This window comes from Kitasatospora sp. NPDC048365 (genome assembly GCF_043200835.1).
Lineage (GTDB): Bacteria > Actinomycetota > Actinomycetes > Streptomycetales > Streptomycetaceae > Kitasatospora > Kitasatospora terrestris.
This window is the reverse complement of record NZ_JBICYJ010000010.1, coordinates 1-55,986: the sequence shown is the minus strand read 5'-3', so window position 1 is coordinate 55,986 and position 55,986 is coordinate 1. Positions and strand designations below refer to the sequence as shown.

55 protein-coding genes, 1 tRNA gene and 1 pseudogene are annotated in these 55,986 nt (G+C 72.4%); 36 read left to right on the top strand and 21 right to left on the bottom strand.

The features are described from left to right. Window positions 1–232 precede the first annotated feature (232 nt). Window positions 233–1,477, top strand: a complete 1,245-nt coding sequence (locus tag ACGFX4_RS12585) for an IS701 family transposase (RefSeq protein WP_393072493.1) — start codon at window positions 233–235, stop codon at window positions 1,475–1,477. Between the two features lie 26 nt (window positions 1,478–1,503). Here ACGFX4_RS12585 and ACGFX4_RS12580 read toward each other — a convergent pair whose 3' ends face one another. The 4 genes from ACGFX4_RS12580 to ACGFX4_RS12565 form a co-directional block, all read right to left on the bottom strand. Further along, window positions 1,504–1,806: a hypothetical protein gene (locus tag ACGFX4_RS12580; protein ID WP_393072491.1), complete on the bottom strand. Its 303-nt coding sequence runs from the start codon at window positions 1,804–1,806 to the stop codon at window positions 1,504–1,506. 200 nt (window positions 1,807–2,006) lie between these two features. After that, a complete protein-coding gene (locus tag ACGFX4_RS12575) occupies window positions 2,007–2,579 on the bottom strand; it encodes a hypothetical protein (RefSeq protein ID WP_393072489.1) in 573 nt (190 codons plus the stop codon). Window positions 2,580–2,681: 102 nt separating this feature from the next. Further along, the gene (locus ACGFX4_RS12570) at window positions 2,682–3,239 is read right to left on the bottom strand and encodes an AAA family ATPase (RefSeq protein WP_393072487.1); all 558 of its coding nucleotides are present in this window, start codon (window positions 3,237–3,239) and stop codon (window positions 2,682–2,684) included. Continuing rightward, window positions 3,236–3,994, bottom strand: coding sequence for a GntR family transcriptional regulator (locus tag ACGFX4_RS12565; RefSeq protein WP_393072485.1), 759 nt, complete (start codon window positions 3,992–3,994; stop codon window positions 3,236–3,238). The genes ACGFX4_RS12570 and ACGFX4_RS12565 overlap by 4 nt, the downstream gene beginning before the upstream one ends. Window positions 3,995–4,472: 478 nt before the next feature. Between ACGFX4_RS12565 and ACGFX4_RS12560 the strand changes: the two genes are divergently transcribed. The 12 genes from ACGFX4_RS12560 to ACGFX4_RS12505 all read left to right on the top strand — a co-directional run bounded on the left by ACGFX4_RS12560 (window position 4,473) and on the right by ACGFX4_RS12505 (window position 15,282). After that, on the top strand, window positions 4,473–4,757 hold the full coding sequence (locus tag ACGFX4_RS12560; protein ID WP_393072483.1) for a hypothetical protein: 285 nt from the start codon (window positions 4,473–4,475) through the stop codon (window positions 4,755–4,757). After that, on the top strand, window positions 4,754–4,975 hold the full coding sequence (locus ACGFX4_RS12555; RefSeq protein WP_393072481.1) for a hypothetical protein: 222 nt from the start codon (window positions 4,754–4,756) through the stop codon (window positions 4,973–4,975). Before ACGFX4_RS12560 ends, ACGFX4_RS12555 begins: the two co-directional genes overlap by 4 nt. Further along, window positions 4,972–5,859: a DUF2637 domain-containing protein gene (locus ACGFX4_RS12550; protein ID WP_393072479.1), complete on the top strand. Its 888-nt coding sequence runs from the start codon at window positions 4,972–4,974 to the stop codon at window positions 5,857–5,859. Before ACGFX4_RS12555 ends, ACGFX4_RS12550 begins: the two co-directional genes overlap by 4 nt. 112 nt (window positions 5,860–5,971) lie before the next feature. Beyond that, window positions 5,972–8,248 carry an FtsK/SpoIIIE domain-containing protein gene (locus tag ACGFX4_RS12545; RefSeq protein ID WP_393072477.1) on the top strand — a complete coding sequence of 759 codons (2,277 nt, stop codon included), beginning with the start codon at window positions 5,972–5,974 and terminating at the stop codon, window positions 8,246–8,248. Between the two features lie 247 nt (window positions 8,249–8,495). Next, window positions 8,496–9,164, top strand: coding sequence for a hypothetical protein (locus tag ACGFX4_RS12540; RefSeq protein ID WP_393072475.1), 669 nt, complete (start codon window positions 8,496–8,498; stop codon window positions 9,162–9,164). Next, a complete protein-coding gene (locus tag ACGFX4_RS12535) occupies window positions 9,164–9,817 on the top strand; it encodes a hypothetical protein (protein WP_393072473.1) in 654 nt (217 codons plus the stop codon). The genes ACGFX4_RS12540 and ACGFX4_RS12535 overlap by 1 nt, the downstream gene beginning before the upstream one ends. A gap of 90 nt (window positions 9,818–9,907) precedes the next feature. Further along, a complete protein-coding gene (locus tag ACGFX4_RS12530; protein WP_393072471.1) occupies window positions 9,908–10,180 on the top strand; it encodes a hypothetical protein in 273 nt (90 codons plus the stop codon). Further along, the gene (locus ACGFX4_RS12525; protein WP_393072469.1) at window positions 10,177–10,884 is read left to right on the top strand and encodes a DNA methylase; all 708 of its coding nucleotides are present in this window, start codon (window positions 10,177–10,179) and stop codon (window positions 10,882–10,884) included. Before ACGFX4_RS12530 ends, ACGFX4_RS12525 begins: the two co-directional genes overlap by 4 nt. Before the next feature lie 230 nt (window positions 10,885–11,114). After that, window positions 11,115–11,975, top strand: coding sequence for a bifunctional DNA primase/polymerase (locus ACGFX4_RS12520; protein WP_393072467.1), 861 nt, complete (start codon window positions 11,115–11,117; stop codon window positions 11,973–11,975). 2 nt (window positions 11,976–11,977) lie between these two features. After that, window positions 11,978–13,453 (top strand): ATP-binding protein, encoded by a 1,476-nt coding sequence (locus ACGFX4_RS12515; RefSeq protein WP_393072807.1) that lies wholly within the window; start codon window positions 11,978–11,980, stop codon window positions 13,451–13,453. 495 nt (window positions 13,454–13,948) lie between these two features. Continuing rightward, window positions 13,949–14,140 carry a helix-turn-helix domain-containing protein gene (locus ACGFX4_RS12510; protein WP_393072465.1) on the top strand — a complete coding sequence of 64 codons (192 nt, stop codon included), beginning with the start codon at window positions 13,949–13,951 and terminating at the stop codon, window positions 14,138–14,140. After that, on the top strand, window positions 14,140–15,282 hold the full coding sequence (locus ACGFX4_RS12505) for a tyrosine-type recombinase/integrase (RefSeq protein WP_393072463.1): 1,143 nt from the start codon (window positions 14,140–14,142) through the stop codon (window positions 15,280–15,282). The genes ACGFX4_RS12510 and ACGFX4_RS12505 overlap by 1 nt, the downstream gene beginning before the upstream one ends. Before the next feature lie 68 nt (window positions 15,283–15,350). On the opposite strand, the gene ACGFX4_RS12500 is transcribed toward ACGFX4_RS12505, so the two are convergent. Next, window positions 15,351–15,425 (bottom strand) — tRNA-Val (locus ACGFX4_RS12500). 274 nt (window positions 15,426–15,699) lie between these two features. Here ACGFX4_RS12500 and ACGFX4_RS12495 point away from each other — a divergent pair. From ACGFX4_RS12495 to ACGFX4_RS12485, 3 genes are read left to right on the top strand one after another with little or no spacing between them, the layout of a single operon-like run. Next, a complete protein-coding gene (locus ACGFX4_RS12495; protein WP_393072460.1) occupies window positions 15,700–16,878 on the top strand; it encodes a hypothetical protein in 1,179 nt (392 codons plus the stop codon). A gap of 55 nt (window positions 16,879–16,933) precedes the next feature. After that, entirely contained in the window at window positions 16,934–17,413 is a 480-nt protein-coding gene (locus ACGFX4_RS12490) for a DUF4442 domain-containing protein (protein ID WP_393072458.1), read from the top strand. 13 nt (window positions 17,414–17,426) lie between these two features. Then, complete coding sequence (locus ACGFX4_RS12485) at window positions 17,427–17,645, top strand: zinc ribbon domain-containing protein (protein WP_393072456.1); 219 nt, start codon at window positions 17,427–17,429, stop codon at window positions 17,643–17,645. A gap of 20 nt (window positions 17,646–17,665) precedes the next feature. Here the strand turns inward: ACGFX4_RS12485 and ACGFX4_RS12480 are convergent, their stop codons facing one another. From ACGFX4_RS12480 to ACGFX4_RS12470, 3 genes and pseudogenes are all read right to left on the bottom strand, one after another. Further along, window positions 17,666–18,505, bottom strand: coding sequence for an HAD family hydrolase (locus tag ACGFX4_RS12480; RefSeq protein ID WP_393072454.1), 840 nt, complete (start codon window positions 18,503–18,505; stop codon window positions 17,666–17,668). A 2-nt stretch (window positions 18,506–18,507) separates the two neighbouring features. Continuing rightward, a pseudogene (locus ACGFX4_RS12475) lies at window positions 18,508–21,034 on the bottom strand (phosphoribosyltransferase). Window positions 21,035–21,140: 106 nt separating this feature from the next. Beyond that, window positions 21,141–22,316 (bottom strand): HpcH/HpaI aldolase/citrate lyase family protein, encoded by a 1,176-nt coding sequence (locus tag ACGFX4_RS12470; RefSeq protein ID WP_393072452.1) that lies wholly within the window; start codon window positions 22,314–22,316, stop codon window positions 21,141–21,143. 287 nt (window positions 22,317–22,603) lie between these two features. Between ACGFX4_RS12470 and ACGFX4_RS12465 the strand changes: the two genes are divergently transcribed. Next, window positions 22,604–23,515, top strand: coding sequence for a TerD family protein (locus ACGFX4_RS12465; protein WP_393072450.1), 912 nt, complete (start codon window positions 22,604–22,606; stop codon window positions 23,513–23,515). Between the two features lie 109 nt (window positions 23,516–23,624). Continuing rightward, entirely contained in the window at window positions 23,625–24,233 is a 609-nt protein-coding gene (locus tag ACGFX4_RS12460; protein WP_393072448.1) for a hypothetical protein, read from the top strand. Window positions 24,234–24,236: 3 nt separating this feature from the next. On the opposite strand, the gene ACGFX4_RS12455 is transcribed toward ACGFX4_RS12460, so the two are convergent. Further along, a complete protein-coding gene (locus tag ACGFX4_RS12455; protein ID WP_393072446.1) occupies window positions 24,237–24,971 on the bottom strand; it encodes a Tellurium resistance in 735 nt (244 codons plus the stop codon). Window positions 24,972–25,210: 239 nt separating this feature from the next. Here ACGFX4_RS12455 and ACGFX4_RS12450 point away from each other — a divergent pair, with 239 nt between their 5' ends. Next, window positions 25,211–26,332, top strand: a complete 1,122-nt coding sequence (locus ACGFX4_RS12450; RefSeq protein ID WP_393072806.1) for a DUF2637 domain-containing protein — start codon at window positions 25,211–25,213, stop codon at window positions 26,330–26,332. An 84-nt stretch (window positions 26,333–26,416) separates the two neighbouring features. Here the strand turns inward: ACGFX4_RS12450 and ACGFX4_RS12445 are convergent, their stop codons facing one another. The 5 genes from ACGFX4_RS12445 to ACGFX4_RS12425 all read right to left on the bottom strand — a co-directional run bounded on the left by ACGFX4_RS12445 (window position 26,417) and on the right by ACGFX4_RS12425 (window position 30,194). Further along, on the bottom strand, window positions 26,417–27,502 hold the full coding sequence (locus ACGFX4_RS12445) for a DUF475 domain-containing protein (RefSeq protein ID WP_393072444.1): 1,086 nt from the start codon (window positions 27,500–27,502) through the stop codon (window positions 26,417–26,419). A gap of 41 nt (window positions 27,503–27,543) precedes the next feature. Next, window positions 27,544–28,119, bottom strand: a complete 576-nt coding sequence (locus ACGFX4_RS12440; RefSeq protein WP_393072442.1) for a TerD family protein — start codon at window positions 28,117–28,119, stop codon at window positions 27,544–27,546. A 221-nt stretch (window positions 28,120–28,340) separates the two neighbouring features. Further along, window positions 28,341–28,916, bottom strand: a complete 576-nt coding sequence (locus ACGFX4_RS12435) for a TerD family protein (RefSeq protein WP_393072440.1) — start codon at window positions 28,914–28,916, stop codon at window positions 28,341–28,343. 153 nt (window positions 28,917–29,069) lie between these two features. Beyond that, window positions 29,070–29,528: a peroxiredoxin gene (locus tag ACGFX4_RS12430; protein WP_393072438.1), complete on the bottom strand. Its 459-nt coding sequence runs from the start codon at window positions 29,526–29,528 to the stop codon at window positions 29,070–29,072. 222 nt (window positions 29,529–29,750) lie between these two features. Then, a complete protein-coding gene (locus ACGFX4_RS12425; RefSeq protein ID WP_393072436.1) occupies window positions 29,751–30,194 on the bottom strand; it encodes a DUF3052 domain-containing protein in 444 nt (147 codons plus the stop codon). A gap of 467 nt (window positions 30,195–30,661) precedes the next feature. Between ACGFX4_RS12425 and aceE the strand changes: the two genes are divergently transcribed. Beyond that, the gene (aceE, locus tag ACGFX4_RS12420; RefSeq protein WP_393072434.1) at window positions 30,662–33,412 is read left to right on the top strand and encodes a pyruvate dehydrogenase (acetyl-transferring), homodimeric type; all 2,751 of its coding nucleotides are present in this window, start codon (window positions 30,662–30,664) and stop codon (window positions 33,410–33,412) included. 63 nt (window positions 33,413–33,475) lie between these two features. Here aceE and ACGFX4_RS12415 read toward each other — a convergent pair whose 3' ends face one another. Next, window positions 33,476–35,308, bottom strand: coding sequence for a serine/threonine-protein kinase (locus ACGFX4_RS12415; RefSeq protein ID WP_393072431.1), 1,833 nt, complete (start codon window positions 35,306–35,308; stop codon window positions 33,476–33,478). A gap of 73 nt (window positions 35,309–35,381) precedes the next feature. On the opposite strand from ACGFX4_RS12415, the gene ACGFX4_RS12410 reads away from it, so the two are divergent. After that, a complete protein-coding gene (locus ACGFX4_RS12410) occupies window positions 35,382–35,558 on the top strand; it encodes a hypothetical protein (protein WP_393072428.1) in 177 nt (58 codons plus the stop codon). Window positions 35,559–35,622: 64 nt separating this feature from the next. On the opposite strand, the gene ACGFX4_RS12405 is transcribed toward ACGFX4_RS12410, so the two are convergent. Beyond that, a complete protein-coding gene (locus tag ACGFX4_RS12405) occupies window positions 35,623–37,209 on the bottom strand; it encodes an MFS transporter (protein WP_393072426.1) in 1,587 nt (528 codons plus the stop codon). Between the two features lie 180 nt (window positions 37,210–37,389). On the opposite strand from ACGFX4_RS12405, the gene ACGFX4_RS12400 reads away from it, so the two are divergent. The 8 genes from ACGFX4_RS12400 to ACGFX4_RS12365 all read left to right on the top strand — a co-directional run bounded on the left by ACGFX4_RS12400 (window position 37,390) and on the right by ACGFX4_RS12365 (window position 44,939). Further along, entirely contained in the window at window positions 37,390–38,067 is a 678-nt protein-coding gene (locus ACGFX4_RS12400) for a TetR/AcrR family transcriptional regulator (protein ID WP_393072424.1), read from the top strand. Between the two features lie 90 nt (window positions 38,068–38,157). Next, entirely contained in the window at window positions 38,158–39,420 is a 1,263-nt protein-coding gene (locus tag ACGFX4_RS12395; RefSeq protein WP_393072422.1) for a sensor histidine kinase, read from the top strand. Then, entirely contained in the window at window positions 39,420–40,094 is a 675-nt protein-coding gene (locus tag ACGFX4_RS12390; RefSeq protein WP_393072419.1) for a response regulator, read from the top strand. The genes ACGFX4_RS12395 and ACGFX4_RS12390 overlap by 1 nt, the downstream gene beginning before the upstream one ends. 148 nt (window positions 40,095–40,242) lie before the next feature. Next, entirely contained in the window at window positions 40,243–41,382 is a 1,140-nt protein-coding gene (locus ACGFX4_RS12385; protein ID WP_393072416.1) for an alpha/beta hydrolase, read from the top strand. Continuing rightward, window positions 41,372–42,583: an acyltransferase gene (locus ACGFX4_RS12380; RefSeq protein ID WP_393072414.1), complete on the top strand. Its 1,212-nt coding sequence runs from the start codon at window positions 41,372–41,374 to the stop codon at window positions 42,581–42,583. Before ACGFX4_RS12385 ends, ACGFX4_RS12380 begins: the two co-directional genes overlap by 11 nt. 89 nt (window positions 42,584–42,672) lie before the next feature. After that, window positions 42,673–43,011 (top strand): MmcQ/YjbR family DNA-binding protein, encoded by a 339-nt coding sequence (locus tag ACGFX4_RS12375; RefSeq protein WP_393072412.1) that lies wholly within the window; start codon window positions 42,673–42,675, stop codon window positions 43,009–43,011. A 175-nt stretch (window positions 43,012–43,186) separates the two neighbouring features. Next, window positions 43,187–44,377: an alpha/beta hydrolase gene (locus ACGFX4_RS12370; protein WP_393072410.1), complete on the top strand. Its 1,191-nt coding sequence runs from the start codon at window positions 43,187–43,189 to the stop codon at window positions 44,375–44,377. Window positions 44,378–44,486: 109 nt separating this feature from the next. Continuing rightward, complete coding sequence (locus ACGFX4_RS12365; protein WP_393072408.1) at window positions 44,487–44,939, top strand: group II truncated hemoglobin; 453 nt, start codon at window positions 44,487–44,489, stop codon at window positions 44,937–44,939. Window positions 44,940–44,951: 12 nt separating this feature from the next. On the opposite strand, the gene ACGFX4_RS12360 is transcribed toward ACGFX4_RS12365, so the two are convergent. Then, on the bottom strand, window positions 44,952–45,914 hold the full coding sequence (locus tag ACGFX4_RS12360; protein ID WP_393072406.1) for a helix-turn-helix transcriptional regulator: 963 nt from the start codon (window positions 45,912–45,914) through the stop codon (window positions 44,952–44,954). 94 nt (window positions 45,915–46,008) lie between these two features. Between ACGFX4_RS12360 and ACGFX4_RS12355 the strand changes: the two genes are divergently transcribed. Next, window positions 46,009–46,593, top strand: a complete 585-nt coding sequence (locus tag ACGFX4_RS12355) for a TIGR03086 family metal-binding protein (protein ID WP_393072404.1) — start codon at window positions 46,009–46,011, stop codon at window positions 46,591–46,593. 172 nt (window positions 46,594–46,765) lie between these two features. Here ACGFX4_RS12355 and ACGFX4_RS12350 read toward each other — a convergent pair whose 3' ends face one another. Next, complete coding sequence (locus tag ACGFX4_RS12350) at window positions 46,766–47,773, bottom strand: aldo/keto reductase (RefSeq protein ID WP_393072402.1); 1,008 nt, start codon at window positions 47,771–47,773, stop codon at window positions 46,766–46,768. After that, entirely contained in the window at window positions 47,770–48,246 is a 477-nt protein-coding gene (locus tag ACGFX4_RS12345; RefSeq protein WP_393072400.1) for a MerR family transcriptional regulator, read from the bottom strand. Before ACGFX4_RS12345 ends, ACGFX4_RS12350 begins: the two co-directional genes overlap by 4 nt. A 109-nt stretch (window positions 48,247–48,355) precedes the next feature. Between ACGFX4_RS12345 and ACGFX4_RS12340 the strand changes: the two genes are divergently transcribed. Beyond that, complete coding sequence (locus ACGFX4_RS12340; protein ID WP_393072398.1) at window positions 48,356–49,183, top strand: serine hydrolase domain-containing protein; 828 nt, start codon at window positions 48,356–48,358, stop codon at window positions 49,181–49,183. On the opposite strand, the gene ACGFX4_RS12335 is transcribed toward ACGFX4_RS12340, so the two are convergent. Continuing rightward, entirely contained in the window at window positions 49,180–49,824 is a 645-nt protein-coding gene (locus ACGFX4_RS12335; protein WP_393072396.1) for a hypothetical protein, read from the bottom strand. The genes ACGFX4_RS12340 and ACGFX4_RS12335 overlap by 4 nt on opposite strands. Window positions 49,825–49,905: 81 nt before the next feature. Continuing rightward, window positions 49,906–50,682, bottom strand: coding sequence for a pirin family protein (locus ACGFX4_RS12330; RefSeq protein WP_393072394.1), 777 nt, complete (start codon window positions 50,680–50,682; stop codon window positions 49,906–49,908). Window positions 50,683–50,924: 242 nt separating this feature from the next. On the opposite strand from ACGFX4_RS12330, the gene ACGFX4_RS12325 reads away from it, so the two are divergent. From ACGFX4_RS12325 to fabF, 5 genes are all read left to right on the top strand, one after another. Continuing rightward, the gene (locus tag ACGFX4_RS12325) at window positions 50,925–52,121 is read left to right on the top strand and encodes a helix-turn-helix domain-containing protein (protein ID WP_345701824.1); all 1,197 of its coding nucleotides are present in this window, start codon (window positions 50,925–50,927) and stop codon (window positions 52,119–52,121) included. 90 nt (window positions 52,122–52,211) lie between these two features. Beyond that, complete coding sequence (locus ACGFX4_RS12320) at window positions 52,212–53,153, top strand: ACP S-malonyltransferase (RefSeq protein WP_393072391.1); 942 nt, start codon at window positions 52,212–52,214, stop codon at window positions 53,151–53,153. Beyond that, a complete protein-coding gene (locus ACGFX4_RS12315; protein WP_393072389.1) occupies window positions 53,150–54,181 on the top strand; it encodes a beta-ketoacyl-ACP synthase III in 1,032 nt (343 codons plus the stop codon). The genes ACGFX4_RS12320 and ACGFX4_RS12315 overlap by 4 nt, the downstream gene beginning before the upstream one ends. 78 nt (window positions 54,182–54,259) lie before the next feature. After that, entirely contained in the window at window positions 54,260–54,502 is a 243-nt protein-coding gene (locus ACGFX4_RS12310) for an acyl carrier protein (protein ID WP_393072387.1), read from the top strand. A gap of 105 nt (window positions 54,503–54,607) precedes the next feature. Further along, window positions 54,608–55,873 carry a beta-ketoacyl-ACP synthase II gene (gene fabF, locus ACGFX4_RS12305; protein WP_393072385.1) on the top strand — a complete coding sequence of 422 codons (1,266 nt, stop codon included), beginning with the start codon at window positions 54,608–54,610 and terminating at the stop codon, window positions 55,871–55,873. Window positions 55,874–55,986: the final 113 nt, after the last annotated feature.

Genomic DNA, 55,986 nt, shown 5'->3' with positions numbered 1-55,986 from the left:
GCCCGCCAACCTGTCGTTCAGCGCGGACGAAGCACCGCAGAGGTCACTGGGTCGGCGCGCTTGTTCTCACTAGTACTCCAGCCGTAGATCGTGATCTTGCGGTCAAGGTCGGCGCGGAGACGACTGCGGCCACCGCCGATCATCGTGAGTTGTGTCGACAAACGAAGATCAGGCGGTGGCCGCAGGTCACAGCGTAGTTCCTGCCCGTTGGCGGTCGATGTTCGACCAGGCGATGGGTCGCATCGCGGGCCGGTTCGCCCGGGTCGAACCCCGCCTTCGGGCACGGGCGCTGGTGCTGGGCCTGATGTCCGACCTACCGAGGAAGAACTGCTGGACCCTGGCCGAGCACGCGGGCGACGCCACCCCGGACGGCATGCAGCACCTGCTGCACCGCGCGAAGTGGGACGCCGACGCGGTCCGCGACGACGTACGCGCCTACGTGGTCGAGCACCTGCACGATCACGCCGCTGTGCTCGTGGTCGACGAGACCGGCGACCTGAAGAAGGGCGTCGCAACCGTGGGCGTGCAGCGCCAGTACACCGGCACGGCGGGCCGGATCGAGAACTCCCAGGTCGCCGTCTACCTTGTCTACTCCGCCGCCCGCGGGCACGCCGCGATCGACCGGGCCCTGTACGTGCCGCGCTCGTGGACCGACGACCCCGACCGGTGCCGGGCCGCAGGCATCCCCGGAGACCTGGCATTCGCGACGAAGCCGGTGCTGGCGGCCCGGATGATCGGCCGGGCGCTGGACGCGGGGACGCCTGCCGGCTGGGTCGCGGGCGATGAGGTCTACGGCGACAACCCACACCTGCGGGCCGCGCTCGAAGAGCGCCGCACCGGCTACGTCCTGGCGGTCTCCAGTACCCACCAAGTCGTCACACCCGCAGGGAAGTTCCCGGCGAAGGCCCTCGTGCCGAAGATCCCCAAGCGGGCCTGGCAGCGGCACTCTGCCGGAGCGGGCGCCAAGGGCGAGCGGTACTACGACTGGGTCCAGGTCGACATCCACGGCCCGGCCGAACGGCCCGGGCGCTGGTGGCTGCTGGTCCGCCGCAACCGGCGAAGCGGCGAACTCGCCTTCTACCGCTGCTTCTCACCCCACCCAGTGCCGCTGTCCGACCTGGTCCGCGTGGCCGGACGGCGCTGGACGGTGGAGGAGACGTTTCAAGCCGGCAAGGGACTGGCCGGGCTGGACGAGCACCAGGTCCGCCGCTGGACCTCCTGGCACCGCTGGGTCACCCTCGCGATGCTCGCCCACGCCTTCCTCGCCGTCACCGCAGCCACCGAACGTCGCGACCATCCCGCGCCGGACAACCTGATCCCGCTCACCTGCAGCGAGATCCAGCACCTGTTCACCACCCTGGTCGCGCGACCATTCCATGACTTCGGGCATCGGCTCCGCTGGTCGCAGTGGCGACGCCGACACCAAGCCCGCGCCCGTGACAGCCACTACCGGCGGCAAGCGGCTGTGCAACCTTGAAGATCAAAACCTGTGACCGAAGGCGACTACGCCGGAAAGTCCTGGCCTATCGCCCGCAGGACGTCGGCGAGCCACACCAGGTGGTGTCCCACAGCACGATCCTGGTCGGCAAGCAGATCCTTCAGATGCTGCCAGGACTCCGAGAGCTGCCCGATCGTCAGGTCGCCCGGCTCCCTGGCGACGTCGTACAGCTCGTCCGAGGGGACAGACCAGAAGTAGTCCTTGTCCAGGGCGACGGCATCGCCCGCCGCGGCTTCCACATGGCGTAGCAGCACATCGAACGACCTGCGCAACTCAGCGAGGGACACATACAAGGGCTTACCAGTCATGAGCACCATCATGAAGGACCGACAAGATCACGATCTACGGCTGGAGTACTAGCTGCACGGCAAGGAGGGCACTTGTCACCGGCGAAGCGCGAGCCTGTGGTCGAGTACGGCGCACGGGTCGGGGTCATGCACCTGTTTCATGGCAGCGGACGCTCGCCAGGTTGCCGAGAGACTGGGCCAGTCCAGTCCTATGCGGCGGCTCATCCATCCGCGTCGTCGGTGAGCTCCTCCCATAGAGCTGTGGCGATCTCGCCAGCCGTGAAGGCCTGGCTGTAGGCGCGCAGCGTCCACTCTCCTTCGTCGGTGTCCTCGGGCTGCTCCAATGCCCCGGTGAGCGTGCAGAAGACGGCCGCTGTCACCTGCGCCAAAACCTGACCGAGTTGCTCAGGGGTCAGGCTGTCGAGGTCTCCGAGACCGTCAATATGCAGAGTGAGCCCGGTGTCGGCTTCGGTACCGGTGTCGCTGGCGGTCTCCGGTTCGGGGATTTCGATCTTTCTCGGATCGAACTGTTCCGTGGCCTTCTGTATGAGGTCGCCCCAGTCGGAGGATGGCTGTGGGAAGAACGGTTTGACGGCTTCCATCCACTGCCGGGTCCGCTCCATCTCCCGGAGCAGGGGGTTCGTGTAGGGCGTCCAGGCAGGCGTGAGGTATGACGGTCCAAGGACGGCTCGCAGGTCGGACAGGGGGTTGGCGATGCGCGCCAGCTCCCTAGCGCGCCGTTGTAGCTGCTGGTGGAACTCCCAGTTCGGGTTCGCGTCGTAGATGCTGGCCATGCCTGCCTCCCTACTGGCACCAACGCTTTCTCTTCCACCGTGACCCCGCCCAGCGGGCCACGCACCTCGGAGAGGTTGCCGTCTCCGAATCCCCCCGCGAATTCAAGGGCTGGAGCCTTCTAGAGCTGCAACGACCGTCGCAGCATCTCCGTCGTAAAGCAGATGAGGCTCACCGGGTCCAGGAGGAATGAACCGGGTGCGGTAGCGCTGAAGGTCGCTCTCCGAGAAGTAGATCGAGTTGGGGTCGCCGGCGTGGAATTTGTTGCGCTTGCTGATCCGTGTCCAGAGCTCATCGTGGCTGGCCGCGAGGTAGACGAGCACAACAGCAGCTCCGGACTCGGCGGCGATGCGCTGCCATTGAGCCCGGACCTCGGGTGTCCAAAAGCCGTGGTCAACGACGACGTCGTGACCAGACTTGAGATGTTCACTGAGTTCGACCGCAGCGTCTTCGAGTACAGGGCGCTCCAGGGTGGGGAAGGTGCCACGCGGGAAGTCGACCCCGTAGACGCCATGCCGGCGGTACATCTCTTCGTCCGGGCAGAGGCGAACGAACCCGCGATCTGTAAGGGCGCGGGACAGGGTGGTCTTGCCGGAGCCAGGGAGTCCGGCCATGAGAACGCAGAACGGTCGTCGTGATACCGCCGGGTTCGTCGCCATCATGGGGAGACCTCGGATTCCGTGCGCCATGTGCGGCCAGGGCCCCCGAGGTCCACGCCGTATTCCACGATGCTCCCCTCGCTGTCCACGAACCTGGCCGTCATCACGACGACCGGTTCTGCTGGCAGGTGTCCGGGATCCAGCTCCAGGAGCTGTGCGTCTTCCGGTGTCAGCAGCCGGGCTGAGGCCGTGTCGATGCGGTGACTGATCGGGTGACCGGTTGCCTCGGTGATGAGCTGGAGCGAGGTCCCTCCTGTGAGACGTTCCCCCGTCGCCAGTTGCGGGATGAGTTTGCCGTAGCGAGCCGGAATCCATGACGTGCTGTGGGCCACGATGCCGTGCCGATCTCGGTAGACCCGGCTTCGCCTGATCACGTCGGCGCCAGGCTGAATGTCGAGCGCTTGCGCCACGTCAGCAGGCGCGGCCACCACCGCTGCTTGATGCGAGTCGGACCTCTCGCCTGCCCCCCAGCTAGACCCGGTTTGGCGCCCCCGGTCCTGGCGCTGGGATCCCGAAGACATGGGGGCAGGCCGGTCCAACACCTCAGTCCCGATGCCGTGGATCCCCCGCACAAGCCCATCGTTGCGGAGCTTTCGCAGCGCCTTCTCCGCTGTCGCGGTGCTCACCTTCCACTCTTCCGCGAGGTTCTTGATGCTCGGCAAGAGGGTTCCCGGCTCCAGTCGGCCGGATGCGATCAGCTCCGTGTAGTGGGCGGCAATCTTCGCATACGGCGCCCGATTATCGGTCTGGCCTGCCATGTCGTCTGATCCTCCTCGTCACTTCCCTGCGGTTCCCTAGCGTACCGCTTGACACCACAGGGAACCCTAGGGAACCTTAGGGATGTGCCAGTCGCTCACTACTCGGAGCGGCAAGGAGGGGCCTTCTTGGGGCCGCTCCGGCCTGCACGAACGCGCCTCTGGGGAGAGGCGAAGGGGCCCGGGACAGATCGGGCCGAGGCTGCCGCGCCTTGTCAGTCGGTTGGCATGGACCGAGAGGTCCGCGTCTGCCGTAAAGACGCACCCCCGCCGCTTCGCCGCCGATCGTCTCGGCGTCCGGGCGGTGTTGAAAGACCGAATGTCTTGATGACCGGCCCGCCGCCTGTGCGGTGGGCCTGGATCGGTGGCTGCTCGTACGTGACGAGTGGTCGGGGCCCGATGAGTCGGGGCCGCCGCGCCTTCCTTGGCCGGAGCGCGGCAGCCCCTGCGGGCCCACCCACCTACTGGAAGAGGTAGACCCGTGAAGTCGATTGTTGCAGGCCAGTACGCCGTGGGCTCCGAGGAGTTCGCGGAGCTGGCGTTGGGCGTGGACTCGGAGCTGTTCGCCGGCGTGGTCGGTGAGTCGCCGGTCGAGTGGCAGGCCCGGATGGACGCGGCGCGAGACGTGCTGGCGGACCTGCGCCGGGAGGCCCCGGACCTGGCCGACTACGCGCAGAAGCTGCTGGACGCGGCGCCGTCGCCTCTGTTCGCCGGGGTGACCCGGACGGGCAAGGGCCGGCGCCCGGTTCTGGCGGTGGCGGCGTGAAGCGCGGGGACGTGGTCCTGGTGCTGGTCGCCCGGCTGCGGGTGGCTCTGGCGGCGGCCGGCCTGGCGTGGCTGCTCGGCTGGCAGCCGGGTGTCGGCGGGCGGGTGGTCGCGGCGGTGTTCGTCGTGACCGTGTTGGTGATGGACGCCGCCGGGAGCGGCCCGGAGCGCCGCCTGCTGCGTGGCGCGTCGCGTCGCAGGACGGCGGGTGCGCGATGAAGAAGGAGAACCTGCCGAAGGTGCTGTTGGTGGTCGCGCTGGTCGTGGTGGTCGGCATGGGTTTCCGGGTGAGCTGGAACGCCCTGCGGGACATCGCCGCGACGATCGGGGCGGACCACTGGGCCGCGCTGCTGTACCCGTTCGTGGTGGACGGCCTGATGGCGCTGGCCCTGGTCGCCACGCTGGTGCTGTCCGGTCGGGACCGGACGTTCGCGCTGTGGGTGCTCGGCGGCTACACCGTCGCCTCACTGGTCCTCAACTACGTGCACGGCCTCGGCCCGACCATCGCCCCGATGGCCCACGCCGGAGCACACGACCGGTTGGCCGACTGGACCCCCGCGAACGTGGTCCTGGTCCTGCTCGCCAGCTCGCTTCCGGTCGGCTCGATCTTCTTCGGGTCCGACCTCGTGGCCAAGGTGCTCCACCACAAGCCCGAACCGGCACAAAACGATATCGAAGACGCAAATCGGTCGATGTCTGAGCTGGGCGAATCCCCGGACCCCGAGGCCCTGGAGTCGGTGTACGTGTCGGCCGACCGGACGCCCGACCCGGCACCGGCCGAGCCCGCCCCGGCCGCGCCTGTGGTCGAGGCGCCGACCGGCGAACCACTGGTGGTGGTCAAGTCGGTTGCGGCGAAGGAGAGTCGGGCGCGTCGGGCGACCGGTCGGGTGCCGCAGTCGGCCCGGACCGCACGGCCGAACCGCACCTTCGACGACCTCCTGACCGAGGCCCGCACCAAGACGGCCGACTGGTCGGACGCGGAGCTCACCGGCGAGGCGATCCGCCTCGCGGTCCGCACCTCCGCCACCAAGGCCCGCACCCTGCGCGACGCGCTCAAGGCCGAGCGGACCACCGGCGGCCGGAGCGAACCGCTCGCGTCCTGAGCACCCACATCCGCACCACTGGCACCACCCCCGGGGACGGCCGCTCCTGCCGGCAAGCTGACCGGCCGCCCCGGGACCCTCTCACCAACTGCGCTGTGAGGAAGGACTCCCAGTGAACCAGCCCCACAACCTGCCCCACCACACCGAACCGAACGGGCGCGTCGTGGACCTCGACAAGGCCCGCGCCGCCCGCACCGGCACCACCCCCACCGCTGGCCCCGACGTCGAGACGGACTCGGTCTACGCCCCGTCCGAGGCGGCGACGGTCACGATCGACCGGGAGGAGCTGGCCCGCCTGATGGCAGCCGCGGCGGCCACCACGATCCCCGGCGCTCGCAGCGCGACCGTCGGCACCCTCAAGGAGCCGACCGGCCCCGCACTGTGGGAGAAGAGCGAACCGGTCGTCCCCGCCTGGGTCCGGAACCGCAGCACGCTGCTGGGCTGGGCACGCGCGCACCGGCAGCGGATCGTCCACACCATCGGCGTCCACACCGTCCGCCGGGGCCCCGAGCACCTGGCCACCGGAGCGGTCCGCGTCGCCAGGGGTTCGAAGAAGGGTCTCGCGGCGCTGTACGGGTACCTGATGGCCACCGAGTACGCGCACCTGTCCCGGCAGGCCCGCGAGACGGGCCAGTACGACCTGGTCGCCGCCCTGCGCACCAAGCGCCGCGCGGAGATCCCGCTCCGGTTCAAGTCCAAGCGCACGATCGCCACCACCGGCGCGGTCCTGGTGCTGCTCGGCGTCGCCGCCTGGTACGGCCTGATGACCGTCACGGTGGTGGGGATGGCGATGGTCGGGATGGCTGCGGCGTTCGCCGCCGGCCGCACCGACGCCCCGGCCACCGACCGGGCGGAGTTCGTGGAGGAGCGGCAGGGCCCGCCGTCCGAGGACCGCCTCAACCGGGCGTTCCGGGACGCGGGGGTGCTGGGCAAGCCCGGCAAGGACGGCACCGGCGGCGAGGTCGTGCGCCTGGTGTCGCCGGTGATCGCGGACGGGAGGAAGGCGTGGGAGGTCGTCCTCGACCTGCCCGCCGGGAAGAAGGCGTCGGCGGCGATCGGCAAGCGCGAGGACATCGCCTCCGCCCTCGGCGTGGACGAGGTGCAGGTCCACATGGAGCGCGTCCGCACCTCCAGCGGCCACGCCGGTCGGCTGTCGTTGTGGGTGGCGAAGGAGAACCCGTTCGGTGGCTCCGCCGCCAAGTCCCCGCTGGTCGGCCGCAAGTCGCTGGACGTGTGGACGGACAGGATCCCGGTCGGGGTCGACGCCCGAGGACGGCAGGTGGCGCTGTCGCTGATCTGGGCGGCGATGCTGGTCGGCGCGATCCCCCGGCAGGGCAAGACGTTCTTCATGCGGGCCATCGCCCTCGGTATGGCGCTGGACCCGCACGTGCGGCACATCGTGGCCAACGGCAAGGGCGACCGGTCGTGGAAGCCGTTCGCGAAGATCGCCCACCGCTACATCAACGGCGCCGAACCCGCGAAGGCGAAGGAGCTGGCCGACGCGCTGCGCGAGGTGCAGGCGGACATGAACCGCCGCAACGCCTTCCTCGACTCCTTGGAGGACGCGCAGGTCCCGGAGGACAAGCTCACCCGCGAGCTGTCCCACCGGCACAACATGCCCGTCACCTGCATCTCGGTCGACGAACTCCAGCGCTTCCTGGACGACGAGAAGCACGGCCAGACGATCCTGGGCCTGCTGGTGGACATCGCGAAGGTCGGCCCGTCCACCGGCTACATCCTGCTGCTGGCCACCCAGCGCCCGGACGCCAACACCGTCCCGCCCGCGCTGCGGGACGTGATCGCCTACCGGGCCGCGCTCAAGGTCATGGACTGGCGGTCCTCCGAGGTCGTCCTCGGCGCCGGCACCTACGGCAAGGGCTACGACGCCTCCGCCGAGGAACTCGGAGCGCGCAAGGGCATGGCCCTGCTGGTCCGCGAGGACGGCATCGGCAACCTGATCCGGGGCTACCTGATCGACGCCACCGACGCCAACCGGATCTGCGACCGGGGCCGCGAACTCCGCGAGAAGACCGGCACCCTCACCGGCGACGCCGCCGGACCGAACACGGGCACGGCCGGCACCGACCCCACCCGGCCGCAGGCCGAGGTCCCCGCATGGCTGGGTGCGGCGATGGAGGCCATGGCCGGAGCCGGGCAGGAGGGGATGACCCCGACCGCCCTGGTCGAGGAGATCCTCACCGCCCACCCCGACTGGGCAGGCGGGGACAAGCCCCTCACCGGCCGCTCGTTCGGCCTGGCGATGGCCAAGTGGGGCTGCGGCCGCAGCAAGCGACCCGGCAGCCCGGCCCCGATGTACTGGGCGATCGACATGGTCGAGGCCGCCGAACGCATCGCCAACGGCGGACCCGTCGAGGTCAACGCACAGTAACCAGACGGTGCTTCGCGCATCCGTCCCCGCATCCGTCCGGCATCCGTCCCAGGACGGTTGCATCCGTCCCCGGGAGGGATGCCGGGACGGATGACACAACATGCCTGGTCTGCGACGACGAACCCCCAGGACAGATGGACGGATGACCCCGGACTCACTGGCCCCACCCCCGGATCCCCGCGATCCGGCCCCGGGGCCAGTCACCCGGCGGTCATCCGTCCCGACCCCAGGAAGGTCACACACCGTCATGAACCACCTGCCGCAGCACCCCTACCCCGCGCCCGGCCAGATGCCCGAACCTCGCACCACCGGCACCTGGCTCCGCGACCACGGACCCCGCATCGCCCCCGGCCTGACCACCACGACCGTGCTCATCCTCGCCCGCGTCTGGAACGCCAACGGCGCCGAGCACTCCATCGGCAACGCCATCCTCATGGGCGCCCTATCGCTCGGATCCGCCGCCGCCGGATACGTCTCCGCGAACGGCCGCCACGGCCACGAGATCATCACCGCCACCGCGTTCACCGGCTCCGGCGCCCTCGCGCTGGCCGGTGTCGCCGCCTACAGCGACGGGCTCCCCCTGCCGCTGCTGCTGTGGGTCCTGGCCACCGCCGCCGTCTACGCCCTCGCCGCCCGGCACTGGCGCGAGGACAAGCGCGACGCCCTCGCCCACGACCGCACCTACGCCCTCCGTTCCCTGGAGCGCGGCACCGATCTCCAGATCGCCGCCGTGGACGCGCAGGCCCGCATCGAGGTCGCCCGCGAGGCCACCGCCTACGCCACCCAGCTCACCGCCGCCATCCTGGAACGCCACGCGATCAGCCCCGGCACGATCGACACCGGCCAGATCCTCGCCAGCGCCGGCGTCCCCCTCCCCCAGCTCGCCCCCACCGTCGACACGTCCCGGGCGGCGTGATGATCCTGCCGAAGGTCGAACTGCGTTTCTCCGGACCGTTCCTGCTGGACGGCGTCCCGCTGGCCTGCCCGGCCTGCGACGCGGACCAGAACCTCACCCTCACGACCGGCCGCTTCCCGTTCCCCGCGATGGAGTCATGGGCCAACTGCCCCTGCGGCCAAGGCTGGGACGAGAGGGCCGTGTCCAACGCCTTCCTCGGCGCGATGTACCAGGCCCGCACCACCCGCCTCAAGACCACCGACACCGCCGCCACGACCGGAGTCTTCGACGGCACCGAGTTCTCCGGCGCGCTGGTGCCCGAGTGGTGCCCGGACGACATCCGGCTCGCCGCCGACCAGGCATGGCGCAAGATCCTCAAGCCCTCCGCCAAGCGCACCCTGCGCCTCGGCCGCCGCAAGGCCAAGAACGTCGCCCACGCCGCCGGCGAGGCCGCGTGGGACGGGGTGAAGCACGTCACCGGACCGGTCGCCGCCGCCGCGTTCGTCGCGGACTGGCAGGCCCGCACCGGCACCGCCGACCCCACCCCGATCGCTCCGGCCCGCAAGTGCCCGAGCTGCAAGGGCAAGGGCCAACTCACCCTCACCAGCAGCATCCACGGCCTCACCGTGCCGTGCTCGCTGTGCGCCGGCACCGGCGACCGCGACCGCATCTGACACCGCCCCGGAGCGGCCGGCAGCCGCCAAGCAAGACCGGCCGCCCCGGGCTTCCCCTGCTCACCACAACGCGCAAGGAGAAACGCCAGCATGCCCCAGAACACCGACGACCAGCAGCAGCGCTGCGAGGCCGCCCACCTCGGCGACCCCAGCCCCTGCCAGGGCCCGCGCGACGCCGTGACCGTCCTCGACCGCCACGGCGACTCCGCCGCCGCCTGCGTCCACCACGGCATCCGCCTCTACGCCAGCCTGATCGGCCCCCGCGTCCACCCCGGCAGCGTCCCCGGCGCCGCCATCACCGTCCACCAGCGTGCCCAGACCACCTCGGCGTTCGCCTGGCTCACCGAGGACGGTACCCAGTGACGCAGCCCCACATCCCGGGCCGCCTGCGAGTGCTGGACGCCTTCTGCTGCGCGGGCGGTGCCGGAACCGGCTACAAGCTGGCCGGGTTCGACGTCACCGGCATCGACATCCGCCCCCGCCCCAACTACCCGTACCGGTTCGTGCAGGGCGACGCCGTGGAGTACATCCGCGCCCACGGCGCCGAGTACGACCTGATCCACACCTCCCCGCCGTGCCAGGCCGGATGCGCCCTCACGGTCGGCACCAACACCGCCATGGGCTGGGGCACCGCCCACGTCGACCTGGTGGCCGCCACCCGGGAGGCGGCCGAGTCCACGAGGCGGCCGTACGTGATCGAGCAGCCCAACGGCCGCGCCGCCGTCCGCAAGGACATCACCCTCTGCGGCGAGATGTTCGGCCTCGCCGTGCTGCGACATCGCAACTTCGAGTTGGGCGGCTGGACCATGCCCAACCCGGCCCACCCACGCCACCGGGGCAGGGTGCGGGGCTGGCGGCACGGCGAGTACTTCGACGGTCCGTACGTCGCCGCCTACGGCTCCGGCGGCGGAAAGGCCAGCATCCCCGAGATGCAACAGGCCATGGGCATCACCTGGACCGACGTCCGCGAGGAACTCACCGAGGCCATCCCCCCGGCCTACACCGAGCTGATCGGCCGCCAGGCCGCCGCCCAGCTCGGCGCCGGGCCCGCAGCCGTGGCCGCGTAGGACCCACTGCCGTGGCCGCTCTGGACTGGCGCGACGCCCGGCACTACGACCGCACCCGGATTTCTCGCGTGCCGGTGGTGCGGCCGGCCCACACCGCTCCGCGACGACCAGCGCCGCCCCTCACACAAGGTCTGCGCCGAGAACGCGGTGAACGACAACGGCGGCCCCCCTCTGCCAAGAAACGGGGCCGCCGCCAATCCAGAACCTTCCGAGAACTGGAGACCCCCAGCATGACTGACCTGACCCACGTTCGGGGAGAGCACCACCCCATCGCCCTCCGGTTGGTGGCGTCCGGCCTGCCCGCGATGCCGCTGCGGGACGGGAAGAAGACCTTCGGCAACTGCCGGAACTGCCGGAACAACGTGTGCGGCGGCCGGCCGAACATGAAGACCCCCGGCACTTGCACCTGCCCGGCCCCGTGCCACGGATGGGCCGCCGCCACCACCGACCTCGACGTCCTGAACTCGCAGTCCTGGGCGTGGGCGTGGTGGGAGGCGGCGGCCGTGGCCTACCACCCTGGTGGCGCCGGCCTGACCGTTGTCGACCTCGACAACGCGGACGCGACCGCCTGGGCCCGCGCCGAGCTGCCGGCCACCCTGACCGTCTTCACCACCCGGGGCGAGCACTGGATCTACCGGGGCGCGATGCCCTCCGCCAACGCCGTGCGGCCCGGCGTGGACATCAAGTCGCTCATGTCCTACGCCCGGTGGCTCGGCCCCGGCACCGGCACCGGCACCATGACCGCCCTGCCGGACGCCGTCCGCGCCCTGGTCGTCCGCGAACCGGCCCCGGTGCGGCCCGTGCCGGCCACGATGCCGTCCAGGGCCGCCGGTGACCGGTGCCCGCACCGCACGCCGGCGTTCCTGGAGCGCGGCATCGCCATGGCCGAGCAGCGCATCGCTGCGGCTTCCAGCGCGGTGCACGCGACCGTGTTCGCGACGTTCCTGGCCGTGCTCTCGACGCACGGCCGGTGCGGGTGCCTGACCGAGGCGCACACGGAGCGGTTGTTCGCCGCCGCGCAGGCCAAGGGCGAATCGCCTCGGCACTGCGCGGACGCGTGGGCCAACGCCCTGACCCGGCTGGGGCTGTGACCGTGGCCGAGGACGAGAAGAACCCGGCGCGCGAGGTCATCGCCGACTACGCGCAGGCGCACTTCCGGTACTTCCGCACGGCGGACGGGACCGTGTACGCGCAGCGCAAGGGCCACCCGGTGGCCCGGCCGATCCGCTCGCAGGGCACGTCGGGCAGCCACCGGCAGGAACTCCTGGTCGGCCTGTTCAGGGACGGGCTCGGCGTGTTCAACGGCACCGCGATGAAGGAGGCATTGGACTTGATCGAAGCGCTCGCGATGTCCGAGGAGGTGCGGGCTGTCCACATCCGGGTGGCGCCCGGGTTCGACGGGGCGACCTGGCTCGACCTGGGCCGCACCGACGGCATGTCGGTGCGGATCCACCCCACCGGCTGGGAGATCACGGTCCCGGACCCGCGGGAGGTGTGCTGGCGGCGCACCCAGCTCACCGGCGAACTCCCCCTCCCGGCCAAGGACACCGACGGCAAGGGCATCGACCTGCTGTTCAGGTTGTGCAACTTCGCCAATGCCAGCTCCGAGTGCCTGGCCCTGGCGTGGCTGGTCGGCTGCCTCGGCCCCTCCGTGCCCGTGCCGGCCCCGTTCCTCACCGGGCCGCAGGGCGCGGGCAAGTCCACGGCCGGCCGGATGCTCATGCGGATCGTCGAGGGCATGAGCGGCGACCTGCGCCGGCCCCCGAAGGACGAGGAGAACCTCCTCGCCGCCGTCGCGGCCGGTTGGATCACGGCCTTGGACAACCTCTCCCACATGACCCCGGACATGTCGGATGCGATGTGCTGCATCGTGACCGGGGCCGAGAACGTCAAGCGCGCCCTGTTCACCGACGGCGACGTCTTCCGCGTCGGCTACCGCCGGCCGCTGATGCTGACCGGCATCGACGTCGGCGTCATCCGCCCCGACCTCGCCGAACGACTCCTTCCCCTGCGGCTGGAGCGGCCCACCGTCCGCCGCACCGAGGCCGAACTGTGGGCCGAGTACGCGCCCGTGCTGCCCGTCATGCTCGGCTCCCTGCTCGACCTCGCGGTCAAGGTCCGCGCCGCCGAGGCCGAGACCCCCACCGACCTGCGCATGGCGGACTTCGCCCACCTGTGCGCGCAGCTCGACGCCGCCACCGGCCTCGGAGCGCTCGCCGCCTACCGGGCCAGCCTGGACGACCTCAACGACGACGTGATCGAGGGCGACCTCCTCGCGCAGACCGTCCTCCAGCACGCCGAGACCATCGCCCCCGGCACCGCCCAGCGCATGACCTCCACCGAGTGGCTGGCCTGCCTCGGCCGCGTCTACGCCGGCGACGAACTCCGAGCCCTGCCGAAGGGTTGGCCGACCACCGGCAAGGTCCTCTCCGACCGGCTCAAGCGCCTCCAACCCACCCTCGCCGCCCGCGGTCTCCTCATCGACACCGGCCGCACACGGGAGGCCCGCTACCTCGAAATGACCCGCCCCGCCCCCAAGCCCCCGCAGGAACGAGTCCCGCTCTTCTGACCCGCACCGCCACAGACGAACGGCAAGAAGAGCACCTCCAGGCGGGAGGGGGTGCTCCTCTTGCTGTTCGGCGGCAGCGCCGCCCAAGGATCGCGCCGCGAAGCGGCTCCCTCTTTCCGCGCCGAGGCGGCGCCCAACTACCTACAGACACCCCCTTCTTTTTCCTAAGTAGGAAGACGCTGCGTCACCTGCGTCACGCGGGCCGGAAAACGGACCCTGACCTGCCGGAAAGGGGGTGACGCAGACGGACAGCTCTGCGTCATTCCTGCGTCACCCGCGTCACCGGACTACGTCGCGGTGACGCAGCCGGGTGACGCACGGGTGACACAGGCCCCACCACCACGCCACGCAAAACCGCAGATCAGGGCCGACGAATGACGCTGGCGTCGCGGTGACGCAGAAATCCCCACCTCGGACACATGCGCACCGCGAGCAGCACGGTCGCCCCACCTCCAGCCTCTTCGACCCTCGCCCAGCACCGGGAAGGACCGCCCCTTGGCCACCGCCGTCCCCGAAGTCCTCACCGTTCCCGAGGTCATGGCCGCCCTGCGGATGAGCCGCAGCAAGGTCTACGACCTCATCCGCTCGAAGAAGCTCGCCACCTTCACCGAGGGCCGCTGCCGGCGCATCGCCGTCGACAGCTTGGCCGACTACATCCGCAGCAAGACTGAGGAGAACCGCTACTGATGGCCCGTAAGAACCCGAACGGCGCGGGAAGCATCTGGCAGCGCAAGGACGGCCGCTACGAGGGGCGCGTGTACGTCCCGCAGCCCGACGGCACCCGCAAGCGCAAGACCGTGTACGGCGAAACCTGGGAGGAGTGCGACACCAAGCGGCAGGAACTTGTGAGGCGCGACCGAGCGGGCATCCCCACCCCGACCCGGTCGCAGAAGCTCTCCGAGTGGCTTCCCTACTGGCTGGAGGAGTTCATCCGGCCGCAGCGCAAGAAGACCACGTACGCCAAGTACGAGACCCACGTCAGGCTCTACCTGGCCCCGCTCCTTGGCACGAAGCGCCTGGAGTCTCTGGGCGTCGCCGACGTACGCCGGTTCATCGGCACGATGACGCAGCGGGCATCGGCCGCCACAGCGAAGGAGTCCCACCGCGTGCTGCGTACGGCCCTGACGGCCGCGTGCCGCGAGGAACTGATCAGCCGGAACGTGGCCGCCTTGGTCCCGGCGCCTCGGGTGGAGGTGCGTGAGATGAAGACGTGGACGCTGGACCAGACGATCGCCTTCCTGGAGGCAGCTCGCCCGGACCCGCTGTACACGGCGTTCGTGCTGGCGATCACGTTGGGCCTGCGGCGCGGCGAGATCCTGGGGCTGCGCTGGAGCGACATCGATCTGGACCATCGCACGCTGACCGTCCGGAACCAGCTCCAGCGCGTGCAGAAGGAGCTGTATGCCGACAGCACGAAGAACCGGCGGACGCGGGTGATCCCGCTGCCGACGATGTGCATCGCCCCACTTCGCTGGCGGCGCCTTCAGCAGGCTCAGCAGCGTGAGGCTGCGGCGGCCGGCTGGGAGGACACCGGGTACGTGTTCACCACGCGGACGGGCCGACCGATCGAGCCCCGGAACCTCAGCCGCTCGTTCGAGCGCGTCGGCGCCGAGGCAGGCCTGCCGCGCATCCGTCTGCACGACACCCGGCACGGCTGCGCGACGATCCTCTTCGCCGCCGGCGTCGCTCCGCGAGTGGTCATGGAGATCCTGGGGCACTCCCAGATCGCCGTCACGATGAACGTCTACACGCACGTCTCGGAGGACACCCGGCGCGAAGCCCTCGGGCACATGGACCGGCTGCTGAAGCGGCGCCGCAGTACGGGCTGACATCAGCCGTTGCCGTCAAAAACTGCAGTCAAAAGCCCCGCAGCGTGATCGCTGCGGGGCTTCTTGGCTGGTGGGCGCAGACGGTTTCGAACCGCCGACATCTGCTTTGTAAGAGCAGCGCTCTACCGCTGAGCTATGCGCCCCCATCGTGCTGGGCCGCCAGGGGCGGTCGCACGACGAGAGGACAGACTACCTGGTCCGGCGCCCCGCGTGCCGCTTCCGTTCGGAGGGGCGTGGGAGGTCGCGCGTGGGAGGGGTGACGGGCGGGAACCGTGATCGGCAAGAATGGCGTTGGATCGGGTGTGGCCGAGCAGGGCCGAGCGGAGCAGGGAGCGCGGTGTGAGGGTGGCCGGCGGTGGCGGCGGCGGGTGGGGTGGCTGGGGGCGCCGGCGGGACGGGGCGCGCGCGGAGGCGCGGGTGGCCCGGGATGCCGCGCAGGAGGCGTTCTACGAGCTGGACTCGGCGCAGCGTGATGCCCTGCTGGCGGTGGAGACGGTGAAGTCGGCGGGTGAGCCGGCGACCGCGGCGCGGTCGGAGGCGGAGTTCCGGCAGTTGTCGGCGCGGATCGACGAGACGACGGTCGCGTACATCGCGGCGCTGGACGCGCAGGACCTCGACGACGAGGAGCTCGACCCGAATCTGGTCTGGCAGGCGAAGCAGGGGCTGGACCAGGCGAAGCGCGATCTGGACGCCCGCCGGGGGGACGTGGCGACGTTCCTGGAGCGGCTGGGGCCGGTGCTGGAGCATGCGGAGTCGCAGCTGATCCGGGTGACCCCGGCGGTGGAGCGGGCGAAGCAGGCGCTGCTGGGTGCGACGACGGCGCTGGAGGGGGCCCGGGGCGCGGGGCTGAAGGCGGACGAGCTGGCGCGGAGCCTGGCGGAGCTGGCGCCGGAGCTGACCCGGTTGAACCAGGGCGTGTCGCAGCACGGCGTCCCGGCGACGTTGCAGCGGGCGGAGGACGTGGCGCGCCGGGCGGAGGTGATCCGCGGGGAGGCGGAGCACCTGCCGGAGCGGGCGCGGGAGCTGGACCGCCGGGTGGCGAGTCTGCGGACGCGGATCCAGGCGCTGGAGACGCGGTCGGAGACGGTGGAGCCGGCGTTGAGCGAGTTGCGGCGGCGGTTCAGTCTGGCGTGCTGGCAGGACCTGCAGCAGGTGCCGGCGCAGACGACGGCGGCGGTGCGGGCGGCCCGGGTGAAGCTGACGGAGGCGGTGTCGGCGCGGGACGCGCAGCGCTGGGCGGACGCGACGGCGGCGCTGGGGACGGTGCGGGCGCTGCTGGAGACGGCCGAGGGGTCGGTGACGGCGGTGAACGATCGGCTGCGCCGGTTGAACGAGGTGCAGCACGATCCGCACCAGGAGATCGACCGGGCCCGGTTCGCACTGCGGGACGCGCAGCGGTTGGCGATGACGGGGCGGCAGACGCCGGATCCGCGGCACGCGGCGCCGCTGGACGCGGCGGTGGCCCGGCTGGACCGGGCGGTGGCGTCGTTGGAGGACGCGGGCCGGCACCCGGACTACTGGCATTTCCTGACCGAGCTGGCGGGGGTGCGGGAGACGGCGGCCGAGGTGGTCGCGATGATCCGCGGCACGCACTGACATCCGCCACCCCCGGACATTACCCGCGAGTAACTTAGCTGCTAGGCTCGGCGCCATGGCACGCAAGCGCACGATCACCCCCGCCGCCTTCCGGCGCGGGATCAACTTCTGGCCGCCGTTCCTGTTCGCCGGGATCCGGGTGCTGTCGGTGGGCGAGGGCTACCGCTCGGCCCGGGTGCGGCTCCGGCTCGGCCGGCTGAACCGCAACTGGGTGGGCACCCACTTCGGCGGGTCGATCTTCGCGATGACGGACCCGTTCTGGATGCTGCTGGTGATGCAGAACCTCGGCCCGGGCTACGTGGTCTGGGACAGCGCCGGCGAGATCGACTTCGTCTCCCCCGGCCGCGGCGACATCTTCGCCGACTTCGAGCTGACCGACGACCGGCTGGCGGAGATCCGCGAGCTGACCGCCGACGGCAAGAAGGCGCTGGTCTGGTTCCACACCGAGGTGCTGGCGGCGGACGGCACGGTGGTCGCCCGGGTCCGCAAGCAGATCTACGTCCGGCAGAAGCCGAAGAAGGCGACCGCGGAGTAGGTACGCTGCGACCATGCCTCGCTACGACTTCCGCTGCCGCTCCTGCGGCGCCACGTTCGAACTCCGCCGCGCCATGGCCCAGGCCAACGACCCGGCGGTCTGCCCGGAGGGCCACGCCGACACGGTGAAGCTGCTGTCCGCCGTCGCGGTCACCGGAAGCGGCACCGCCGCCCCCAGGCCGGCGGGCGGCGGGGGCGGCGGGGGCTGCTGCGGTGGCGGCTGCTGCGGCTGACCCGGCAGCAACCGAAGGGCTCAGACCGAGACGGACGCGGCGGAGCGGACCCGGGCCAGCATCTGCCGGACGATCTCCTCGCCCGCCGCGACCCCGATCTGGTCGAGCGCCGTGACGTCGGGCGCGGTCCACCCGGTCTCGGCGAGTTCGCCGTGGCCGGGCCGCCAGCCGTGGTCGGCGGCCAGCAGCAGGTCGGCGTCGAGCAGGGAGTCGCCGGCGCTGAGCACGGTGCGGGCGCCGGTGCGCCGGGCCACCTCGGCCAGGCCCGCGCTCTTGCTGAGCGGCGCGGGGACGGCGTACACCTTGCGGCCCTGGAGCGAGATGGTGAAGCCGCGCTCGGCGCACCAGCCGGTCAGGTCGGTGATCCAGCCCTCGGGCAGCTCGGCGCGCTCGACCACCAGGTAGGCGAAGAGGTCGTCGGCGACCTTGCGCTTGTGGGTCCACTCGGGGTCGGCGACGATCGCGAGGTGCTCGACCACCTCGCGCAGCGGCGCGCTCTCGGCGGCGAGCCGTTCGCGGATCCCGTTCTGCCAGTCGACGTCCGGGACGCCGTCGACCAGCAGGTGTCCGCCGTTGGCGCAGACCGCGTACGGGGGGACCCAGCCGGGCGTCGGACCGGGCAGGTTGACCCGCTCGTACTGGGTGCGGGTGCGGGTGGTGACGGGCACGACGTACGCGAGGCCGGTCAGTTCGACCAGCAGCTCGGCGGCGGCCTCCGTCATGAAGGAGAGCGCCTTGCCGTCGTGCACCTCCACCGAGAGCAGCCGTGGCGCCAGCCGGTCCGGCACGTCCAGGGCCAGGGCCCGGTTCGAGTAGATCAGCGTGCGGTCGAGGTCGCTGGCGACCAGGGCGTGCTTCAAGATCAACCCTTCTCTGTCTCAACATCAGTACTGACGGCGGTGCCGTCGGCGCCGGTGGCACCGCGGGTGTAGCGCGGGTGGATCAGGCCGACGCAGGAGTACGGCAGGTCGTCGACGTCCTCGACCGGGACGCCGCGCTGGGCGGCGAGCAGGCGGACGTGGTCCAGGTCGGCGCCGGCGCCGCGGCGGGCGAGGATCCGCCAGGGGACGCGGCGCAGCAGGACCCGGGTGGTCTCGCCGACGCCGGGCTTGACCAGGTTGACGCTGTCGATGCCGTACTCGGTGCTGATCCGCTCGACGGCGGCCCAGCCCTCCCAGGTGGGGGTGCGGTCCTCGGCGGCGAGCCGGTCGGCCTCGGCGGCGACGGCCTCGCGGACGGCGGGGAAGCGGGCGGCGATGGCGTCGACGAACTCGGCGGAGACGTCGGCACCGGCCAGCTCGCGGTAGAACTTGGCGCCGTGGAACTCGTCCGGGCCGATCAGGTCGTCGCGCAGCACGGTGCGCGAGACCAGGCCGGAGACGGTGGAGTTGAGGCAGGCGGAGGGGATCAGGAAGTCGTCCCGGGTGCCGTAGGTGCGCACGCAGCCGCCGGGGTCGGCGAGCACCGCGAGCTCGGGGTCGAAGCCGGTGCCGGCCAGCGCCTCGGCGAGCTCGCGGGTGATCGCGCCCTTGCCGGTCCAACCGTCGACGAAGACCACCGAGGCGGGGTCGTGGTGGGCGGCGAGGTAGCGCAGCGCGACCTGGTCGATGCCGCGGCCGCGGACGATCGAGACGGTGTAGTGCGGCGCGTCGACGCCGTGCGCGAACTTCAGCCAGCGGCGGATCAGGATGCCGACGGGGGTGCCGGCCCGGGCAAGCGAGGCGAGCACCAGGCCGCGGCCGCGCTCGCGCAGCAGCAGTTCGGCGACGGCGCCGACGGCGAGCGCGATCCGGTCGGCGGAGGCGTCCAGCGCGGTGTGGAACAGCGCCTGGTACTCGGGGCTGGGCTGGTACTCCACCGGCAGCGACTCGGCGTAGTGCGCGCCGCCGGACTGGACGGCCTCCTCGCGCTCCTCGGTGGGCGCCTCCAGGGCGACCTCCGAGAGGTCCTTGAGCAGCCAGGTGACGTCCGCGGCGGAGTAGGAGGAGAACGCCGGACCGTACAGCGGACGTGCTGCGGGGGGCGAGGAGAGCGTTTCGGTGGTCATGCCGGCCTTCGGTGGGGGTACGCGGGACTCATGGTCGGGCAGGGGGGCGTCAGGCGGGTGTCGCCGCGCGGTACGAGGGGAGAACGGCGAGCACCACCTGGTCGGTGACCCGGCGCAGCGCGGGCAGCAGGGCCCGCTCGCCGTCGTGCAGGGCGGGGGTGTCGGCGGGGGCGTCGACGACCAGCACGATCGCGTCGAAGCGGCGGCGGGGGTCGGTGCCGGGGGCGACGTTGTACGCGAAGCGGTCGACGGAGGCGTCGGCCGGGTCGTCGTGGGCGGCGAACTCCAGCCGGGTGCGGATCGCGTACCCGGGGTCGTCGACGGCGAGGACCGGCGAGCGGGTGGTGGTGGAGAAGCGGACCCGCTCGCCGCCGAGGTGCCCGTCCAGGGCCTGGGCGAGGCGCAGCGGGGCGTACATCAGCTCTTCGAAGCCGAGCACCAGCACCCGGTCGGCGCCGGGCGCCAGCTCGGCGGCGATCGCCTCGGCGGCCGCGGGCAGCACGGTCTCCAGCCGCTCGCGGTGGGCGGGGGTGAAGCCGTGCCGGCCGCCGTCGGGCAGGTCGGCGGGCCAGTCCAGGGCGGCCCGGACCACGGGCGCGAGCGGGCCGTCCACCGGCGGGGCGGCGGGTGCGGCGGCGATCAGCGCCTGGGCACGGGCCAGCGCGTCGGCGGGCAGGTCGACGCCGCCGGACGCGGTGGCGACCACGTCGAGGCGGGCGCCGAGCTCGGCAGCCGTCTTCGCGAGCTGCTCGCGGTCGGCGTCGGTGCGCAGGTCGACCAGGGCGACCACCACGTAGTGGGCGCGCGGCCGGTCGGCGTGCAGGGCACGGATGGTGTTGAGCACCGTCCGCCCGGTGGAGAACTCGTCGTCGACCAGGACCAGCGGGCCGTCCCCGGCGAGGAAGGCCGGGTCCTCGGGCAGCAGCAGGTGCGAGGTGGCGTGCGAGTGCTCCTCCTCGAAACCGCCGACCGGGGCGATGCCGGCCACCGGGCGGCGGGTGGAGTGCAGGTAGGGCGCGCCGAGCGCGTCGGCGACGCTGTGGCCGAGCGCGGTCGCGGTCTCCGCGTAGCCGAGCACCACGGCCCGGCCGGCCTGCTCGTCGCCGAGCAGCTCGGCGACCTTGCGGCCGAGGTCGAGCCCGGCGCCGTGCACCACCACCGGGCGCTGCGGGACGTGCTTGCCGAGCACCCGGGAGACCAGCAGGTGGGCCCGCCGGGGGTTCTGGCGCAGGGCGAGGCCGATCAGCCCGGGCAGCTCCGGCGAGCCGGTGAGCCGCAGGTCGAGCCGGTCGGTGACCCATTGGCCGGTCCAGGTCTCGGCGTCGGCGGTCGGTGCGGTCAACGGGGGTCCTGCTTTCGGTGCGAGGTCGTACGAGCGGTGCGGGCGGTACAAAGCGCCACAGGTGATGCTGGTGATGCTGGTGATGCTGGTGATGCAGGGTCCGAGGCTACGGGCAGAGGCAGGCGGAGAGCAGTTCGGCGAAGCTGACGTCCTCGCGGGCGACGCCGAACACCTCGGCGCGCAGCAGCACCCGCTCCGCCCAAGCACGGTGCGGCTTCGCCTCGTTCATCTTGTTGGTGTACGAGGAGCGCAGCACCCCGCCGCCGTCCTGGTGCTGCTGCAGGATGTCCTGCGCGTCGGAGTACTCCTCGTGGGTGACCACGGAGAGCGCGTGCACGGCGGGCACGTGGCTGGGGTGGATGCAGGTCTTGCCGAGCAGGCCGTTGGCCCGGTCGAGCTCGATCTCGCGGATCAGGCCGTCCAGGTCGTGCGCGATGATCCGCTGGCGCAGCCCGTCGGCGGGCGGGCTCGCCTCGGCGAACGGGGTGCGGCGCAGCTGCGGCTTGAACATCCGCTCCTGCACCGGGAAGTACTCCCAGACCGGGCCGGTCACCGTGTACCCGGTGCCGTCGGCGCGGCCCAGCACGTTGACCACGTCGCCGATCACCCCGGCGACCAGTGCCACGTCGTAGGCGGTCAGGTCGGGCGAGCGGCGCAGCCCGTACGCGGAGCACAGGTCGGTGACGCCGAGTCGGACGGCGAGGATCCGGCCGCGGTGCTTGTCGAGCACCCGGGCGATGCCGAAGAGCTGGTCGCGGCGGCTCTCCAGGTGGGCGAGCTCGGGGGACTCCAGCACCGGCATGGCGAACAGCCGGCGCCCGGTGCGCTCCTCGGCGGCGGTCAGCGCCTCCAGGAAGACCCCGCCGCTCTCCTCGGTGAACTTGGGCAGGACGAAGCCGGTGAGCAGCCGGATCGCCGGGCCGAGCCGGACGGCCAGGTCGGTGATCTGCTCGGCGGCGCGGACCCGGACGAACAGCAGCGGCAGCTCGGTGCCGGGGGCGTCGGCGGCCAGCTCGCCGAGCTGGGCGACCAGGTTCGCCTCGGCAGCCGGCACCTCGTGGTCGGCGATGGCGTCCTCCAGGCAGAGCACCATGGAGACCACGCCGCGGGCCGACTGCTTCCGGATGTCCTGGGCCAGCCCGGGCCGAGTGGCGGGGCTGTACAGGGTGGCGCCGAGCGCGGTGGAGAGGACGGCCGCGTCGCTCTCGCGGTCGAAGGCGACGGGCTGCTTCAGGAAGAGTCGGCTGCGGACATCGTCCGAAAGGTGGCCGAAGTGGCGCAAAATTGCTCTCCCACGGGGGTCGGGTGGCGGCCCGCCGGTGGGCGGGGACGGCTGACGTCTCGACAGAAGGGACGGGCAACGCGGTCGGAAAGTTCGCGTGTTCCGCAACGATCGAGGTGGGAATGGTGGTACCCAGCCGTTGGGCGCTTATCGTACGGTCAGATGAGGGGTGCGACAGTCCCTGAAACATCGAATTCTTCGAAGGTTGCCGTCCGCTTCACAAAGCCTCCCGGGACGGGCACACCCGCGTTGTCCCGACGGGCCGCGAAGCGGCAGGATGGTGAACCATGACGCACGTGATGGCGAAGGGCGCCAACATCCCGCTGACGGCCACCGCCGTCCGTGCCGTTCTGCGCTGGACCGCCACGCCCGGCACCCCCGACGTGGACGCCTCGGCGCTGCTCCTCGGCAGTGACGGCCGGGTCCGTTCGGACACCGACTTCGTCTTCTACAACCAGCCCCGGCACCCCTCCGGCGTGGTCCGGCACCTGGCCAAGCAGAGCGGCGGCGGCGAGGTCTGGGACGCAGTCGAGGTCGAGCTCACCAAGCTGCCCGCCGACGTGGAGAGCGTGGTGCTCGCCGGCTCCGCCGAGGGCGGATCCTTCCCCTCGGTGGGCGGGCTGCGGGTGCTGCTGTACGACGCCGCCACGGCCGACAGCGGCGCGGCGCTCGCCGAGTTCCCGGTGCTCGACACCGGCGACGTGACCGCGCTGGTCGCCGCCGAGCTGTACCGGCGGGCCGGCGGCTGGAAGTTCCGCGCCATCGGCCAGGGCTACGACAGCGGCCTCAGCGGCCTCGCCACCGACTACGGCATCGCGGTCGAGGACGACACCGTCACCCACCACCCCGAGCCCGGCCCGACCCCGGCGCCCGGCGGGGAGGAGGAGCCGGACACCTACACCCTCGCCCCGGCCGCCCCCACCAACGCGCCGCTCCCGCCGCCGCCCACCACGCCCCCGCCGGTCCCCCAGCCGCAGGCGCAGCCGCAACCCCAGGCCCAGCCGCAGCCCGGCTACGGCTACCCGCAGCCCCAGCACCAGCCCTCCGCCTACGGCTACCCGCAGCCGCAGGCCCAGCCGCAGCCGCAGCCCGGGTACGGCTACCCGCCGCCGCAGCCCCAGGCACAGCCCCAGGCGCAGCCGCAGGCCCGGCCGCCGTTCGCCCTGCCCCCGCAGGGCCCGCAGTTCCAGCCGCGGTAGCCCGCGCCGCCCCCGTCCACCCCTCGCACGCCCCCGATCCGGTCGGCCGGCAACGGCTACGATGCGCGCCGAACGACCGGACCCTGGGGAGGACTTGCGAATGTTCTGGGTGGGACTTCTGTTGTGCGCACTGGTGGGCGTGGAGCTCGGCGGCATCGTCGCGGGGATCATGAGCACGGACACCGCCACCGGGGTGGTGCTGACCGTGGTCGGCGCGAACCTCGCGCCGTGGACGGCCATGGGCGGCTTCGTGCTGCTGTACCGCGGCCGCCGCCGCGCGCCCGAGGTCAAGCAGGCGCCGCCCCGGCTGGAGCCGGCGGTGGCCCGGATCGAGTCCTCACGGGCGGTGGGCGAGGGCCCGGACATCCCGCTCAGTCTGGACCTCACCGTCGCCCCCGCGGACGCCCCCGCCTACCGGGCCGAGGCCACCGCGGTGGTGAACCTGATGGACCTGGACGACTTCCGGGTCGGCCGCACCGTGGTCGTCGACCACGACCCGCTGCGCCCCTGGGACGTCCGGGTGCGGACCAGGCCGGACGGCGAGTGGGCCGGGCGGCTGGCGGTCGCCAGGATCGACACCGCGCCGCCGGAGAGCCGGCGGACCGAACCGCCGCGCCCGGCCGGGGCCGCCGGCCCGACCGGCACCGCCCGGATCGGCATGGTCGCGATCGCCGCCGGCGCCGTGTTCTCGCTGGTGCCGTTCCACGGCTACTACTGAGCGTCAGCGGGGGTTCTTGAAGCCCCGCTCCCACTGCATGCCGAAGCCGTACAGCCGGTCGAGGTCCGACTGGAAGCCGTGCACGTAGCGGACCTCGCGTCGGACCGTCAGCTGGCCGTCGCCCGAGTTCTCGATCAGCACCACCGCGCAGGAGCGCGCCTCCGGCGCCCGCTCGTCGAGCTTGATCTCGATCCGCGGCCCACTCTGCGGCACGATCGTCACCGTCGCGTGCGTCCGGTCGAACGCGGGGGTGTCGTCGTAGATGTAGACGAAGATCAGCAGCCGCCGGAACTGGTCCTTCTTCTCCAGGTTGACGTACATCGTCTCGCCGGACGGCGCTCCGTACACGTCGTCGCCGCTGAGCTTGATGAACGGCGGCTTGTTGAGGTCGCCGAGAAGGTTGCCGAGCGGCTGCACCACGCCCCGGCTGCCGTCGGCCAGTTCGTACAGGCACGCCAGGTCGAGGTCCACGTTGACCGGGCTCTGGGTCAGGTTGTCGGGCGACAGCGGCCGCAGGATCCGCGGGTCGAAGAACCGCCGCAGCGGCCCCGCCACGGCGCCCCCGCTCTCGGCCGAGCGCGTCGACCAGTGCAGGTTGACGTACAGGTAGCCGGTGGTGGCCGCGGCGCCGGTGATGGCGAACTGCGGCTGCTTCTTGGTGAGCGTGATCTGGAACGGGCTGCCCCCCGAATCGGGACTGTTCCGCTCACCCTTCAGGAACCCCCACACCGAGACCATCGTGTCCCCACCTCTCCCCCATCCCCCGACCGTCGGCACCGTCCGTCATACCCAGCGCACGGCCCGTGAGTCAACGTCAGCCGGCAAGCCCGTCGCGCTGGCAGAGGGATCATCACTCCCGTACGATGCCTGCTCCTCGGACGCGATATCGTCTCTCCGCACAGGTGTCCCCCTTGCGTCACCACGGCACCTTCGTCTCCGTCTCCCCTGCCCTGCGGAAAGCCGAGGCCCTCCCCGCGATGAACCTGTCCTCCATACAGCTGGTCTGGGCCGTAGTCGGCGGCGCAGCCCTGCTGTTCACCGCCATCCTGGTGGCCTTCCTGCGTTTCAAGAACAACAGTGCCGAGGAGAGCGCCGACTCCTGGGAGCGCTCCGAGGAGCGCCGCCGCCGCAAGGAGGCCATCTACGGCGGTGCCTCGTACGTGCTGCTGTTCTGCTGCGCCGGCGTCGCAGCCGCGCTGTCCTTCCACGGCCTGGTCGGCTTCGGCCAGCAGAACCTGAACCTGTCCGGCGGCTGGGAGTACCTGGTCCCGTTCGGTCTCGACGGCGCGGCCATGTTCTGCTCCGTCCTCGCGGTCCGCGAGGCCAGCCACGGTGACGCGGCGCTCGGCTCCCGCCTGCTGGTGTGGCTGTTCGCGGTCGCCTCGGCCTGGTTCAACTGGGTGCACGCGCCGCGCGGCGGTGCGCACGACGGCGCCCCGCAGTTCTTCGCCGGCATGTCGATCTCGGCGGCCGTCCTGTTCGACCGGGCGCTGAAGCAGACCCGCCGCGCCGCGCTGCGCGAGCAGGGCCTGATCCCGCGTCCGCTGCCGCAGATCCGCATCGTCCGCTGGCTGCGCGCCCCGCGCGAGACCTACGCGGCCTGGTCCCTGATGCTGCTGGAGAACGTCCGCAGCCTGGACGAGGCGGTCGAGGAGGTCCGCGAGGAGCGCCAGGCCAAGCAGGACGCCAAGGTGCGCGCCCGCAGCGCCGACCGCCGCGAGCGGGCCGAGCTGAAGGCGATCGCCCGTCAAGGCGGCATGCTGGCCCGGGCCCGCCACGCCCGCCAGGTCCCGGCGCTCACCTCCGGTGACGCGCAGCCCGTTACGGAGCCTGCCCTAGCCCCGGAGGAGCAGACCGACCGCTCCGGCCCGTCCGCCCTGGAGCCGGCCGCGCTGAACGCCGGCCGCCGGCCGGTCGCCGCGGTGGGCAGCTCCACCGGCTCGTCCTACTCCTCGTCGACGGGGTCCTCGTACTCCTCGTCGACCGGTTCGTCGTACTCCTCGTCGATCGACCTGTCCTCGGACGACGACACCCTCTCGATGCCGAAGCTGGACTCGCTGGAGCGCAAGCTCCGCGCCATCGAGCAGCAGCTCGGCTGACCCGAACAGCGCGAAGGCCCCGCACCTCCGAGGAGGTGCGGGGCCTTTTCGTGTCGTACCGGGTCGGCCGCCCGGCGCCGGGCGTCAGCCGGAGGAGGTAGAGCCTTCCAGCGTCTGCTCCTTGCGGTTGCGCATCACCGAGGAGAACAGCGCCGCGCCGATGAAGGCGACGCCGATCAGGCCGGTGACGATCTCCGGGATGTGGTACTCGATGGAGGCCAGCAGGATCAGCGCCAGGGCGCCGATCGCGTAGTGCGCGCCGTGCTCCAGGTACACGTAGTCGTCCAGGGTGCCCTTGCGGACCAGGAAGACGGTGAGCGAGCGGATGTACATCGCGCCGATGCCCAGGCCCAGGGTGATCTGGAAGATGTCCTGGGAGATCGCGAACGCGCCGACCACGCCGTCGAAGGAGAAGGACGCGTCGAGGACCTCGAGGTACATGAACAGGAAGAACGCGGCCTTGCCGCCGACCTGGACGATCGACTTGCCGGACTTCTCGGCCTCCTCCTCGGCCTCCTCCTGCGCCTCCAGGCCGGACTCGAAGACGCTGGAGAGGCCGTTGACCGCGAGGTAGGTGGCGAGGCCGCAGAGGCCGGCCAGCAGGACGGTCTCGGCGTGCTCACCGGCGAACAGGCGCGAGGAGACGGCCAGCACGACCAGCGCGATCACCGAGGAGAGCGCGTCCAGCTTGCCGATCTTCTCCAGCGGCTTCTCGATCCAGCGCAGCCAGTTGAAGTCCTTCTCCTCGAAGATGAAGTCGAGGAAGATCATCAGCAGGAAGATGCCACCGAAGGCCGCGATGGCCGGGTTGGCGTCCTCCAGGTACTGCGCGTACGTCATGCCGTTGTACGTCATGCTGGAGTCGAGCGCCAGGTCGATCACGGTGCCCGGGCTGAGGTGCGCGGTCAGGCCCACCACCAGCAGCGGGAAGATCAGGCGCATGCCGAAGACGGCGATCAGCACACCGACGGTCAGAAAGATCTTCTGCCAGAACGGGTTCATCCGCTTGAGGACGGTGGCGTTGACGACGGCGTTGTCGAAGGAGAGGGAGATCTCGAGGATCGAGAGGATCAGGACGACGCCGAACCCTTCGGCCCCCCAGATCAGGCCTGCGGCGATCAGGCCGGCGATCGTGATGGCGAAGGACCATCCGAATGTGCGGAAGAACACGGGGTCAGTTACCTTTCGAATTACTGGAGTTGACCAATTCTTTACTGTACGTTGACGCCGAAGTCGAGAGCGATCCCGCGCAGGCCGGAGGCGTAGCCCTGGCCCACCGCGCGGAACTTCCACTCCCCCTGGTACCGGTACAGCTCACCGAAGATCATGGCCGTCTCGGTGGAGGCGTCCTCCGAGAGGTCGTAACGGGCGATCTCCTGCCCGTCGGCCAGGTTCACCACGCGGATGTAGGCGTTGGAGACCTGGCCGAAGTTCTGCAGCCGGGCGTCGGCGTCGTAGATCGACACCGCGAAGACGACCTTGTCGATCTGGGCCGGCACCAGGTCCAGGTAGACCTGCACCACCTCGTCGTCGCCGTCGCCGTCACCCGTCAGGTTGTCGCCCTGGTGCTCGACCGAACCCTCGGGGCTCTTCAGGTTGTTGTAGAAGACGAAGTACTCGTCGCCGAGCACCCGGCCGCTGGCGCACAGCAGCGCGCTGGCGTCGAGGTCGAACGCGGCGCCGGTGGTCGAGCGGGCGTCCCAGCCCAGGCCGATCTGCACCTGGGTCAGGTTCGGCGCGGCCTTGGTCAGCGAGACGTTGCCGCCCTTGGCGAGCGTGACACTCATTGGACTTCCTCCCAGCTCCCGTCTCCGGGGCTCCCCTTGAACCGCGCCCCGGTCCGACGTACCCCAGAAGGTCTACGCCCCCCGGGCCGTCCGCAGCGCTGCGCGGCCACCTGAACTTCCTGAACTCCGCGCCCCTCGGGGCGCGCCAACACGCCGGGGCCGGCGGAAGCTGCTCGCTTCCGCCGGCCCCGGCGCCAAGACTATGCAATAGCCCTCTGGGCTCAGACGTTGACTCCGAAGTCCTGCGCGATGCCGCGCAGGCCGGAGGCGTAGCCCTGGCCGATGGCGCGGAACTTCCACTCCTCGCCGTTGCGGTAGAGCTCGCCGAAGACCATGGCGGTCTCGGTGGAGGCGTCCTCGGAGAGGTCGTAACGGGCGATCTCGGCGCCGCCGGCCTGGTTCACCACGCGGATGAAGGCGTTGCGGACCTGGCCGAAGTTCTGCTGGCGGTTCTCGGCGTCGTAGATCGAGACCGGGAAGACGATCTTCGCCACGTCGGCCGGGACGCCGGCCAGGTTGACCTTGACCTGCTCGTCGTCGCCCTCGCCCTCACCGGTGAGGTTGTCACCGGTGTGCTCGACCGAGCCGTCCTGGCTCTTCAGGTTGTTGAAGAAGACGAAGTCCGCGTCCGAACGGACCTTGCCCTGCTCCGTGCAGAGCAGGGCGCTCGCGTCCAGGTCGAAGTCGGTGCCGGTGGTGGACCGGACGTCCCACCCGAGACCGACGATCACCGCGGTGAGGCCGGGGGCCTCCTTGGTGAGCGAGACATTGCCGCCCTTGCTCAGGCTGACACCCACGTGGTCCTCCCAGAATCGGATTCCTGATCCATCAACGGCCCGATCGTAGTGCCGGGTTCCCGCAGGCGGCAGCCTTCGGCCCGGCGTGGCCGTGCGAATTCACGGCGACGCCGGGCCGAACGGGAGCGCCGGCCCGCCGGGTGGAGGCAGGTGTCAGAGCGCGCCGACGGCGGCCAGGTACTCCTGGGTGTCACGGGCGTCCGGCAGGCCGTTCACGACCGACCAGCGCACCACGCCGTCCTTGTCGATGACGAAGGTGCCGCGCACGGCGCAGCCCTTGTCGTCGTTGAAGACGCCGTACTTGCGGGAGATGTCGCCGTGCGGCCAGAAGTCCGACAGCAGCGGGTACTCCAGGCCCTGCTGCTCGGCGAAGATGCGCAGGGTGAACGGGGAGTCGTTGGAGACCGCCAGGACCTGCACGTCGTCGTTCTGCAGGCGCGGGAGCTCCTTCTGGATCTCGCAGACCTCGCCGGTGCAGACGCCGGTGAAGGCGAACGGGTAGAAGACCAGGACGACGTTCTTCTCGCCGCGGTAGTCCGAGAGCTTGACGGACTCGCCGTGCTGGTTCTTCAGCTCGAAGTCCGGAGCCGCGCTGCCGACCTCAATGGTCATGGTGGGAGACCTTCCTCGACGGGTTGTGGGCCCTGCATCCTCGCATCCGATCGGGTGGTTTCCGCCGTTCGGGTGAGGGCTACCGGCTGGAAGGGGGCCTGTTTCGCCCTGGGTGAACAAGGTCACCGGAGGCACCTACAGCCCGCCCCGGGGAACGCGAAGGCCCCGCTGGAGGAAGCTCCAGCGGGGCCTTCGGCGAAGCGGTCCGTGAGACCGGCGCGCTCAGCGCTGCTTGGGTCGGGCAGTCTGCGCCTTGGGGGTGGCCAGGCGGGTGCCCGCCCACTCCTGGGCGATCGCGACCGAGCTGGTCTGCGAGAGGCCGGCGGTCTTGGCCGCGTCGGCGATCTCGTGCGCCTCGACGTACCCGTCACGACCCTTCTTCGGGGTCAGCAGCCAGATCAGGCCGCCCTCCGCCAGGTACTCCAGCGCGTCGACCAGGGCATCGGTGAGATCCCCGTCCTCCTCGCGGTGCCACAGCAGGACGCCGTCTGCGACGTCGTCGTAGTCCTCGTCGACGAGCTCACCGCCAGTGACCTCCTCCACGCCTTCGCGGAGTTCCTGGTCACAGTCATCGTCGTACCCGAGCTCCTGGATGATCTGGCCTTCTTCGAAGCCCAGACGAGCTGCCGGGTTGGACTTGTCCGCGGGGTCCGCGGTCGCGCTCACGGGATTGACCTCCAGTATTCGGCTCGGCGTCCATGCCGAGGCTGTGGCCGTAGTCCACACGGGACCGGCGGTTCGCGCAAGTACCCGACCCCCGATCCCACCCAAAGGTTGACGTGTCGCGGGGGGACACGCCGACCGGTGTGTCACGGATCACACCACTTTGCCCTTCTCTGTACGGACCCAGCATGCTTCGCCGGGGACCGGTCCGCAGCGCGTGCGAGCCCTGAACAGGTGACCGAGATGCGAACGGCATTCGGGGGAGGAGCGGGTGCGGGCGTAGAGTCTCCTGTTGGCCCTCATCCCGACCGGCCGCCATCGTTCGGTCGGGGTCCAAGGTCGGACCACCTCCTGACCGGGGCACCTCACCAGGTGCAACGGTTACCGATCGGTAGAGATGACGGATCTCCGAGCGCGGTAGCACGATGGAGGCGGCGCGACACATTTTCGACCGACAGTGAAGGAACAGCGTGGCTTCCGGATCCGATCGCAACCCGATCATCATTGGCGGCCTCCCGAGCCAGGTCCCGGACTTCGATCCCGAGGAGACCGCGGAGTGGCTGGAGTCGCTTGACGCTGCCATCGACGAGCGGGGGCGCGAGCGTGCGCGCTACCTGATGCTGCGGCTGATCGAGCGCGCCCGTGAGAAGCGTGTCGCCGTGCCCGAGATGCGCAGCACGGACTACGTCAACACCATCGCGACCAAGGACGAGCCGTTCTTCCCCGGCAACGAGGAGATCGAGCGCAAGATCCTCAACGCGACCCGCTGGAACGCGGCCGTTATGGTCTCCCGCGCCCAGCGCCCCGGCATCGGCGTCGGCGGCCACATCGCCACCTTCGCCTCGTCCGCGTCGCTCTACGACGTGGGCTTCAACTACTTCTTCCGCGGCAAGGACGCCGAGGGCGAGAGCGGCGACCAGATCTTCTTCCAGGGTCACGCCTCCCCCGGCATCTACGCCCGCGCCTTCCTGCTGGACCGACTGAGCGAGACCCAGCTCGACGCGTTCCGCCAGGAGAAGTCGAAGGCCCCCTACGGCCTGTCCAGCTACCCGCACCCGCGGCTGATGCCGGACTTCTGGGAGTTCCCGACCGTCTCCATGGGCCTCGGCCCGCTCGGCGCGATCTACCAGGCCCGGATGAACCGGTACCTGGAGCACCGCGGCATCAAGGACACCTCCGACTCGCACGTGTACGCCTTCCTGGGCGACGGCGAGATGGACGAGCCGGAGTCGCTCGGCCAGCTGTCCCTGGCCGCCCGCGAGGGCCTGGACAACCTGACCTTCGTGGTCAACTGCAACCTGCAGCGCCTCGACGGCCCGGTCCGCGGCAACGGCAAGATCATCCAGGAGCTGGAGTCGCAGTTCCGCGGCGCCGGCTGGAACGTGATCAAGCTGGTCTGGGACCGCTCCTGGGACCCGCTGCTCGCGCAGGACCGCGACGGCGTCCTGGTCAACAAGCTGAACACCACGGTGGACGGCCAGTTCCAGACCTACGCGACCGAGACCGGCGCGTACATCCGCGACCACTTCTTCGGCGGCGACCTGCGGCTGCGCCAGATGGTCGAGAACATGACCGACCACCAGATCCAGCACCTGGGTCGCGGCGGCCACGACCACAAGAAGATCTACGCCGCGTTCAAGGCCGCCCGCGAGCACAAGGGCCAGCCGACGGTCATCCTCGCCCAGACGGTCAAGGGCTGGACGCTGGGCCCCAACTTCGAGGGCCGCAACGCCACCCACCAGATGAAGAAGCTGACGGTCGAGGACCTGAAGCGCTTCCGCGACCGGCTGCACCTGCCGATCACCGACAAGCAGCTGGACGAGGGCTACCCGCCCTACTACCACCCGGGCCGCAACTCGGAAGAGATCCAGTACATGCACGACCGCCGCTCCGAGCTGGGCGGCTACGTGCCGACCCGCAAGGTGCGCCCGCGCAAGCTGGAGCTCCCCGGCGACGACGCGTACAAGGCGGTCAAGAAGGGCTCCGGCCAGCAGACCATCGCCACCACCATGGCGTTCGTCCGCGTGCTCAAGGACCTGATGCGGGACAAGGGCATCGGCAACCGCTTCGTGCCGATCGCGCCCGACGAGTACCGCACCTTCGGCATGGACTCGCTCTTCCCGTCCGCCAAGATCTACAACCCGCTCGGCCAGACCTACGAGTCGGTCGACCGCGAGCTGCTGCTGGCGTACAAGGAGTCCCCGACCGGCCAGATGCTGCACGACGGCATCTCCGAGGCCGGCTGCACCGCCTCGCTGATCGCCGCCGGTTCGTCCTACGCGACGCACGGCGAGCCGCTGATCCCGGTCTACGTCTTCTACTCGATGTTCGGGTTCCAGCGCACCGGCGACCAGTTCTGGCAGATGGCCGACCAGCTGGCCCGCGGCTTCGTCATCGGCGCCACCGCCGGTCGCACCACGCTGACCGGTGAGGGCCTGCAGCACGCCGACGGCCACTCGCACCTGCTCGCCTCGACCAACCCGGGCGTCGTCGCGTACGACCCCGCGTACGGCTACGAGATCGCGCACATCATGCAGGACGGCATCCGCCGGATGTACGGCAGCTCCGCCGAACACCCGAACGGCGAGGACGTCTTCTACTACATCACCGTCTACAACGAGCCGATCAAGATGCCGGCCGAGCCGGAGGGCGTCGACGTCGACGGCATCCTGCGCGGCATCTACAAGCTCCGCGACGGTGACGCGGGCCAGATCCCGGCGCAGATCCTGGCGTCCGGCGTCTCGGTGCCGTGGGCCCTGGAGGCGCAGCGGATCCTCGCCGAGGAGTGGAACGTCAAGGCGGACGTCTGGTCGGCGACCTCCTGGAACGAGCTCCGCCGCGACGCCGTCGAGGCGGAGGAGTTCAACCTGCTGCACCCGGAGGAGCCGCAGCGCGTCCCGTACGTGACGCAGAAGCTCTCCGGCGCGGAGGGTCCGTTCGTCGCGGTGTCCGACTGGATGCGCGCGGTGCCGGACCAGATCTCCCGCTGGGTTCCGGGCCAGTACCAGTCGCTCGGTGCCGACGGCTTCGGCTTCGCCGACACCCGCGGTGCGGCGCGTCGCTTCTTCCACATCGACGCGCAGTCGGTCGTGCTCGGCGTGCTCACCGAGCTCGCCAAGCAGGGCAAGATCGACCGCAGCCTGCTGAAGGCGGCCATCGACCGCTACCAGCTGCTCGACGTGGCCGCCGCCCACCCGGGCGCGGCGGGCGGCGACGCCTGATCGTCACGCTGACCGAGGGCCGGACTCCCGACGGGAGTCCGGCCCTCGGGCTTTCTCCGGCGGTTACTTCACCGTGAAGCTGTTGAGGACGGTGACCAGGCGCTGCTGGGTGGAGGTCCAGTCGGACTCCGGTCCGGAGAGGTAGATCGCGTACTCGGTGCCGCTGGTGGCGATGAACGCCTGGTCGACGGCGTGCCGGGTGCCCTGCTTCGGGTCGGTCCAGGTGAACTCCCACGCCGCGCCGGGACGGCCCTGGTAGGTGTCGGCCGCCAGCAGGATCCGCTGGTAGTCCGGGTAGGTGCTGACGGTCTGCTCCAGCTCCAGGAAGTGCTCCTCGGAGGTCTTGGTGGCCCCCGGGGTCACCCCGAAGCGCAGCAGGTGGACGCCGCCGTCCGGGCTGTAGTCGATCTGGCCGTTGTTCTCCGAGCGGGTCCAGCCCTGCGGCACGGCGACCCGGAAGCCCGCCGGGTCGTCCACCCAGCGGTAGCCGGCCGGCGCCGCGGTCGAGCCGGAAGCGGCCGCGGTCGATGACGGGGCCGTGGTGACGGTCCGGGTGGAGGTCGCGGTGGCGGTGGCCGTGCTCGGCTCCGGTGTGGGGGTCGGCGTCGGGCTCGGCGACACGTACGTGTCGGTGGGGCTGCTCGGGGCGACCACGGCGGCCTCGCCGCCGCCGTCGGAGCCGCCGCCCACCATCGCGAAGGTCACGCCGCCCGCGACCAGCACGGCCGCGATCGCACCGCCGACGATCAGCAGCTTCCGGCGGTGCGCGCCGCCGTCGGCCGCGGAGGGCGGTAACGGCGGGGTGGTGGGCGGCCCGGGCGGCGTCTGCCCGCCGTACGCCGCCGGGACGGCGGCCGCCGGCAGGGGCGACACCGGGGTCGGGGGCGTCGGCGGTGACGGCACCGGGGTCGGGGGCGTCGCGGGCGTCAGCGGCGGCGGCCCCGGCGTCGGGGCCGGTGGGGTGTGCGGGGGCGGCAGCGGCGGGACCGGGGTCGGCGGGGTGGTGCTGGTGGGCTCGCCCTCGTCGGGGCGGGCGACCGCCGTCGGCGGGTGCGGCAGGGTGGCGCCGGTGGACCCGGTGGCGACCTCGTGCAGCAGCAGGCGGGCCTCCTCGGCGGTGGGTCGCTCGGCCGGGTCCTTGCGCAGCAGCGCCTCGATCACCGGCGTGAGCCGGCCCGCGTACCGGGGCTCGGGCAGCGGCTCGCTGATCACCGCCTGGAGGGTGGACATGGTGGTGGTGCGGTGGAACGGGGACTGGCCCTCGACCGCCGCGTAGAGCGTCGCGCCCAGCGACCACAGGTCGGACTCGGGGCCGGGACGGTGGCCGGTGATCCGCTCGGGGGCCACATAGTCCGGCGAGCCGACGATGTCCCCGGTACGGGTCAGCCCGGGCGAGCCGGCCAGCACCGCGATGCCGAAGTCGGTGAGGACGACCCTCCCACCGCGTTCCAGCAGCACGTTGGCGGGCTTCACGTCGCGGTGCAGCACCCCGTGCCGGTGCGCCTGGTCGAGGGCGGCCAGCACCTGCTCGCCGACCCGGGCGGCGTCCCGCGGGATCAGGGTTCCCTCGGTGGCGATCACATCGGCGAGAGACTGGCCGTCGATCAGCTCCATCACGATCCACGGCCGGCCGTCCTGCTCCAGCACGTCATGGACGGTGATCACGCCCGGATGGTGGACCTGGGCCGCGGCCCGGGCCTCCTGGAGCATCCGGGAGTGCAGCGTGGGCAGTTCGCTCTCGGGGACGCCGCTGACGCTGAGCTCCTTGACCGCGACCCGGCGGGCCAGCTTCACGTCCTCGGCGAGCCAGACGGTACCCATGCCGCCCCGGCCGATCCGCTCCAGCAGCCGGTAGCGTCCGGCGATCACCTGTTGGTCGTCGTCCTGAGAGCCCATGACGTTCCCGCAATCTGGTGACACCCCTGCTCCCAGTCTCACCCCGCAGGCGGGGCGCGCGCAGAATCAGGGCATGCGCGAGGACATCATCGCCCGGGCCGAATTCCTGCTGACCGAGGTCCGGCTGACGCCGGAGGCGGCGCAGCTGCGGCTGAAGGACTACTTCCCGGAGCTGGAGCTGGAGGAGCGGGTCCGCTTCGTCCACGAGGCGGCCGAGCTGGTCGCCGAGACGCTGCGCCGGCTGAACTGAGCGTCCGGGGAAAACGCCACCGCCGACCGGGGGTTCCGGTCGGCGGTGGGTCGGGCCGCGTCGGTCAGATGTGCACGGCCGGGCCGGCGTCGTTGGCGCCGCGCTTGGTGAGCAGGCCGAGGCCGGCGGCGATGAAGGCGACGACCGCGGCGACCACGAAGGCCAGCGACATGCCGCTGACGAACGAGGTGTGGACGGCGTCGGCAACCGGCTGGACCAGGTCGGCCGGCAGGCCCTCCTTCGGCGCGATGCCGAGCTGGGCGGCCTGCTTGAACCCCTCGGCCTGGGCCGGGTCCAGCTGGGTCAGGCCTGCCTCGGCGAGGTTGCCGGGGAGGACGTCGGTGACCTTGGCGGCCATCACCGCGCCGAGCACGGCGGTGCCGAGGCTGCCGCCGACCTGCATCGCGGCCTGCTGCAGGCCGCCGGCCACGCCGGACAGCTCCAGCGGGGCGTTGCCGACGATGACCTCGGTGGCGCCGACCATGACGGGGCTGAGGCCGAGGCCCATCAGCACGAACCAGAGCGCCATCACGCCGTTGCCGGAGTCGGTCTCCAGGGTGGACATGCCGAGCATCGCGGCGGTGGTGAAGAGCATGCCGGCCACGATCGGGATGCGCGGGCCGATCTTGCCGATGGCGAAGCCGGCCACCGGCGCGCCGACGATCATCATGGCGGTCATCGGCAGCAGGTGGACGCCGGCGTCGACCGGCGACATGCCGTGCACGTTCTGCAGGTAGAAGGTCACGAAGAAGACGCCGCCGAAGAAGGCGAACGCCATCAGCACCATCAGCAGGGTGCCCGCCGACAGCGGCACCGAGCGGAACAGGCTGAGCGGGATCAGCGGCTCTTTGGCCTTGGTCTGCCAGAAGGCGAAGGCCACCATGGCGAGCACCGCGCCGCCGAGGAAGAGCAGGGTGGCCGGGTCGCCCCAGCCCCAGGTCGGGGCCTTGATGATGCCCCAGACCAGCATGAACATCGCCCCGGAGAGCAGCACGATGCCCGGGATGTCGAAGGACTTGGCGGCGTTCTCGGCGCGCACGTCCTTGAGGATCAGCAGGCCGAGCGCGACGGCGACCAGGCCGACCGGGACGTTGATGAAGAACACCGACTCCCAGCTGACGTGCTCGACCAGCAGGCCGCCGACGATCGGGCCGGCGGCGGTCGAGGCGCCGATGACGCCGCCCCAGATGCCGATCGCCATGTTCAGCTTGTCCGCCGGGAAGGCGCCGCGCAGCAGGCCGAGGGCGGCGGGCTGGAGCAGCGCGCCGAACAGGCCCTGGAGCACGCGGAACAGGATGACCTGCTGGATCGAGCCGGCGAAGCCGATCGCGGCGGAGGTGACGGCGAAGCCGGCCGCGCCGACCAGGAAGGTCGACTTGTGGCCGAACCGGTCGCCGATCTTGCCGGCGGTGATCAGGAAGACCGCGAGGGCCAGCAGGTAGCCGCTGGTGACCCACTGGATGTCGGCCGGCGAGGCGCCGAGGTCGGCCTGGATGACCGGGTTGGCGATGGCGACCACGGTGCCGTCGAGGGCGACCATCATGACGCCGACGGCGACGGTGAGCAGCGTCAGCCAGGGGTGTCCCTTGAGGCTGCCCCGGGGTCCGGGCGGTGCGGCCGCCTTCTCCGAGTCGAGTACGGACTGGCTCATGGCTGGGCCTTCCCTGGGTGTGACGGCGGGCTTGGGGGGTGGCGCCCCGGCCCACCCGTCCCCACGAGTCGTCCGGCCTGGCGGGCGCCACCCGGGGGAACATTATGTCAGTCGCTGACATTCGGCAAAGAGTGACGTATGTCGCAGGGTGCCAATTGTCAGAGCGCTATCGTTGGACCCATGGCCACGCAGCTCACCGCCCCCACCACCGCCGCCGGCTGCCGCGTGCTCGGGCTGCGCGAGCGCAAGAAGCAGCGGACCCGCGACGCGCTGGTGGACGCCGCGCACACGCTCTTCCTGCAGCAGGGGTACGGCCGGACCACGGTCGACGAGATCGCCGCCGCCGTGGACGTCTCGCAGCGCACCTTCTTCCGGTACTTCGCCAACAAGGAGGAGGTCGCGCTCGCCGTCATCGCCGACGCCGAGGACTTCTTCATCGACTGCCTGCGCGCCCGCCCCGCGGAGGAGAACCCGCTGCAGGCGATGCGCGCCGCGATCACCCAGACCTGGCGCACCCTGGCCGCCACCCGGGCCAGCGGCCCCGGCGGGGTCACCGCCGCGCTGGAGCTGTTCGAGCTGATCGAGAACACCCCGACCCTGCTCGCCGCACACCTGCGGCACTCCACCCAGCAGGAGCAGGTGGTCGCCGGGGTACTGGCCGAGCGGGAGAACCTCGACCCGGCGGTGGACCTGCGCCCCCGGCTGCTCGCTGCGGTCTTCGGCGCGGTGATCCGCCACTCCCACCTCTCCTGGGCCGGCGACGGCCGGGCCCACGAGAAGGGGCCGGACGGCATGATCGAGATGATCGAGCGCCACTTCGACCAGCTCGGCCCCGCCCTGGCCGGCTCCTGGCGCTGACCCCGGCCCGGTGTCGTACCGGGGTATGACACGGCGGACGGCTCCCCGGTACGACGACATCCGCGCCGGCGGTCCCTACGCTCAGGTCGGGTGAACCCCTGGAACAGCCTGGCCCGCGCCCTCACCGAGCCCTCCCCCGACCAGCGCCCGCTGCTGGCCGGCTCCCCCCGCCGCTGGCTGCGCGCGCTGCCGTACGCGGTGGCCGGGGCGATGGTCGCCACCCTGCTGCCCACCGGGATCGTCCAGCTCGCCGCCGTGTACGGCGTCGGCGGCTACCTGGCGACGGTGCTCGCCATCGCCCAGTCGGTGCCGCTGCTGGTCGCGGTCTCCCGCCCGCTGCAGGCCTGGTGGGTCGCCGCGCCCGCGGTGCTCGCCGGGGCGGTGCTCACCTACGGTTCGCCGGACGAGGCCGGGCCGTGGCCGTGGCCGGTGACCACGCTGCTGTCGTACGTCTTCCTGATGGTCGGGCTCGGCCTGCGCGAGCGCGGCCGGACCCTGATCGCGGTCTGGCTGGTCACCGCGCTCGGCACAGCGGTCGCCGGGGCGGGCTTCCCCGGGCGCTTCGACGAGGTCTCGATCGTCACCGTGGTGCTCTCCGGCGCTGTCCTGCTGCTCACCTGGAGCCTGCGCGGCCGGGGCGAGGCGCAGGCCAGCCTGGCCCGGCAGAAGGAGATCAGCGAGGCCGAGCGGGCCCGCGCCACCCTGCTGGAGGAGCGGGCCCGGATCGCCCGCGAGCTGCACGACGTGGTCGCCCACCACATGTCGGTGATCGCCGTGCAGGCCGACAGCGCGCCGTACCGGATCACCGGGCTGCCCGCCGGGGCGGCCGAGGAGTTCGCCGCCATCGCCGCCGCCGCCCGCGGCTCGCTCGGCGAGATGCGCCGGCTGCTCGGCGTGCTGCGCAGCGAGGAGGCGGAGGCCGACAAGGCCCCGCAGCCCGGCCTGGCCGACCTGCCCCGGCTGGTGGAGACGGTCGGGCAGGCGGGCGTGCGGGCCGAGTTGACACTCGCCGGGGAGACCGCGGCGCTGGACCTGCCGGAGGCGGTCACGCTCTCCGCGTACCGGATCGTGCAGGAGGCGCTGGCCAACGTGGTACGGCACGCGCCGGGTTCCGCCGTCGCGGTGGAGGTCTCGCCCACCGACCGCGCGTTGCGGGTGAGCGTGGTCAACGGACCGGCACCGGGCGGGGATTCGGCGGTCGAGCCGGGCAGTGCCGGCGGCCACGGCCTGGTCGGCATGCGGGAACGGGTACGGTTGCTGGCCGGCACCCTGGACACCGGGCCGACGCCGGACGGCGGCTTCCGGGTCGCCGCCGTACTGCCGCTCGACACCGCCCTCGGGGAGGCTTCCTGATGACCATCCGCGTACTCGTGGTCGACGACCAGGCCATGGTCCGGGCCGGGTTCGCCGCGCTGCTCGGCGCGCAGAGCGACATCGACGTGGTCGGCGACGCCGCCGACGGGAAGCAGGCCGTCGAGGCCGCCGGGCGCACCCACCCCGACGTGGTGCTGATGGACGTCCGGATGCCCGAGATGGACGGCCTGGAGGCCGCCCGCCGCCTGCTCGACCCGCCGCCGGGCGTGGTGCACCGGCCGAAGGTGCTGATGCTGACCACCTTCGACGTCGACGACTACGTGTACGAGGCGCTGCGCGCCGGGGCCAGCGGCTTCCTGCTCAAGGACGCGCCGCCCGCCGACCTGATCGCCGCCGTCCGGGTGGTCGCCGCCGGCGACGCGCTGCTCGCTCCCTCGGTCACCCGCCGCCTGATCGCCGACTTCGCGCGGAACCGGCCCGCGCCGCGCCGCGACCCCGCGCTGAAGCTCAACGGGCTGACGCCGCGCGAGACCGAGGTGCTGGAGCTGATCGCCCGCGGCCTGTCCAACCAGGAGATCGCCGCGCACCTGGTGGTCGCCGAACAGACCGTCAAGACCCACATCGGCCGGATCCTCGCCAAGCTCGACCTGCGCGACCGCGCGCAGGCCGTGGTCCTGGCCTACGAGTCGGGCCTGGTGCAGCCCGGCGGCTAGGTCGTCTCCGGGCTCGGCGCCCGCCGTCCTGGCACCGCTGATACCGGGGTATGACGCCCCGGTCAGCACTGCGGGGTGACGCCCCGTGAGGCGTCCGCTCCCTACCTTCCTCCCGTTCACCGGACCACCGGACAGGGAGGAACCCCCCATGCAGCGCTTCCGGCGCACGCTCGCCGCCACCGCACTGGCGCTGACCGCCGTCCTCGGCGTCGGCTCCTTCGCCGCCGCGGACACCCAGTCGCCGGTCACCGGCCCGCCGCCCGGCGCGGCGGCCTGGCGCGCCGACACCGTCCTCGGCGTGCCGCTGCCCGACCCGGCCGGCGCCGGCCCGGCCGAGGTCGCCGCCTTCTTCGAGCGGCTGCCGCTCGACCAGCGGCGGGCGCTCGCCGTCCGCCACCCGCTGGTGGTCGGCAACCTGGACGGCGCACCGCCCGCGCTGCGCTACCTGGCCAACGGACTGGCCCTCGCCGAGGAGCGCCGGCACGAACTGGCCCGCGCCGCCGACCCCGGCCTGTCCGGCCGCGACCGCGAGGCCGCCCGCGCGCGGGCCGAGCGCTACGCCGCGCTGGCCGGCCGGCAGATCCTCGCCTTCGACCCGCGCGGCCGGGGCCAGGTCGCCGAGGTGTACGGCGACCTGACCGCCGCCCGGCGGACGGCGGTGGTCGTCCCCGGCTCGGACATCGACCTGATGACCTTCGACCGCGCGGGCGACCCGTACGGCACCCCCGCCGGGATGGCCCGCGCGCTGCGCGACGCCACCGGCGGCAAGGTCGCCGTGGTCGCCTGGGCCGGCTACACCACACCGGTCGGGGTGGGCCTCGACGCCGCCACCGAGGACCTGGCGAGGGCCGGGGCGGCCAGGCTCGACCGCCTGGTCGCCGGGCTCGCGCCGCTCACCGGCCCGGTCGCCGTGTTCTGCCACAGCTACGGGTCCGTGGTGTGCGGGCACACCGGCGCCGGACCGGAGCGGATCTCCGACCTGGTGGTGCTCGGCTCCCCCGGCACCGGCCTCGCCCGGGCCGCCGAGCTGCGGATCCCGGTGTGGGCGGTGCAGCGCAACGCCGAGGACTGGATCGGCCGCGTCCCCTTCGTCCGGGTGGCCGGCCTCGGCCACGGCACCGACCCGACCGACCCGGCGTTCGGCGCCCGGCCGCTCCCCTCGGGCGGCTCGCACGGCCACACCGGCTACTTCGCCCCGGGGACGGAGTCGCTCGCCGCGGCGGCGGCCGTCGCCCTCGGCACGGCGCCCGGCACCGCCGGCACCGCGGAGGCCCGCGATGCTGCCTGAGACCCTCCGCCGGGCCGCCGCCTCCGTGGACGCGAGGACCCCCGCGACGCGCGACCGCGCCCTGGACGGGCTGCGCGCCGTCGCCCTGCTCGCCGTCCCGCTCGGCCACTGGATGCTCGGCGGCTTCAGCACCGGCGCCGACGGCGTCCTGCACAACGCCAGCCCGCTCGCCTCGCTCGGCCTGTTCGCCCCGCTCAGCTGGTTCCTGCAGCTGCTCGGCGTGTTCTTCCTGGTCGGCGGGTACTCCTCGGCCCGCTCGCTGGAACGGGCCCGCGCCCGCGGCGCGTCCACCGCCGGATGGCTGCGCGGCCGGGTGCTGCGGCTGGTCCGCCCGGTGCTCGGGGTGGCCGCCGTGTGGGCGCTGCTGATCCCGCTGCTGCGCGCGGCGGGCGTGCCCGAGGGGACGGTGCGGACCGGCGCGGTGCTGGTGGTCCAGCCGCTCTGGTACATCGGCGTCTACCTGGTGGCGACCGCGCTCACCCCGCTCTGCCAGGCGCTCGGGCGGCGGCTCGGCGGCTGGGCGGCGGCCCCGATGCTCGCCGTCGTCGCCGTCGTCGACCTGCTGCGGTACGGCCCCTGGGCGGACGCGGTGCCGTCCTGGCTGGCGCTGGTCAACCTGCTGCCGGGCTGGCTGTTCGGCTACCAGCTGGGCGTCTCCTGGGCGCAGGGTCGGATCTCCCGCTCCGGCGCCCGGCTGCTCGCCCTCGGCGGGGCGGCGCTGTTCGCGGTGCTGCTGCTGGTCTTCCACTACCCCGCGTCGATGGTCGGCGTCCCGGGCGCGGCCCGCACCAACTCGCACCCGCCGTCGCTGCTGGTCCTGGCCCTCGCCGCGACCCAGTGCGGCCTGGCGATCCTGCTGCGCGGGCGGCTGGCCCGGCTGCTGCGCCGTCCGCTGCTGTGGCTGCCCGTGGTGGTGGTGAACCTCTCCGCGATGACGATCTTCTGCTGGCACCAGACCGCGATGTTCGCGGTGGCGCTGCCCGGTTCGCTGCTGGGCGCGGTGCCCGGGCTGACCACCGCGCCCGAGTCGCTCGGCTGGGTGCTCGCCCGACTGGCCTGGCTGCCGGTCTTCGGAGTGGTGCTGGCCGTCGTCGGCCGCTGGGCGCGGCGGATCGACGCCCCGTGGCCGTCCCGGGTGTGGCGCACGGCGGCGGGCGCCGGCGCGGCGCTGTTCGCGGTGTACGCGCTGGGCGCGGTGTGACCCCGGCGGATGGGCGCGGTGCGACCCCGGCGGATCGGGGCGGGTGTCGGGTCGGCCGCGGTGTCGGTGGCCGGCCCTACCCTGGCGCCATGGTGACCTTCGATCAGTTCAAGGCCATGGCGCTCGGCCTGCCGCAGACCCACGAGGAGCCCACCTGGGAGGAGGTGACCCTGCGGCTCGGCAAGAAGATCTTCGCGATGGGCCGGCCGGAGTCGCCGTCCGTGTGCGTCAAGGCGAGCAAGGAGGACCAGGCCGAGCTGCTCGCCGCCGCGCCCGAGGTGTACTCGATGGCGCCGTACGTGGGCCGGCACGGCTGGGTGCTGGTCGACCTGGAGCGGGTGGATCCGGACGAGCTGCACGACCTGGTGACCGACGCCTGGCGCAGCGTCGCCCCGAAGAAGCTGCTGCGGGACTTCGACGCCGAATGATCGTGCACCACCCACAGGGGCGAATCTCGGCGCGAATGTGATGTGGAACACGGTTTGGGCCCTGCCCCGAACCGGTACTGCCGTTTACTCTGGCTGACGAGCAGTTGGCAATTGGCAGTCGTAACACCGGGGCACGTCCCGCTGTGACGGTGACCGGCCCCGAGGAGATGACGCGGTGCGACGACGCCAGGTCAAGCGCATGCTGATAGGCGCTTTCGCGGGGGCCGCCGTCCTGGTGGACGCGGGTGCCGCCGCCGCCCAGGCCGCCGCCTCCAACGAGCAGCTCGCCATCTCCACCCCGCCGGCCGGCGCCGCCGCCTGGTCCGCCGACCACTCGCTGGGCCGCTCGCTGCCGGACCCGGCCACCGCCGACGCCCCGACCGTCGCCGCCTTCTTCGCCTCGCTGACCCGCACCGACGTGGACCACCTGGTCGAGCAGTACCCGCTGGTGGTCGGCAACCTCGACGGCGCCCCGCTGGACGTCCGCTACCGCGCCAACCGGGTCGCCATCGCCGCCGAACGCGACCGTGCCCGGGCCCGGGCGAACGACCGCACCCTCGACGCCACCTCGCGCGCCCTCGCCACCGCCCGCGCCAACGACAGCGACCACCTGCTCGCCGACGGCCGGCAGATCCTCGCCTTCGACCCGCGCGGCCGCGGCCTGGTCAGCGAGGTGTACGGCGACCTGGCCGCCGCCCAGCGCGTCGCCGTGCTGGTCCCCGGCTCCGACGCCGACCTCGGCCACTTCGACCAGGCCGCCGACCCGCTGCGCTCCCCCGCCGGGATGGCCCGCGCCCTGCTCGCCGAGGAGCACGACCAGGACCCCGGCACCCGGACCGCCGTCATCGCCTGGACCGGCTACGTCACCCCGTCCGGCCTCGGCCCCGACGCCGTCACCTCCCGCCTCGCCGAGGTCGCCGCCCCCCGCCTGGAGCGCCTGCTCGGCGGGCTCCGGGCCACCACGCACCCGGAGGCGCCGCCCGCGCTGTTCTGCCACTCGTACGGCTCGGTGGTCTGCGGCACCGTCGCGCCCGCCCTGCGCGACAGCGACCGGCCCACCGACCTGGTGGCCTTCGGCAGCCCCGGGATGGGTGTCGGCTCCGCCGCCGAACTCGGCACCGGCGTCCAGGTGTGGGCCACCCGCAACCCCACCGACTGGATCGGCAACGTCCCCTACCTGGAGGTCGGCGGCCTCGGCCACGGCGCCGACCCCACCACCGCCGCCTTCGGCGCCCTCGACATCTCCTCCGCCGGCGCCGCCGGCCACAACGGCTACCTCGCCGACGGCACCGCCAGCCGCCACAACTTCGCCGCCATCGCCCTCGGCCACTACGGCGACGTCACCCGGCCCGCCGAGGGCCAGTAGCGGAGCGGTGGGCGGCCCTCCGTTCGCTGCGCGCAGCGCGAACAGCCGGGGCGCCGGGGCGCGGGCCGTTCCATGCTGGGTACGACTCGAGCCCCAGCATGGAGGAACGATGCCCGAGCAGTCCCTGTACCAGGCGATCGGCGGCATGGACGCGCTGCACCGCCTCACCGAGGCGTTCTACGAGGCGGTGCTCGCCGACAAGGTGCTCGCCCCCGTCTTCGCCGACTTCACCCCCACCCACACCGAGCACGTCGCCGTCTGGCTGGCCGAGATCTTCGGCGGCCCGGACCGCTTCACCACCGAGCTGGGCGGCCACCAGCGGCTGCTCCGCAGCCACCTCGGCCTGCGCATCACCGAGGAGCAGCGGCTTCGCTGGATGGAACTGATGGGCGACGCCGTCCGCGCCGAGCTGCCCGCCGACGAGCGGCTGCGCGCCCGGGTCATGGAGTACTTCGACTGGGGCACGAAGATCGCCCTGCAGGTCTCCGCCGACCCGGCCGGCACCGAGCTCGGCGACCCCGGCCCCACCCCGCGCTGGGGCTGGGACGGCCTCGTCCACTGACCCCCTCACCCCTCACCCGTCGGCGTACATCCGCACGGTGTCGGCGGCGGCCCGCGCGAGGACCCGGCGGGCCGCCGGCGGGGTCAGCACCTCGACGTCGGTGCCGAACGGGAGCAGCGTGCGGGCCGCGTCGACCACCGCGAACCCGAACTCGACCAGGACGTGGTCGGGTCCGTCCTCGGTCGGCGGGCCGATCAGCGACGCGGCGTGGATCCGCAGCAGCATGTCCAGCCGGCGGCGGCGCACCCGCGCGGTCACCCGCACGTCGTCGCGCTGCCGCTCCACCTGGTCGCGCAGCACGCCCCACACCTCGCCCAGACCGACCTCGCGCCGGCGGACCGGCTCCTCGGTCGCCTGCGCCCGCACCACCCGGTCCGCACGGAACAGCCGGGGCGCGCCGTCCACGTCCGCCACCAGGTACCAGACGCCCGCCTTGCTCACCAGGCCGTACGGATCGACCGTGTACGCGCTCGGCTCCGCCGCACCGCTGTGCCGGTACCGCAGCGCGAGGCGGCGGTCGTCGAACACCGCGCGCTGCAGCTCGCCCAGGTCGGCCGGGCCGGGCGCCGCCGGCCCCTTCGTCCAGCGGACCGGGTCCACCAGGATCCGCTCGCTGGTCCGCTCCGCCTCCGGCCGGTGCGGGGCCGGCAGCGCCGCCATCACCTTGCGCAGCGCCGAACCGATCGCCCCGCCCAGGCCCAGCGCGTCGTGCGTCCCGTCGGTGGCCAGCACGAACAGCGCCCGTGCCTCGTCCGCCGTCAGCCCCGTGACGTCCGTGCGGTAGCCGGCCAGCAGCCGGATCCCGCCGTTGCGGCCCCGCTCCGCGAAGACCGGCACCCCGGCCGCGGACAGCGCCTCCACGTCCCGGTACACCGTGCGGACGGAGACCTCCAGGCGCTCCGCCAGCTCGGCGGCGGGCACCAGGCCCCGGGTCTGCAACAGCAGCATGATCGACAGCAGGCGGTCGGCTCGCACGGAGCCACTGTAAATGCTGACAAAGGTTGTCAGGTATGGCCGGGAGAGTAGCCCTCGTCAGTCGGACACTCCGTCAGAAAGGGCCGCCACCACCATGGACGCCACCAGCTTCGACCCCCGCCCGAACTACCTGCGCGCCCTCGACCAGCTCGAGAAGCTGCTCCAGCAGGTCACCCCCGAGCAGCTCGACCGGGCCACCCCGTGCAGCGAGTACACCCTGCGCGAGCTGCTCAGCCACACCGTCGGCGGCGTCCACCGCATCGCGTACGTCGGCGAGGGCGGGCACAGCCAGGACGTCCCCGCGGCCACCGGCGAGGTCGGCGACGGCGAGTGGGCCGCGACGCTCGGGCGCGCCCGCGAGCGCGCCGTCGCCGCCTGGGCCGACGACACCAAGCTCGACCGACCCTCCGCGGTGCCGTGGGGCACCGTCCCCGGCCGCTTCGCGCTCGGCGGCTACATCATGGAGGCCGTCACCCACACCTGGGACATCGCCCAGGTCGTCGCCCCCGCCACCGCCTTCGACGACGAGCTCGCCCTCGGCGCCCTCGCCATCGCCCAGCAGGTCCTCCCCGCCGACCAGCGCGACGAGAACGTCCCCTTCGGCCCCGTCCGCCCCGCCCCCGCGGACGCCACCCCCACCACCCGCCTCGCGGCGTGGCTCGGCCGAACGGTCTCGTAACCAGGGGCTCGGGGAACTACGAGGCCAACCCCGCGATCGGGTTCCTGACGGGTTCGGCCAACCACGTGAAGGGGCGCGAGGAACTGCGCGACCAGCCCACACCGAAGCAGAGTGCATGGCTGGTCGCGCAGTTCCTCGCGCCCCTGTCGGGGTGCTCTTCGAGCGGAAGCTCCTACTCCCGGCCCGCCGAGGTCGACGACATGTCGGCGTAGCGGTTGCCCTCGACCTTGGCGGCGATGGGCTCCAGGGCGGCGAGCTCGTCCGGGGTGAGGACGAGCGTCGCGGCGGCGACGTTCTCCGCGAGGCGGGTGCGCTTGCGGGTGCCGGGGATGGGCACCACGGTCAGCCCGTGGACCTGCGCCCGCTGCTGCACCCAGGCGAGTGCCACCTGCGCCGCGGTCACCCCGCGCTCGGCGGCGATCTGCTGGATCGGCTCGACGAGTGCCGCGTTCCCGGCGGCGTTCGCCCCGGAGAACTGCGGGTGGTAGCGCCGGTAGTCGTCCGCGGAGAGCTGCTCGGCGGCGCTGAAGGCGCCGGTCAGGAAGCCCCGGCCGAGCGGGGAGTAGGGCACGAAGGCGACCCCGAGCTCCGCGGCGGCGGGCACCGCGGTCCGCTCGACGTCCCGGGAGAAGATCGACCACTCGGACTGCAGCGCCGCGATCGGGTGGACCGCGTACGCCTCGCGCAGCTCCGCGCCGGTCACCTCGGACAGGCCCAGGTGCCGGACCTTCCCGGCCGCGACCAGTTCCGCCATCGCGCCGACCGATTCGGCGAGCGGCACCTGCGGGTCGCGGCGGTGCATGTAGTAGAGGTCGATCACGTCGACGCCGAGCCGGCGCAGCGAGGCGTCGACGGCGGAGCGGATGTACGCCGGGTCGTTGCGCACGGCCCGGTAGGTCGGGTCGTCGGCGCGGCGCTCGATGGCGAACTTGGTGGCGAGGACGACCCGGTCGCGGTTGGCGCGGACGAAGGGGCCGATCAGTTCCTCGTTGTGGCCGGAGCCGTAGATGTCGGCGGTGTCGAAGAGGGTGACGCCCTGCTCCAGGGCGAAGTCCAGGGTGGCGAGGGCCTCGTCGGTGTCGGTCGGGCCGTAGAACTCGCTCATGCCCATGCAGCCGAGGCCCTGGATGCCCACGGTCGGGCCGTCGGTGCCGAGTACGGCGGTGGGGAGGTCACTCATGCGCTCATCCGTTCGGATTCTTCGGCCGCGAGGCCGGGGGAGGCGGAGTAGAGGTCGATCTTGTAGTCGAGGACGGCGAGGGTCGCGTGCAGATCGGCGATCCGCCGGCGGACCTCCTCGCGGTGGGCGACCAGCAGGTCGCGCCGGTCGGCCCGGGTGCCGTCGCCGCCGCGCGCCAGTTCGACGTAGCGCTGCATGTCGGCGACGGGCATGCCGGTCAGCCGCAGCCGGCCGAGGAAGGCCAGCCGGGCCAGGTCGGCGTCGCTGTACCGGCGCTGGCCGGAGTGCGAGCGGTCGATCGGGTCGAGCAGGCCGATCCGCTCGTACCAGCGGAGCGTGTGGGCGGTGAGTCCGCTGGCGGCGGAGACCTCGCTGATGGTGTGCCGCGGGGTGCGGTCGGCGTCGGCGGTGGCCGCGTTGTACGCCTCGCTGCAACTGAGCAGGTCGGCACGGACGGGTGCGATCGTTGCCATTGGTCTGACCCCCGGGTTTCGGCGACGGGAACGACGCTACTGAGTTGGAGTGCACTCCAAGCAAGCCTGGCACGCGGCGCGGCCGACCGGGTCGTCTAGAGTTCGGCGCATGCAGAGCTTGCGGATGATCGAGGACTGGCCGGTGCCGAACGCCGCGGCGGCGGTGGTGCGGGGTGCGGACGGCGCGGTGCTGGGCGCGCACGGCCCGCAGCAGCACCTCTTCCCGCTGGCGTCGGTGACCAAGCTGCTCACCTCGTACGCGGTGCTGGTCGCGGTCGAGGAGGGCGTCTTCGAGCTGGACGACCCGGCGGGCCCGACGGGGTCGACCGTGCGGCACCTGCTGGCGCACACCTCGGGGCTGGCGTTCGACGAGCACCGGGTGATGGCGGAGCCGGGCAACCGGCGGCTGTACTCCAACGCCGGTTTCGACGTGCTGGCGGCGGCGCTCGCCGAGGCGTCCGGGATCGAGTTCGGGCGGTACGCGGCGGAGGCGGTGTTCGAGCCGCTGGGGATGCACTCCACGCTGATCAACACCGCGCACCGCTCCCCCGCGGGCGCGGGCGGCCTGTCCACCGTCGCGGACCTGGCGCTGTTCGCCGCCGAGCTGCAGGCGCCGAAGCTGCTGGACCCGTCCACCCTGCACGCCGCGACCCGCGAGGTCGCCTTCCCCGGGACCAACGGCGTGCTGCCCGGCTTCGGGCACCGGCGGCCGAACGACTGGGGCCTCGGCTTCGAGATCCGCGACGGCAAGGCCCCGCACTGGACGGGCACCGCGAACTCCCCCGCGACCTTCGGCCACTTCGGCCAGTCCGGCACCTTCCTGTGGGTGGACCCCGCCGCCGGCGTGGCGTGCGTCGCCCTCACCGACCGCGACTTCGGCCCCTGGGCGGCGGAGGTCTGGCCGCAGCTCGGCGACGCGGTCCTGGCCGAGCTCTAGAGCGAATCCCGGAGCTCGGCGAGTTCGAGGTCCAGTTCGCGGTAGCGGGCGCTGAGGGTGCGGTCCTCCGTGGGGACGACCGCACCGGCGTCCAGCGCGGCGAGCCGCTCGACGATCCCGGTGATCCGCGCCCGGGCGGCGTGGCCACCCTTCGCCTCGACCTCCGGTTCGGCGGCGGCGAGCGCCTCGTGCACCCGGGCCCGGACCGGGGCGACCCGTTCCACCGCGGCCCTGGCCTGCTCCAGCAGCTCGCGGTAGGTGTCCACGAACGGCAGGTAGCTGTCGATCGCGTCCACCAGGACCTCGCCCAGCTGCACGTAGTAGTCGACCAGCGCCTGCAGCACCTCGGGGTCGTCGTGCTGCTCGGCCACGTTCTCGGCGTGGGTGTCGTCGAAGCCCCCGAGGATCGAGTCCATCGACTCCCGGGCCTCGTCCGCATCCGCGGCGATCGCTTCGATCGCCGCCTTCGGCGCGCCCACCCGCCGCGCGTAGAGGCTCCCCAGCTCCTCACGGACCTCGGCGATCGCCGCCTGCGGCTCGTCGAACATCGCCCGGGCCCGCAGGGCCTGGTCCGCCGCGCGCTCGACCAACTCCTGCCACTGCGCGGACTTCTGTTCCTTGCGCTTCCTGCTTCCGAACACCGGAACTCTCCCCTGGTTCGCTGTCGTACGGTCGGGTGATCATGTCACCCGACCGCCGGCGGGCCAAGGGAGATCCGCAGCTCAGCCGTACGACACCGGGGAGTGCATCTCCCACAGCAGCAGCTCGGCGCCGTCCTCGCCGGCGACCGGGTCGGCGAAGGCGGCGCCGGTGATCCGGACGCTGTCGCCGGGGGCCATCGACCGGCCGCCGCCCTGCGGGCCGGGGACGGTGCGGTAGCCGACCGAACCGGCCGTCAGGTGCGCGTAGCGGAAGGGCGCGGCGGGCAGGTCCGGCAGCGGCTGCCAGGCGCCGGCCCGGACCAGCCACAGCGCGGCGTCGCCGCGCCGCAGCCGCAGCGCGTCGCCGTCCTCGTCGCGCGGCATCCCGGAGGCGAGCAGCGTCAGCCCGCCCGGCGCCGGGTCGACCCGGCGCAGGCCGTACGCGGGCTCGGCGTCGAACGCGTCGGGCTGCAGCCACATCTGGACGAAGCGGACCGGCCCCTCGGCGCCGCCGACGTTCCGCTCGGTGTGGCTGACGCCCGAACCGGCCGACAGGTGCTGCACCATGCCGGGCCGCACCACGCCCGCGTGCCCGTCGCTGTCCCGGTGGGCGAGGGCGCCCTCGACGACCCAGGTGAGGATCTCGGTGTCCCGGTGGCGGTGCTCGTCGAAGCCCGCGCCCGCGGCCAGCGTCTCCTCGTTGCACGCGAGCAGCGCCCCGAAGTGGGTGTTCTTCGGGTCGTAGTGCCCGGAGAAGGAGAACGCGTGCCGGGTCTCGATGCCCTCCTCCGGCCGGGAGAGGTACCGCTCGGGGGCGCGCCGCAGGTCGGCTCGGGGGCGTTCACGGGTGTCGGTCACGGGGCCTACGGTAACCCGGTGTGACCGGGGCCACCGGGGTGATCCGGCGGGGTTGTGCACGAGCACGGCTCCGGGTGAGGCAGGCTAGTGCTGTGCCAGCCCCTTCAGCGAAACCCGACAAAACGACATCCGAGCGCAAGCCCGCCGCCCGGAAGGCCGCCGGCAAGGCCGGTGCGGCGAAGGCCGCCCCGCCCAAGGCGCCGGTCCGGGGGGCGGCGTCGTCCAGTCCCGGGCGCGGGCGGATGACGGCGGAGGAGCGCCGGCTCGCCGCCGAGCGGGCGGAGCTGCGGGCGGCGACGCTCAAGCGGCTGGAGAAGTCCTCGGGCAAGTTGGCGACCAACGCGATCGCCCGGATGGACGACCAGCTGGCCTGGTACCGGCGGATGCCGCCGGAGCACCGCTCCTGGATCGGCCTGGTCGCGCAGGCGGGCATCGCCGCCTTCACCGAGTGGTACCGGCACCCGGAGGCGCCGCAGGCGATCTCCACGGACGTGTTCGGCACCGCGCCGCGCGAGCTGACCCGGGCGATCACCCTGCGCCAGACGGTGGAGCTGATCCGCACCACCATCGAGGTGATGGAGGAGGCCATCGAGGAGGTGGCCGCCCCCGGCGACGAGGCCGGGATGCGCGAGTCGGTGCTGGTGTACGCGCGGGAGATCGCGTTCGCCACCGCGCAGGTGTACGCGCAGGCCGCGGAGGCGCGCGGCGCGTGGGACGCGCGGCTGGAGGCGCTGGTCGTCAACTCGCTGCTGTCGGGTGACGCGGACGAGGGAGTGCTCTCCCGGGCGGCGGCGCTGGGCTGGGGGCAGCCCGCCCAGGTACGCGTGGTGATGGGCAGCGCGCCGGACGGCGACAGCGAGCTGGTGGTGGAGGCGATCCGCCGGGCCGCCCGGTACGCCAAGCTGCACGTGCTGACCGGGGTGCTGGGCCGGCGGCTGGTGGTGGTGGTCGGCGGCGGCAAGGAGCCGGTGCACGCGGCCCGGGCGCTGATCGGCCAGTTCGCGCCGGGCCCGGTGGTGGTCGGTCCGGCGGTCGGCGACCTGCTGTCGGCGACCCGCAGCGCGCACGCGGCGGCGCAGGGCCTGAAGGCGTGCGCGGCGTGGCCGGACGCGCCGCGCCCGGTGCTGGCGGACGACCTGCTGCCGGAACGGGCGCTGGCCGGGGACGAGGTGGCCCGCCGTCAGCTGGTGGAGGAGATCTACACACCGCTGGAGGAGGCCGGGTCGGCACTCCTGGAGACGCTGAGTGTCTTTCTGGAGCAGGCGTCCTCTCTTGAGGGCGCGGCCCGGATGCTCTTCGTCCACCCGAACACCGTGCGCTACCGGCTGCGTCGTGTGACTGATGTCACCGGCTATGCTCCGTCCGACGTACGTTCGGCCTTCACCCTGCGCATCGCCCTTGCCCTGGGACGTCTTGGGACGGTCACCGAGCAGGGCTGAGGCCACTGTAGGGAGTCCACAAGCCGACGTGCTTTTCTTCGTCATCGTCGCCTACCCGCCCCCGGGCGTCCGGCGAGAGAGGGTTGAACCGTGCTCGTAATCGTCGCCCCTGGACAGGGTGCTCAGACCCCCGGCTTCCTCAACCCCTGGCTCGAGCTGGACGGCGTGGCCGACCGGCTGCGGCAGTGGTCCGCCGTGGCCGGGCTCGACCTGGTCCACGCCGGTACCGAGGCGTCCGAGGAGGAGATCAAGGACACCGCCGTCGCCCAGCCGCTGCTGGTCGCCGCCGGCCTGGTCACCGCCGGCGCGCTGTTCGCGGACGGCGACCTGACCGCGCGGGTGTCCGCGCTGGCGGGCCACAGCGTCGGTGAGATCACCGCCGCCGCGCTGGCCGGCGTGCTGACCGCCGAGGACGCGCTGACCTTCGTCCGCGAGCGCAGCCTGGGCATGGCCGAGGCCGCCGCGGTGACCGCGACCGGGATGGCCGCCGTGCTCGGCGGCGACCTGGAGGAGGTCGCCGCGAAGCTGGCCGAGCACGGCGTGACCGCGGCGAACAACAACGGCGGCGGCCAGATCGTCGCGGCCGGCACCCTGGACCAGCTGGCGGCGCTGAAGGCGGACCCGCCGGCCGGCGCCCGGCTGATCCCGCTGAAGGTGGCCGGCGCCTTCCACACCGCGCACATGGCCCCGGGCCAGGCGCGGCTGGAGAAGCTCGCCCCGACCCTGACCGCTGCCGACCCGCTGGTCGCGTACGTCTCCAACAAGGACGGCGAGGTGGTCGGCAACGGCGCCGAGGTGCTCGCCCGCCTGGTCTCCCAGGTGTCCAACCCGGTCCGCTGGGACCTGTGCATGGAGACCCTGCAGCAGCTGGGCGCGACGGCCGTGATCGAGCTGTCGCCGGCCGGCACTCTCACCAACCTGGTCAAGCGCAACGTCAAGGGTGTCGCGACGCTTGCCCTCAAGACCCCCGCCGATCTCGACAAGGCCCGTGAGCTGGTGGCCGAGCACGGCGCTCAGGAGAGCAACGCATGACCACGCCTCAGATCAAGCCGGCCTCCGGCGCCCAGTACTCGCGCATCCACGGGGTCGGCGGCTACCGCCCGTCCCGGGTGATCCCCAACGCCGAGGTGCTGAACTGGATCGAGTCCACCGACGAGTGGATCCGCAGCCGGTCCGGCATCGCCGAGCGCCGCTGGGCGACCGCCGAGGAGACCGTCGCCGAGATGTCGGTGCAGGCCGCCGGCAAGGCGATCGCGCAGGCCGGCATCGCCCCGGACCAGATCGGCGGCGTGATCGTCGCGACCGTCTCGCACCTGAAGCAGACCCCGGCCATCGCCACCGAGATCGCCCAGCGGCTCGGCTGCGGCACCGCCCCGGCGTTCGACATCTCGGCCGCCTGCGCGGGCTTCGGCTACGGCCTGGGCCTGGCCGACGGCATGGTGCGCGGCGGCAGCGCCGAGTACGTGCTGGTGATCGGCGTGGAGCGGCTCAGCGACCTGACCGACACCTCGGACCGCTCGACCGCCTTCATCTTCGGCGACGGCGCCGGCGCCGCGATCGTCGGCCCGTCCCCGGTGCCCGGCATCGGCAAGGTGATCTGGGGCGCGGACGGCTCGCAGGCCGACGTGATCTCGCAGACCCAGGCCTGGGACACCGCCTTCGCCAAGCCGGACGCCGTCAACGGCGTCGGCGAGGAGACCAAGTGGCCGGCCCTGCGGATGGAGGGCCAGACGGTCTTCCGCTGGGCCGTGTGGGAGATGGCCAAGGTGGCCCAGGAGGCGCTGGACGCCGCCGGGATCACCGCCGACCAGCTCGGCGCGTTCATCCCGCACCAGGCCAACATGCGCATCACCGATGCCATGATCAAGGCACTCAAGCTTCCCGCGTCGGTGCCCGTCGCCCGCGACATCGCCGAGACCGGCAACACCTCCGCCGCCTCCATCCCGCTGGCGATGGAAGCCATGCTGGAGCGCGGTGAGGCGAAGAGCGGCGACCTGGCCCTGATCATCGGGTTCGGGGCGGGTCTGGTCTACGCGGCCGCAGTCGTTACTCTCCCCTAGGCGTCTACGCCCCATCCGAAAGAAACCTGCGACGGCCCGACGGGCCGCCGCTGTCAACACCGAAGAGGAGCAGCCGATATGGCTACCCAGACCGAGGTTCTCGAGGGTCTCGCCGAGATCGTCAACGAGATCGCCGGCATCCCGACCGAGGACGTCGAGCTCGACAAGTCGTTCACCGACGACCTGGACGTCGACTCGCTGTCCATGGTCGAGGTCGTCGTGGCCGCCGAGGAGCGCTTCGGCGTCAAGATCCCGGACGACGAGGTCAAGAACCTCAAGACCGTCGGCGACGCGGTGAACTACATCATCGACAACGCCTGACCTCCGGTCACCCCCGGCCGGGGCGCCCAGCGCGCCCCGGCCGGTCCTCCCCCACTCTTCCGGCGCCCCGCCACCACCAAGCACACGTGAGAGAAGAAGAAACCAGTGACCGCTGAAAACCGCACCGTGGTCGTCACGGGTATCGGCGCCTTCACGCCGCTGGGCGGCGACGCCGCCTCGTTCTGGGAGGGCCTCATCGAGGGCCGTTCCGGCGTGGCCGCGCTGACCGAGGAGTGGGCCACCGACCTCCCCGTCCGGATCGCCGCCCGCGTCGCGGTCGAGCCGGGCGAGATCCTGCCCCGCCCGCTGGCCCGCAAGCTGGACCGCTCGGCGCAGTTCGCGCTGATCGCCGCCCGCGAGGCCTGGGCCGACGCCGGCTACGAGACCCCGGCCACCGCCGAGGCCTCGACCCTGAACCCCGAGCGCCTGGGCGCCGTGATCGCCTCCGGCATCGGCGGCGTCACCACCCTGCTCGACCAGTACGACGTGCTCAAGCAGCAGGGCGTCCGCAAGGTCTCCCCGCACACCGTGCCGATGCTGATGCCGAACTCCCCCGCCGCCAACGTCGGCCTGGAGGTCGGCGCGCGCGCCGGCGTGCACACCCCCGTCTCCGCCTGCGCCTCCGGCGCCGAGGCGATCGGCTACGCGATCGAGATGATCCGCACCGGCCGCGCCGACGTGGTGATCGCCGGCGGTACCGAGGCCGCGATCCACCCGCTGCCGATCGTCGCCTTCTCCAACATGATGGCGATGTCCAAGAACAACGACGAGCCGCAGCGCGCCTCGCGCCCGTACGACAAGGGCCGCGACGGCTTCGTGCTCGGCGAGGGCGCCGGTGTCGTGGTGCTGGAGTCCGCGGAGCACGCCGCCGCGCGCGGTGCCCGGGTCTACTGCGAGGCCGTCGGCCAGGGCCTGTCCTCGGACGCCCACCACATCGCGCAGCCGGAGCCGACCGGTGCCGGCGTCGCCCGCGCGATCGCCGACCTGTTCGCCCGCAACGACCTGGACAAGTCGGAGGTCGTGCACGTCAACGCGCACGCCACCTCGACCCCGCAGGGCGACACCGCCGAGGTGAAGGCGCTGCGCAAGGAGCTCGGCGAGCACCTCGACCACGTGGCGATCTCCGCCACCAAGTCGATGACCGGCCACCTGCTCGGCGGCGCCGGCGGCATCGAGACCGTCGCCACCGTGCTCGCGCTGTACAACCGGCTCGCCCCGGCGACCGTCAACGTCGAGGACCTCGACGACGACATCGACGCGGACATCGTCCGCGACGAGCCGCGCAAGCTGCCCGAGGGCCGGATCGCCGCGCTGAACAACTCGTTCGGCTTCGGCGGCCACAACGTGGTGTTGGCCTTCCGTACGGTCTGAAGCCGTCCGTGAGGGGGGGGGGGGGGGGGGGGGGCCCGCCCCCCCCCCCCCCCCCCCCCCCCCCCCCGGGGCCGCCGGCGCGCGGGCCCCCCCCCCCCCCCCCGGGCCGGGGC

Bases quoted from the DNA above. Each gene is read 5' to 3' on its own strand.
- ACGFX4_RS12585 (WP_393072493.1), top strand. From the start codon at position 233: ATGGGTCGCATCGCGGGCCGGTTCGCCCGGGTCGAACCCCGCCTTCGG.
- ACGFX4_RS12580 (WP_393072491.1), bottom strand. From the start codon at position 1,806: ATGACTGGTAAGCCCTTGTATGTGTCCCTCGCTGAGTTGCGCAGGTCG.
- ACGFX4_RS12575 (WP_393072489.1), bottom strand. From the start codon at position 2,579: ATGGCCAGCATCTACGACGCGAACCCGAACTGGGAGTTCCACCAGCAG.
- ACGFX4_RS12570 (WP_393072487.1), bottom strand. From the start codon at position 3,239: ATGATGGCGACGAACCCGGCGGTATCACGACGACCGTTCTGCGTTCTC.
- ACGFX4_RS12565 (WP_393072485.1), bottom strand. From the start codon at position 3,994: ATGGCAGGCCAGACCGATAATCGGGCGCCGTATGCGAAGATTGCCGCC.
- ACGFX4_RS12550 (WP_393072479.1), top strand. From the start codon at position 4,972: ATGAAGAAGGAGAACCTGCCGAAGGTGCTGTTGGTGGTCGCGCTGGTC.
- ACGFX4_RS12540 (WP_393072475.1), top strand. From the start codon at position 8,496: ATGAACCACCTGCCGCAGCACCCCTACCCCGCGCCCGGCCAGATGCCC.
- ACGFX4_RS12535 (WP_393072473.1), top strand. From the start codon at position 9,164: ATGATCCTGCCGAAGGTCGAACTGCGTTTCTCCGGACCGTTCCTGCTG.
- ACGFX4_RS12530 (WP_393072471.1), top strand. From the start codon at position 9,908: ATGCCCCAGAACACCGACGACCAGCAGCAGCGCTGCGAGGCCGCCCAC.
- ACGFX4_RS12520 (WP_393072467.1), top strand. From the start codon at position 11,115: ATGACTGACCTGACCCACGTTCGGGGAGAGCACCACCCCATCGCCCTC.
- ACGFX4_RS12505 (WP_393072463.1), top strand. From the start codon at position 14,140: ATGGCCCGTAAGAACCCGAACGGCGCGGGAAGCATCTGGCAGCGCAAG.
- ACGFX4_RS12490 (WP_393072458.1), top strand. From the start codon at position 16,934: ATGGCACGCAAGCGCACGATCACCCCCGCCGCCTTCCGGCGCGGGATC.
- ACGFX4_RS12485 (WP_393072456.1), top strand. From the start codon at position 17,427: ATGCCTCGCTACGACTTCCGCTGCCGCTCCTGCGGCGCCACGTTCGAA.
- ACGFX4_RS12465 (WP_393072450.1), top strand. From the start codon at position 22,604: ATGACGCACGTGATGGCGAAGGGCGCCAACATCCCGCTGACGGCCACC.
- ACGFX4_RS12455 (WP_393072446.1), bottom strand. From the start codon at position 24,971: ATGGTCTCGGTGTGGGGGTTCCTGAAGGGTGAGCGGAACAGTCCCGAT.
- ACGFX4_RS12450 (WP_393072806.1), top strand. From the start codon at position 25,211: ATGAACCTGTCCTCCATACAGCTGGTCTGGGCCGTAGTCGGCGGCGCA.
- ACGFX4_RS12440 (WP_393072442.1), bottom strand. From the start codon at position 28,119: ATGAGTGTCACGCTCGCCAAGGGCGGCAACGTCTCGCTGACCAAGGCC.
- ACGFX4_RS12430 (WP_393072438.1), bottom strand. From the start codon at position 29,528: ATGACCATTGAGGTCGGCAGCGCGGCTCCGGACTTCGAGCTGAAGAAC.
- ACGFX4_RS12415 (WP_393072431.1), bottom strand. From the start codon at position 35,308: ATGGGCTCTCAGGACGACGACCAACAGGTGATCGCCGGACGCTACCGG.
- ACGFX4_RS12410 (WP_393072428.1), top strand. From the start codon at position 35,382: ATGCGCGAGGACATCATCGCCCGGGCCGAATTCCTGCTGACCGAGGTC.
- ACGFX4_RS12405 (WP_393072426.1), bottom strand. From the start codon at position 37,209: ATGAGCCAGTCCGTACTCGACTCGGAGAAGGCGGCCGCACCGCCCGGA.
- ACGFX4_RS12400 (WP_393072424.1), top strand. From the start codon at position 37,390: ATGGCCACGCAGCTCACCGCCCCCACCACCGCCGCCGGCTGCCGCGTG.
- ACGFX4_RS12390 (WP_393072419.1), top strand. From the start codon at position 39,420: ATGACCATCCGCGTACTCGTGGTCGACGACCAGGCCATGGTCCGGGCC.
- ACGFX4_RS12385 (WP_393072416.1), top strand. From the start codon at position 40,243: ATGCAGCGCTTCCGGCGCACGCTCGCCGCCACCGCACTGGCGCTGACC.
- ACGFX4_RS12380 (WP_393072414.1), top strand. From the start codon at position 41,372: ATGCTGCCTGAGACCCTCCGCCGGGCCGCCGCCTCCGTGGACGCGAGG.
- ACGFX4_RS12375 (WP_393072412.1), top strand. From the start codon at position 42,673: ATGGTGACCTTCGATCAGTTCAAGGCCATGGCGCTCGGCCTGCCGCAG.
- ACGFX4_RS12365 (WP_393072408.1), top strand. From the start codon at position 44,487: ATGCCCGAGCAGTCCCTGTACCAGGCGATCGGCGGCATGGACGCGCTG.
- ACGFX4_RS12355 (WP_393072404.1), top strand. From the start codon at position 46,009: ATGGACGCCACCAGCTTCGACCCCCGCCCGAACTACCTGCGCGCCCTC.
- ACGFX4_RS12350 (WP_393072402.1), bottom strand. From the start codon at position 47,773: ATGAGTGACCTCCCCACCGCCGTACTCGGCACCGACGGCCCGACCGTG.
- ACGFX4_RS12345 (WP_393072400.1), bottom strand. From the start codon at position 48,246: ATGGCAACGATCGCACCCGTCCGTGCCGACCTGCTCAGTTGCAGCGAG.
- ACGFX4_RS12340 (WP_393072398.1), top strand. From the start codon at position 48,356: ATGCAGAGCTTGCGGATGATCGAGGACTGGCCGGTGCCGAACGCCGCG.
- ACGFX4_RS12325 (WP_345701824.1), top strand. From the start codon at position 50,925: ATGACGGCGGAGGAGCGCCGGCTCGCCGCCGAGCGGGCGGAGCTGCGG.
- ACGFX4_RS12315 (WP_393072389.1), top strand. From the start codon at position 53,150: ATGACCACGCCTCAGATCAAGCCGGCCTCCGGCGCCCAGTACTCGCGC.
- ACGFX4_RS12310 (WP_393072387.1), top strand. From the start codon at position 54,260: ATGGCTACCCAGACCGAGGTTCTCGAGGGTCTCGCCGAGATCGTCAAC.